The following is a 57,671-nucleotide window of genomic DNA, read 5'->3' as shown; positions in this document are numbered from 1 at the left end:
TTCAAAGCCAGAGCGGATCCCATACCTCCGTTCTGCATTCCAACTTCAAGAGCAACGGTTCGGCATTCGCTCTCTGAGAGATTTCCAATCCGAGCCCCCCAATATCCGGCAACGTATCCAATCGAGTTATGAATAATGGCCGCTATGAAAAGACCAACTCCTACGGTTAGAATGGCTTCTTGCGACCCAGCTGCGATGATCGCCACGATATAACAGATGCTTAGCATAGACACGACAGGAAGCCCACGGCTCAACCACTGCTGACGCAATACCCCCATCAGCACAAACGCACCGCTAAGACTGTACAAGGTCTTCGTCCACGACTCGATGAATGGAGCAGCAAAATAGAAACCCACAGCAAATGCGAAAACAATGGCCCGCCAGTATCCACTCTTCCACTTCGACTGCAAAAGATAGTGAGCAAGCAACCCGGCACCGATTGGCAAAATGATTAGATTCAGAATCGAGAACATCATACCCAAGAAATCGATGTCAATCAATCGACCAGCAAACAGAGACATCACCAACGGAGTCAGCAATGGAGACAGCAAAGTAGAACAAGCAGTCATCGAAACCGAAAGAGCTACATTTCCTTTTGCCAAGTATGCCATTACATTCGAAGCCACACCACCGGGACAGGAACCGATTAAGATAATCCCTGCAGCAATCTCTGGGTCGAAGCCCATGCTGTAAGCAACAGACCAGCCCACCATCGGCATGATAGCGAATTGCAAGCCGATCCCAATCAAAACAGCCTTTGGCATCCGCAAAGCGTTGGAGAAGTCCCTAAGGCTTAACGTCGCCCCCATTCCAAACATGATGATTTGAATCAATGGCAGGATCAGCGATCTCTGATCAAAGCCTCCCACAACCAAAAAGGCCTCCGGATATACAAGGCTCGCCAAGAAAAACGCAAAAACGAGGCAGGTGAACGAGAAGGTTTTCAGGTGGACCTTTAACTGAAAATAGAATGCCGCCAAAAGCATCGCAGCAACACCCATAAGACCAGCAGGCTGGTATTGTTTCAAAAAGACAAAGACCGTTGAGATGACAACAGACGCGAAGACAAGGAACAGAAGTAACGTCACCACCGGAGCAGCGATACGAAGGGGCACGATTTTCATGATTTCAGAAGTCGTTTTAGATGAGGCAACGATCATAAGTTGAAAGTTAACTCGGACGAAATCAGCTCCCATTCGGCTTTACTCGTAAACTCCACACAAGACCTAGCTTAAGGTCCCCGCATCCCAATTCTGGATACATCTATACAAAGTCCGACTCGACAACCGACACAGCCCTTCTCCTGGATATCTCCAACACCTGTGTCCGACCTCCGCCAGTAAAGCTCCGGAAAGCACGAGGACTCAGTAGGAACCGATCTGGATATGCGTCGGCACCGAGTTTCATTGCATCGACCAAGGATCACCCTAGAGTCGCGCTACTTTATCAGACCAAATCTGATCTTTTCTGTTACAGCCCCCCCAAACAAGATGAAGCTCTCTCTGCGTACGCGACTCGTCGTTTTCGGACTCCTTACCACAATAACCCCACTGGTATTCCTCTCAGTCATCTACATTCGCAATGCCTCGAAAACGCTAGAAGAGAACATCAGCGAAAACATCGAAAACAATTCACTCAGTCTCGCCGGAAATCTGAACGATCTGATCGAGCAACGCTCCCGCGAACTCAAGCTCCTCACTCAAGCAGACGTCTTCGAGGAAGGGAATCGCGTGCAAATCACCCAGTTCCTGAATGAAGCCATCGAGGAATCACCAGACATCAGCGAGCTCTACTTCTTCGATCTCGAAGGCCGCTCCATCGCACTCTCGGGTTCCTTAAACAAAGACGAAATCGACTTTTCAGCAGCCAAGATCTCGGAGGCTCTTTTTCTGCAAGCGACCAAGTCTAAACAGGGCGAGATTTTCAGATCCAATATCAATCAGGATTCCTTCAGCATCCTCTCCCCCGTGACCGATGACTCCAATCTGAACGTCATCGGCGTTTTAGTTACCTCCATCCGAACCGCCCTCATCAAAGAAATCATCGAGGACTTCCGGCAAAGCAGGCTACCAGAAGGAAAGATCATTGTGTTCGACAGCTTCGGAAAAGCCATCGCGAGTTCAAACATACCAGCCAACAGGCCCCACTCATTGGATACGGATCGAATCCAGAGTGAAACGGACCATGTCTCCAGCGAGATCCTCACCAACGAAAGCAACGGCGAGAAAAACTTCGTCACTCGAGTCGACTTCGACCTCTTCGGAAGCGCCAAGACCTACGACTGGACGCTCGTCTCCTCGCTCCCCCGAGAGGTTGCTCTCGCGCCCCTACGCGAGGCCAATATGACTTTCATCATCATAACCATCCTAGCCGGTCTTCTCGCCATCATAGGCGCGATCTGGACTGCTTACACCTACACCGACCCCTTAGTCCGGGCAACACGAATGGCGAAGCAATTCGCGGACGACATCAAGTCGATCGAACCCCTGGAGAATCCGCCGCACGAGGTAAAAGTCCTATCCGATGCCCTAATGTCCGCCGCGGGACAAATCATCTCGAAAACCAACAACATCGAAATGGCCCGCAAGGAGGCAATCCGTTCCAAGGCCGAAACCGAAAAAGCTCTGGAAAAAGCGGAGATCGCCAGCGAATCCAAAACGACCTTTCTCGCTGTCATGAGCCACGAGGTACGTACTCCTCTTAATGCGATCCTAGGAGTCGCGCAGATTCTAGAGTTGGACCAGTCCCTTTCTCCTGACGCGTTGGGACACATCAAAATGCTCAAGACCGCGGGGCAAAATCTTCTTCAGATCCTGAGCGACGTACTCGACCTCGCTCAGATAGAGTCAAATAAACTTGAGATTCAAACGAGCGCCTTCGACTTGAACGAAGTGTTCGCTCCAGTCGTCGATATCCACAAGCTGCTTTGCGACGAAAAGAAGATCCAGTTCAATGTAGCCTACGAGTGCGACATGGATGCCACCTTTATCGGCGATGCGCTAAGGACACGCCAAATCCTTTGGAACATCGTAAGCAACGCAGTCAAGTTCACCCTCAAAGGTTCCGTATCTATTCACGCCTCCATTGCGGAAAACGAAAAGTTTCCCCAAATTTGTGAACTGATGTTCACCGTCTCGGACACAGGAGTCGGCATTCCCAGAGCCGATCAAAGCCGCGTATTCGAATCGTTCATACAGGTCGATTCCGGCAAATCACGATCGTTCGAAGGAACTGGATTAGGTCTGGCCATCGTCAAGAACCTCATCGAACTGCTCGACGGAAAAATCAAGCTCGTTAGCGAGCCTCAAGTTGGGACAATCGTGAGCGTCTCGCTCCCCTTGAAGAGAAGTGGGAGCTCAATTCCGGCACCATTCAACCGACAAGAAAACAGCACGAATCAAGAATCTGAAAAATCAGGCGCAAAACAACTCCAGTCCGACAAAACGAGAGCACCCTACGTCCTCATCGTCGATGATAACGCGCTCAATCTCAAAGTGCTCCGAGACCTGTTAGTTGAACTAGGCTACTCCTGCACCATCGCTGAACGAGGCGACACCGCACTCGAAGTTCTCTCCAACAAGTCCATAGATCTAGTAATCCTCGACGAACATATGCCCTCCATGAGCGGGCGAGAGTTGACGCGCACGATCCGCTCGAAATCCGATAGTCGGATAGCGAATATTCCCATAATCGGCCTTACCGCCGACGTGCTTGCAGCAAACAAGAACGCTATGCTAAACGCCGGCATGAACACCGTGCTCAACAAGCCACTCGACAAAGATCAACTCACCTCCGTTCTCCAAAGTCTCCAATAAGCGAATTCCCGAACGAACCAGGAAATGCCCCAGCGCATAGCCCCCCAGAAACCGGCGAGAGATCCAATCGAGCAAAACCGCAGCTCATAAGCTGACTAACTCAAATGCCTCACAGTAAGCTCGAACTCAGAACTGTGGTTTTCCCCAGAAGTTGACCTAGCCGTCTACTCATGCTACTCAATCCGGAACCTTAGCTTTCCCCAACAACAAACGTGTCGGTTCGATTGAATCCACTCATTCCCACATTTCTTGCGTTCTTCTCGATCCTGACGCTCTGCGGTTCCGCGAACGCTCAAATACCGTTCCAGCCTTTAGAAGCTGAAAACGCGGTGTCCAACGCACGCGACCTACACAGAGACCAAGAGGGCTACCTGTGGATAGCCAACAATATCGACGGTTTGGTAAAGTTCGATGGCTATGAAGCGATCAAGTACACTCACGATCCCAATCGTCCCGGCACCCTCTCGAGCAACATCATAACCCAAATCCACGTCGACCAAGCAGGCAATGTTTGGGCCGGATCAGACAAAGGACTAAACCGCTACACCCCGGAGCACGACTCCTTCACCCTTTACCAGCATGCGCGTGGCAATCCTCAAAGTCTCGGCGGGCATCTCGTAGAAAGGATCAGCGAGAGCGATGATGGAACGCTTTGGGTACTCACGGAACACAGCCTCAACCGCTACCATCCCGAAAACGACACCTTTAGCGCGTTCAGCTTGAGCCCTAAGCAAAAGAAACAGGGACATCGCTTCACTGACTTCGTAATCGATGCGAAAGGACGCTGTTGGCTACTAGAGTCGTTCGAAAACCTTTGGCGACTCGACTTTGAGACAGGCAAATTCAGCAAACAGAAGCTGTTCGACCACAACGAGAAGTCCCGTAAACGCTTCCACCGCGATAGCCAAGACACCCTTTGGATCGGAACCCGAAATTTCGGGCTATACGAATTGGATCCGGACTCGATGACGCTCAAGACCTTCCCTATCGCTAATGATGGAAGCGGACCGAACGGGAGCGGGGTTACCGATTTCGTCGAATACCCAACTGGGAGGCTTCTCCTCGCCGTCGACGGAGCAGGCCTCAACATACTGGATCTTCAGACTCGACGTTTCAGCTACCAACACGCAGCTCCCGGATACAGCCTCTCTTCAAATGGCGTCAAAGCGCTTCACTCAGATAAAGATGGGATCCTATACATAGGACACACGCGTACCGGTATAGATGTGCACAATCCCCACTCGGGACGATTCGAAACCTTTCGGAAAAACCCGGAACGCCTCGAGACTTCACTCACCCACAACGTGGTCGGTTCCCTCTTCGAAGCAGACGACGGCAAGATTCTTATAGGAACCGGCGGGGGCGGCATCAGCATCTTCGATCCCGTGTCGAAACAGACGGTCAACATCACAGAGTCTCCGGGCGGACTCAGAACCAACATCATCCGAAAAATCGACCAAAGCAGCGACGGTCTGTTTTGGATTTCCACCTGGGACGGCGGCGCCCACGTCGGCAGATTTCAAGATGGAAAATTCATTCCCGATCCCGGAAAAAGCGAAAAACTGCTTAAGTACGGCAAGAAGCGCCAATGGGATATCGAAGTCGATCGCAAGGATCGTATCTGGATCTGTGATACAAGCTCACGCATCTATCTACTAGATTCCAATGCCGAGTTGATCGACACCTTCCTCCCCCCAGACATCGGATCCAGCTTTTTCAATCCCATCGTCACCGAGCTTCCCTCGGGAGATATCTTTATCTCCAGCCTAAACGCAGTCTATCGCTTCGATGAATCCTCCAGAGTGCTAAGCCACTTCGCTTCGACCAAACGTGCCACCGTGGTCAGCGGATACGAAAACGGGGACGTCATCTACGTTGGAACGGTCAGCGACGGATTACTCGTCTTCGACAATTCCGGCAATAAAATCGACCAGTTTAATCAAGACGACGGCCTCCCATCGAACCATATACGCTCGCTTCAGATTGCAGAGAGCAACCAACTATGGGTGGGCAGCTTAGACGGGCTTTCAAACATAAACACCGCTCAAAGAAAGATCCGAAATTACGACGTGAATGATGGACTGCAGGGCAATCAGTTCCACATCGATTCCTCGTGCAAAACGAAAGAAGGCATACTCTACTTCGGAGGGACGAACGGATTTAGCAGATTCGACCCAAGAAACGAAGTCACCAACCCGATTCTACCATCGGTGCAAATCGACCAGATTTCGGTATTCGGAAAGCCACTCGATTTTCGGGCGAAAGATTCCCCGATAAGCCAACACCCTAGCACAATACAGAGACTGGAACTGGACTGGAAACAGAACTTTATAGGCTTTCACTTCAAAGGGGTCACGATGACGAACCCTCAACGTACGCAATACGCCTACAAACTAGAAGGCTTGGGTAACGACTGGACCTACGTCGACAGCAATCAACGCTTTGCCAACTACACCAACCTCCCATCCGGCGAGTACCGTTTCCACGTTAAAGCTGCCAATAACGACGGACTCTGGACCGAGGAAGCTAAGACGATCAGTATCAGCATCATCCCTCCTTTTTGGAAACGCTCCTGGTTCTACATCCTCGCATCCGTTTTCGTAATCGCTAGCTCTTACACCTTCATTTCGTACCGCGAACGCCGGCTGCGGCGTGACCGCAAGAAACTCTCCCTACTCGTAAGGGAGCAGACTGAGGAATTAAGACTCCACAAGGTGAATCTCGAAAAAACGGTAGAAACGCGAACCTTAGAACTTATTACCGCCAAAGAAAAAGCAGAGGAAGCGAACGAGTTGAAGTCCCAATTCATCGCAAACCTCTCACACGAGATCAGAACCCCTCTTAACGCGGTAGTCGGATTTAGCAACCTCATCAAGGAAACCGACCTAGATGAGGAAACACGCAATAGCTACATTGACATAATAGACGACAACTCCCAGCAGCTTGTCCAGCTCATCGAGGACATACTCGACTACTCAACCCTTACCGCCAACCAATTGACCGTCTTTCCAAAGGAGTTTCCACTCAATGAGCTCGTTGAGAATGTCCATCAAACCTACCAGCTTCAAGCTGAAGAAAGATCACTCAAATTCTGTACCCAACATTTCTTACAATCGGAAAACGTCATTATATACTCAGACCGTACAAGAATTAAGCAGATCATCGACAATCTTCTGAACAATGCTCTCAAATTCACCGAAGAAGGAATCATAGAACTCATCGTATCCAAAAGCCATGACAGGGTAGCTTTCTCCATAAGGGATAGCGGCCGCGGAATTCCCGAAGAGAGCATCGAGATGATTTTCGACAAATTCGTAAAGCTCAGCGAAGACCACAACGCCGCACGTCGAGGAGTCGGGCTCGGGCTTGCCATATCAAAGCAACTCGCTGAGCGACTGGGTGGAAGCCTCCATGTAGACTCGACCTACGGTGCTGGATCAACCTTCACCTTCGAGATACCCATAAGATTAGAGTCCCCGGCCACTTAGAAACGCATCACCTACGATTTTTCCTCTAGCGAGGGAACTCATATCCCAAGACGCATCTAGGAGTCAGCCACGATTCACCAATCGGATTCTGATAACGTAAAGAAACAACTCTGCACACTACCAACAAGCTCTAGATCCTCCTATTCCGCCGTCTCCAATTCGATCCTCAAGAACACGGGGTCACTTCCAGGATCGAGAACGTAATGTCTAATTTCATAATCATCGTTCAGCGGCTGCGTGTCCGTTCTTAGCAATCGCTCATTAGTAAACTCGGACCCGAGTAGATACCAGCTGCCAGGAGCGAGAGTGTTGCTCATTTTCAATACAGGCTCGTAATCCGACGTGAACCTACGATGTACATAACTGTACACCAACGAGCCATCCTCGGACAAGCTGATCAAGGGAAGACCCGGTTTCGGGTCCTGGCCGAGCTCCAGCTTCGAAACGTTCGCTATGCGAGGATCGCCGAGGTCATGGAGAAAATAGAACACATTAGCGACACCATTGCCTGAAAGGTCCCCAAAGTCCTCGGAGCCATCATCAGCCAAACCATGTTCCTCACGAAAGAGACGCAGCAAGGCGTCTTCCGCTGCATAGGTCAGAGCCACCACGTTTCCTGAATTGTCCGCCTCGCCAAGCGAGGTTACCGGATTCACATAATACTCGTAGGATTCGCCCGCAACACTTGTTGTGTCATTGAAAAACAGTGGCAATTCGCCCGAGTCCGCGTTGAGCAACGTAAAGCCAGACTCGCCTTCGCCTTTTCGGTAAACCTTAAAGCCCAACAAATCCTGATTGTGCACACCTGTCCACTGGAGGCGTTTCTTTCCCCCTGCACGCTTCATGGAAAAGGACCACTGAGGCCTAAACGCCGGAACCTCACTTAGCACCGAGCTAGATCTCGTATTCGAAAAACCTGACTCATTCCCGGCTTCGTCCACAGCTGTCAGGGCGTAGTGGTAAGTGATCCCTCGCTTGATACGCATATCCCAGTATCGATCGTTAATTGCGTGAAACGGCACAGACTTTGTCAGCTTTACCGCATCTGCAATCGTCTGCCCCTCTTCCCAACGATACACATTGTAGCCTACCACGTCATCACTCGAAGACGCGCCGATCCTGATGTAATTCCGGTATCCATTTGTTTCATTCGCTTGCGTAATTCTCGGCGGCTCCGGAGCGATCGTGTCGGAACTAGGAGTCACATCTACGATGAGTACGTTATCTATGAAAACACTGCCTTCGCTATCGCCATTTACTCGACGCCACTCGAGAGCGATCCGAGTAATGCTCACAGCCTCAGCAGGAACGTCCAATTCTTGTTCATAGGTTTGGAACTTCGATCCATACAAATCAGGATTAATCGCTTCAAAAGCCCCCTCGATCTCAGCTCCCGTGTCAAAACGTATCACCATCCGATACTCCACCTCTTCTGGATCAATTTCTTCAACCGTATCATAGGCTGTTCGAGAAACCAGCCGCAGTCGCGTTGCTCCATTGAGCGAGACATCCACCGTCTGAGTGGATACGGCGATTGTTTCTGATCCTAAGGCAAGCGTACCGACCGTATACTGCCCACCATTTCGAGGCATCCCCGTAAGATTTACTCCATCCTCATTCTTTATCGACAGGGGTTCGATATCCGTAAATTCAATACTGCCCTCGAAGTCTTCTAGAAAAAGATGCTCAGGTGAGAATTGCGCTCGCCACAGTTCCGCACTGGGCGGGAAAGCTCGGTCCGTCCAGGCAAGGAAGTCCAAAAGTAGAGCCTCATTTACCCCATCCGCATGAGCGAGCGGTAGCAGTCGATACATCGAGTCCGCCACGCTTTCTCCGGGCGATGGGAATACATCTTTAGACCCATCGGTAAACGGTGTCGGGACATAGTCTCGCGTGTTGATGAAATGGCGGGCATTCGTTCCATCTTCCGCCGCATCGAGCCGCTCCATGGTATCCACATTCTGCTCTTCGACAATATGCAGCCACTCATAGAAGTACTCCTCGAAGTACTTTCGCCACAAGCCCGGTTCCACCAAATCCAAACCGCGATAATTGTCACGATTCATCCGATCATCCGAATAAACGATGTACGGCGGTGTCGTACGCATCGAGAAATCCTGCTTGCTGATCCCCCGACTCGTGTAGCGTGACTGCATCATGTTCACCTGATTAAGCATCTGGGTCGCCGCATAAGGATGCCCAGACATGCTCTCAGCCCAATTTGTATGGATCTTCACATAATCCCAGTCTAGCGGCGAATTCATGCCAGCCGGTTTTCTGTATCCAGAATTCAGGATCTGCTGCAATAGATACCATTGATTGGATACAAACTTACCGCGCTGCACATCTTGATTTTCGAAACGATCAAAGTCCAGACTCGTGATATGCGGAGCGAAAACCCACACCGTACTCCTGACCCCTAGTCCTGGAAATCCCAAAGCCTCCGGTGTGTACAATGGAACTTGGCTTGGATTGTAAGTTCCTTGCGGAGCATCCATTTTGTCCTCCAACTCAAAATCTCGCACCGCATAGGCCAGTTTCACCGCACGCCAGCGTACCAGACTACCACGCATCAGATCCCAACTGATTCCCGGCTTCACCACCTGCCAAATCTGATCCGTGTCACGATTTTGGTGACGCCATTCGCGATAGAAATCTACGTTAAAGTCTACCGTGAAGTCACCAAACGCAGCATTCAGCTGCCCGGCTGCAGTCAATGTCTCTACTCCGGTGCTCTCCAGCCTACTCATCAATCGATCAAAGAGCCAACGCGGCGTTTCATTCACCTTAAGATTCTCGTTCCTCAGATAATTCGGCAGGTCCGTGCGGGCTTCATTCAGCATCACGCTATCCTCCCACATGTCCTCTGGCGCGAGATCCGGCAGCCATTGATTCCAATCTCCAAGCTGAATCGAGAGAGGGACCTCACGAGGACTCATGGAAGCTCGATGATCCACCAACTCAGCTATCTCTCCATGGCTGGTCCCATCAGGCAAAAGCCCTTCAATGACTCCATGGTCCCCCTCGACGACCGCCTCCAAGCCACGCCCCGCAAGCCAAGACGCTGCCTTCTGCTTTTTGACGAGCTCAGGATCCTCAGTCTTGGGATCTGTCCCAGCACCCGGTTGAAAGGGAGGATTCCAAGGCCGACCAGGTGCTGGCATATCCCCAGGCAGATTCAAATCCAACGAGCGAATGTAACTCGCGATCTGAGCGCTTTCTTCGTAGGTCAAACCATGAAAAAGAGATCGCCCGATTATCGTCTCATTCGAGTAGTTAAAATATTTGAGGTCGCTGCCATCATCGAAATGGCAACTGGCGCAGGCCGCCACGATTGGCGTTTCCGAAATCGGATTCTCTATCAGGACGTTTTTGGCCCTCCAAAGGGCTAATCCTGCCGAGATATTCTCTTGGTCCGTGTAAGGTCCGATCCAAAGACTCGGGTCTTCATCTGTAAAAGTCCCCTCCTCCAAAGTAGATTCGCCATTCGTATCCACGAAATCGATATCGATAACGCGTATAGCCGTCGTCCGACCATCTGTTCCATTCAGTCGGAAGGCAATCGTGTTCTCCTGCCCTTCGATCACGTCGCTGCCATCGACATAAAAGCGAATCGTCGAGAAGATCCCGCCAATGCCATCGTGACTTTCCTCCATTGGAGCCATCTCGATGTTTCGGTTGTAGAGAGTCTTCCATTCGCCCTCGTTGATTTTCACCGACACCTGCCCACCAAACCGAATGTTGTGTATCTGAAGGTACACCTTTTCCACTTCGGGTGAGGATGGAACAGGAACCACTGCCGACTTCTCCTGCGGAGAAACATCCCAAGTCACGACACGAATCGGCAACTCGACCGCATCGCCCCGCCAAACGACGATAAGCGCTATAACGCAAGCGACAGAGACAACAAAGAGACTGTGTGGTTTGCTAAACACGAAGGGGCATCGGTTACGGATTAAGCAAAGGTAATACGGAGCGAAACGTAGATTGTTACGGAAAGCTATTTGCGATGAAGAACAGCTCCAGAAACGAACAGGTTTCCTCGTTATTCAGCACAACTCCGAGGCGTAGGCAGGCATCACCGCTCTCAGGCCTTTAGAACCAGATACAAAAAAGCGGCGAAGAACCACTTCGCCGCTTACCCCAAATACGAGTCCTACCCCTAGAACTCGTACTTTACGGAAAGCTCGTACGTACGTGGAGCTTGATGGATCATCTGCTGATAGTAGACGTTTCCTGTACCATCATCCATTCCACGATTCGGATACCAACCGTCGTCATCGAACAAGTTGCGAACACGGAAAGTCAAATTCAGGTCCGCGTCGTTCTTGAGCTTGACTCTCTTAGAGACGAATGCGTCCGCAGTGAAGACTTCGTATCCATCGAACGGATTCGCTACATCGAAATCACCCACCTCGTCTAGGGCATATCCAATCACAGGAGCCTCGCGCCAACGAGCATTCGCTCCGATACGAACCCCATCCATCTTGCCATCGCGGAAGCGGTAGCTGGTCACGAAGTTAGCACCCCAAGGGTTATAGCGGAGACGCTGCCCACCAACTTGCGCCCAAGCTTCGTCAAGCTTGCGATCGATGCCGTCGATGATATCACCTAGAGTGTCCCCATCCGCTCCATTGACGAACAAAGCGCGTACTGCATCGTCGCCCGCAACAGGAGCGACAAACTTCTCGTACCAAGGCATAAAGGTCACGTAAGTGTCGGTGATTGCAGAGTCATTCTTGTAAACGTTGAGCATCAGTCTCCAGTTGCGTGTCGGATTGATGGTCGCCTCCAGCTCGTAGCCTTCAGTCGTGGTGCTCTCAACTTCCGACCAGCTGCCGTTCCTTCCCAGGTCGAAGAACTCGTCGTAAGTCAAAGCGTCAGCGACCTGATCTTCGTAACCATTGGTTTCCATACCGACGAGGAACTGCTCCACCAGACCGTTGCTGCGGATCAAGCCGTTGCGCAGCGGATTGGAGATGGAGTTCTCGCGAACATTCTCGAAACGGTTCAACTTAAGGATGACCTTGTTATCGAACAGGAACGCCCGGAAACCGATGTCCTCACCTTCACCCTGCTCGTCAAGTAACGGCCTTCCGAATACATCGAAATTACTGCCACCTGCTGAAACAGTATTGGTAGACTCGTTCGCAAAAAGGTCGAAGTTTTTGCCAAGCTTGAATACAACTCCGTAGTTAGTGTTATCAATCGGCCGTTTTGTAGGTTCAGATAGTGTCACCGAATCGCGGCCGAGATAGATACCGTCGTCGTTCGTGTCGAAGATCGCTGCCCGGTTTGTGATATCGTCCTTACGTGTTCCGGCAGTAAATATGAGGCGGTTCTCGAAAAGGGACCACTGAGCGATGTACGCCTGCGACCTCGTTTCTCTAGGATTGTAGCTCGGCGAGCCCTTGCGAAGAAACGCGTTTTCCACAGCGGGAACGATGCCTTGAGCATAAGAGGCATCCTCTGCTTGCGACAAAGGCGCAAACGGATCGCCCATGTAGTAAGGCTCATTGTCCCCGGTCAAATAGTAGCGACGATTGATAGTGGCGGTGACCGCATCCAGGGTCGTAGACATCTCCACAAACGACTCGCCGTAGCTGTCCTCGTCGCGAGCGTAATACATCCCCACAAGCGATAGCTTGCCGAGATCGAAATTACCGAAAATCTTCCGATCCCGCATATCAACCACATGCGAAAGGGTCACACGGTACTGATCGTCGTCATTGTCGTTTTCGATGTACCATGGATTGGACTCGATATAGGGCATACCGAAGTACGGATTGAGCGGTTGACCACTACCGTCTGGATTCTGAGTCGGCAAATAGTAGTTGTTATCGATCCAGATACCGAAGTCCTGACGACGGACCGGACGGAAATCGAAAGAGTCCGATTCCTCATGGGCATAGGCCAGCTCCACATAAGTGTTTTCCGCCAATTGCTGCTGCAATGAAACGCTCCACTTATTGTAGTTTACATCGTAAGAATCGGATGGTCCCGATACGATGTTCGTAACCGGATAGTCGATACCGGCGATAGAGTCACCAGTGAAGCTGATGGAGTTGCCGCGTGTGCCATTGACCCATGGCTCATCACTATAGGTTTTGCCCATCCAGTTCATGACCGGAAGGGAAAGGTCGTTCTCGATTACTACAAGGCGGTAAAGGGTGCCCTTCTTCACATTGGTGCCCCACGAACGGCTAACTCCGGCTGTCTGGTTCTGCAGATCGGTCAGAGCCTTCTTGTCCTTGTTTTTGGAGGCATAGTTAGCCTTCGAAGTAACGTCCATACCAGCGAGGTTCGACTTCTCATCTAGAGCGAGAGGCGAATCTAACCAGCCAGAGAAGTTGTCCTTGGTGAGGTAAGGGCGAGGATTAAGTTCGTCGATCGTCCCATCCTCGACGTTGAAGTTGATGGAGGTCTTCTTCGTCGGTTTGAAAGTGAAATTCAAATACGCAGACTTTCTCCGGCGGAACTGAAGATCGCGATGCGTGCGTCTGTCGTCATAGAGAGCGGCAAAACGAACCGCCAATTTATCCTCCACCAGAATCTGGTTGATATCCAACTCGGCTCGGAACGACCCCTCCGAATCTGCACGGAAGTTGACCTCGCGCGTGTCGTCAGAAAATCTGCCTCGCTTGTAGGTTGAATTAATCGCCCCGCCTACGGAACCAAGCCCGAACAACAATGAGTTCGGTCCACGCGACTGCGTGATGCGCTCGGTGCTGAAGCCATCCTGCTTGATACGGGAAAAGAAGAAATTCTGCGTGAGCCTAGTAGCACGGAATCCGCGAGAGTTGTAAGCGATCCCGGTACGAGCACTGTTTCCGTCGATATCCGCGACGTCTCCAACAAAGGACTGCGTGCTTGGAAGGAACTCAAGAGCTTCCTCGTAGTTGAGAGCTCCGATATCCTCCAGCATCTCCTCGGTAAGGATCGTGACTGGATTCGCCAAATCGCGCACGCTCGTCCTTAGCTGGGTGCCTGAAAGCGTTTCAGTCGCATAGTAACCAGAGTCACTCGATCCATCTATGGTGAAAGGGCTCAGCTCATAGATCTCTTCATTTTCTTCCTCTTGGGCGTGAAGCAGTGGAGCAACAAGCAGTGTCAGGGCAAACGTAGATCCTAACACGAGTTTATTCGATTTGTGGATTCTTCTCATTCGGGGATGTAGCTTTTAGTTTTTTTGATATCCGCAGCACATAGCGCACGGATGTAGTGGGGTTGTCTGTCCTGGGGGCAGCAGGATTCACCTACCAACATCAAGAACTCACATATCCTTATGCCCTTTTTTGTTTTTTTTTAGTTTTCTAAGGTAGTCCCCTTTCGCTCCTTAAAACCCGACCAACAAAAAGGCGCCTCACAATCGTGAGACGCTCTCCTTACTTACCTTAAAAACGAACGACCTCGATCAGTTACTTCTTCTTTTGGAATGAAGCATAGAATTCGTCTTCCGAAAGCTTCCCGTCGCCGTCCTTGTCAATTTTCGAAAACCCCTTGGCAAAACCCTTAGCACGTTGCTTAGCGTCAAACTCCTTGCCCTTCTCTTTCGCGGTGCTCTTGCCGCGCTTTACCTTGACAGCAACGAACTCCTCTTGGCTCAAGAAACCATCTCCATCAGCATCGCCATTTTTAAACATAGCTTGTTGGCGCTTAGACGCCGAAAATCCTAGGGAGGCAGTCGATAAGACAAGCAAAGCAGCGAGGAGGTAACGGGTGATCTTTTTCATAATCTAAGAAGGGATAGAGGTTATTGGAGCAGGAACACTTCACCTGCTTCACTGCACGAACTCCACACGCTCCACGATTCTTACGGATTCTTTTAACAGAATCACTGCTTCATCTATTAATCTCTTTTCCAACTAGCTCGCATCAAGGCAATGCGGTATTCGGTTCGACAGCATTTTTTGGATACGGATTACTCTCACCAAAAACCAGCATTTCTTCCCTCGTTTCGATTTTAACGAACGACTCATCTACCTCGCCATCCACAATGGATACTTCGCTCGGATCCAAACCGAGATGTTTGATCAAAAACGGATAGGCAGCCTGCCGCTTTGATGGACCATAATCGTGGCCCTCCTCAGCAAAGTGAGCGTTCCCAATCGAGTTCTCCGCACCGTAAAGCTCATAGACCTGTTTCACATACGGAAACTCAAGCTTAGGCGTATGCCGTGTCCAATCACTGCCATTCGAAAGCAACAACTGCGGCCTTGGGGCAGCGAGGGCGGCGATCTCAGCATTGTTGGTTTTATGAAACGCGCTCTGATGAATCGGCATGCCGCTCTCGCATTTGCACCCTCCAAAAAAGAAGGCCGAGACTTGGCAGGAAGGGATGCTTACCGCCACACGATCATCCACTGCAGCTAATATAAACGACTGTGCGCCCCCTCCTGAATTCCCCGTAACAGCGAGTCGCTTCGAATCAACACGAGGCAATGACTCTAGAAAATCCAAAGCCCGGATACTATTCCAAATCTGCAATCGAAGCACTTCGGGAGCTTTCTTATGATTCCACCCAGCTTCCTTCCAGTCCCCGTAACCCACCATGTCGTACTGGAAGACCGCAGCGCCCATTTTAGCGAAGACCGCACAACGTGTTTGCCGATTTGCATTAAAACGCCCGCCATGTCCGTGCGGACAGAGAATTCCCGCTAGCTCGCCATTGTAGTTCGTTGGCAAATACAGCGAACCGGTTACAAAGAATCCAGGCGAACTTTCGAAAGCGACACTTTCCACAGAGTAACCATCATAGATCCGCTTATCGGTGAATTTCGCGTTCAATGGTGAGCGCTTAGGGAGCTCACTCAAACCTGCCCCTTCAAGAATTCCTTTTTGTATCGTCCGCTTCCGTTGCTCCCACTCGTCCAAGTTCGAATAAGTCGCTTTAAACGATTCCAACTCTTGCCGCGACTCTTCGACCGTTTGAGCGCGTCCTCGTCGCAACATCGGGTCAATCTCCTCTAGATCATCCGCTTTTACCTGCGCCTCAACAACCTGAGCTATCACTAGGACCCCAAATCCGAGCGCGACAGTGATAAATCGGATTCGCAAAATCATCTTAGCAAGATCTAGCATTCACCCACCAAACTCCCTCTACACCTGAAATTTTACGATATCCACTCCAATACATGCGTTAAATTCAAACCTCCTCTGGAGTGGAACAAGAAAGCACCCCTCTCAATTAACGATGCCGTTCGCTAAGAATCTTTTCACCCTGCTCGCACTCCTATCTTCAGCATTCACTTTTGCTGAAGCGAACAAGCCCAACGTCGTCTTAATCGTCGCCGACGACCTCGGTTATGGCGACCTCTCCTCCTACGGTCAGACGGCTTACGATACTCCTGAAATCGACCGTATCGGCGCGGAGGGGACCCTTGCCACCGACTACCATGTTGTCGTCCCCTATTGCGCTCCCTCACGAGCATCCATGCTCACAGGCCGATTCCCCTTGCGTCACGGCATGATCCGCAATCCTCATCCTGACACAACTCCCGAAGCGGATGCTGTCGGAATCCCAGACGAGGAACGAACGCTCGGCGAAGTTTACCAAGCAGCAGGCTACCAGACCTCACTCGTCGGAAAATGGCATCTCGGCCACCAAGCCCAGTTCCTACCTACTCGTAACGGCTTCGATTCCTACTACGGGATCCTCTATTCCAACGATATGCTGCCCATTCAGACTATGGTGAACGAAACGGTGGACGAGAACCCAATCGACCAGCGAAATCTCACAAAAAAGTACACCGACCGAGCCGTTGAGTTCATCGACGAAAACAAGGACTCTCTTTTCTTTCTCTACCTCGCCCACTCCATGCCGCACAAGCCTCTGGCTGTATCCAAAAAATTCTACACGCCCGAAACACCAGACGATCTTTACGCAGATGTGATTCGCGAGCTGGATTGGTCAGTTGGCGAAGTCATGAAAACGCTCGAGAAGCACGACATTCTCGACAACACCATCGTCATCTTCACCTCCGACAACGGCCCACACTTCGGAGGCAGCACCGGCGGCTTCAAAGGAAAAAAAGCCACTCCCTGGGAAGGCGGCCTGCGAGTTCCCTTCCTGATTCGCTACCCGAAAGCCTTTCCCAAGGGAACAGTCGTCGATACCCCCTTCTGGTCACTCGACCTTTTCGAGACCCTCTTGGACCTAAGCGGAATCGAAATACCGATAGACCGTAAACTCGATGGCGAAAACGCGGTCGCCCTTCTAAAGGGAGAAACGAAGAAGCACGCCCCGATCTTCAGCTCCCACGGCGAAAAGGTCATCACCATCCGAGATGGCGACTGGAAGCTCTACCTCAACGAGCCCAACTACCTCTCCGCCCGTGACCGAGATCCCGACTGGGTCGATCCCAGATGGCCCAACGGAACCACCATACTCGCCCAGGCAGAGCAGCCAAAGACAACGCAATATCCCGGTATTCCGCCTGAGCGTTTCGAGAATCCTCTCCCTCTTTTCAATCTAGCAAGGGATCCGGCCGAGATGACGGACTTGGCTAAAGAGTATCCAGAAGTCGTGAGTCGGCTCCGCAAGAAGTACGAACGCTTCCTCGCTAGCATGCCGGAGCTCAATTGAGACTAGTGAAAACATTTAGTTTAGAAATTGAACAACCCTAAACCTCTGCTATTTAAATAATCGAAACATCCCAACTCACCCACATAAATCGAGTTAGTTAACCGGGAAACCTACCCCATTCTCGAAATCCTACTATTTCTAACTAGCTATAGAATTACTATAATTCCTTACCCCGCAGCGGGACCGTTCTGGTGTACGCAGAATTGTCCCCGAAAAACCAAACCGATATCAAAAACTAGCCTACCCCGCCTATGAGTTCAGCCAAGTCGCTTACCTCTCTCGCAAGCCTGTTTTGCGTTTGCGCAAGTGCCCCCTTCGCCGGCTCTTCCGATACCGAGACTTCCACCCGAGCCTCGTCCCCTCATATCCCATCCATTCACCACGTCGATAAATCCACACTCAAGGGAAAAGTAATGGTTTCCTACATCGGATGGTACAACACCGACCAAGACGGAAGCGGTAGAGGTTGGACACACTGGGCTCAGGATAAACACAAACCTCTCGAGGCGGATAATGTCTCTGTGGAGTTCTTTCCAGACCTCTCAGAATTCGGCCCAGAAGAACGATTTCCCACCGGACTCACCAAAGCGGACGGCAGTCCAGTCGAGCTCTTCAGCTCGTTACAGCCCGAAACTGTCCAGCGCCACTTCGAGTGGATGGAAGAGTACGGAATTGATGGAGCATTTGTTAAACGGTACGCATTGGACTTCGGATCAGAAGTCTCCCGAGCGCACACGAACACCGTTCTTTCAAACGTCCGTACAAGCGCCAAAGAAACCGGCAGAGCCTACGCCCTCCACTACGATCTCAGTGGGCTACAATCCGGACGTATCGATACCCTCATCAAAGATTGGACGCATCTAGCCAAATCAGAACAGATCACCAAGGACGAAGCCTATCTGTGGCACCGAGGCAAACCGCTAGTAGCCATCTCAGGCATAGGAAAGTACAAGCAAGATTTCTCCCTCGCCGAATTCGAGCGATTCGTCGACTTCATAAAAGAGCAGGGATGTTCGGTGATGATCGGAACCACAGCTAACTGGAAAGACGAGCAAGGCGAGCTCATCACGGACGCAAGCACGCTCAAGATCATGGAAAAAGCGGATGTCCTGAGCCCTCGCTCAATTGGAAAGTACAAGACTCCAAAGGAAGCCCTCAAGTTCGCGAGACGAGTATGGTCCCACGAGAAAGAATGGTGCGACGCCAAGGACATCGACTATCTCCCCGTCGCCTTCCCAGGTTTCAGCCGTGTTAGAGATGGAGTTGTCGTGCCCCGTCGCCACGGGAAATTTCTCTGGGCCCAGTTTATGGGTCTCAAAAGAGCTGAGTGCGATATGCTCATGATCGCCTCCTTCGATGGGTTGCACAACGGCACAGCGATCCTTAAATGGGATAAAGAGATCGGCAGAGAAAAAAGCCAGAACGACGTGATCGCCGAACAAATTCCGAACGATTACTATCTTCGACTTACAGGAGACATGTCACGCGAGCTGAAAAGCGCCATCGCCGAACAAGAGGGCGGACTCAAGCTAGCCTCCCATTAAGGCAACTCTTAACGAATTCTCGGGATAGCTGCTACCTCTCTCGGTATCCATAGAGCCACCGCGGAAAAAAAGCCCGGTGGCCTATTTTTTTGCCTAAAGAAACGGAAGTTTCCGGAATTGGTTTACAGAGACCGCAAACGATATGAAATCCCAACGACAGGAAAGCCAATCGATGCAATCTCACGACCACGAAGATTTTCTCCAACTCTACAGTGCGAGTGAGCCGACTATCCGTGCATTCGTTCGCAGTCTAGTACCCAACCAACGCGACGCCTCGGAGATCGCTCAGAACACCGCCGTAGTCCTCTGGAGACGCTTCCACGTATTTGTCGAAAAGCACCCTGAATACAAAGCGGCCGAACTCGAAGTCGAAGACATCCACGCCCACTTCAAACGCTGGGCCATGACGGTCGCTCGTTACGAAGTCCTCAGCTGGCGCCGCGACAAAGCCCGCGACCGGCACGTATTTTCCGATACTCTCCACGAAATGCTCAGCAGCGAGGCGGAGGAGAAAGAGCCTCATCTCGAGAAACTCCAATACGCCTTAGAAAGCTGCCTGAAAAAGCTGCCCCAAGACCGCCGGGACCTGCTCCTCGAGGCCTACACTGCACGTAACAAGCCCCAGGAACTCGCCACCCGCACCGGAAAGACCCTGAACGCGTTCTACCAATGGATGCATCGCATCCGCCTCAGCCTGGTAAAATGCGCAAAACGGACGCTCGCCACCGAAAGCTACCAATGACCCTCGAACCCTCCAAACTTTTCGCAAAGTACGTAGACGGCACCATTTCGCCGGAGGAATTTAGCGTACTTGACGAGCGCCTCTCCAAGGACCCAAACCTGCGAGAGGAATTTCTCGAATACATGCGGGTCTGTGTGGTCATTGAAGACAACGCCCCCATTTTCGAGGCTCAAAAGGAAGGCCTGCTAGAACTCCCTCCCCTCAATAAGCCGAAGCCATCCAAGCTCATCCAATTCGCAAAATGGTCCGTAGCCACCGCTGCTTGCGCCACGATCGCTCTCACACTTTGGACTTTCTATCCCAAGAAGACACCCGCTGAATCCGCAATAACCGCCCAGGTCATAGACCTAAAGGACGTCGAAGATCAACCCTTCGAAGTCGGCGACAAGATCGGTTTGAATGAACTGCAAATCGCAAGCGGTTGGGTCCGTCTCGAACTGCCCAAGGGCGTCGTGTTCGACATGTACGGTCCCGCGAAGGGCGAGTTTGTTAGCGATCAACGCTTTCGCCTCGACTCGGGACGCCTCAATGTAGACGTCGGTCCTCTCGGCAAAGGATTCACTGTGGTAACCGATAGCGCGGAGATCGTCGATCTCGGCACTGAATTCGGTGTCGAAATCGGCGACGACTCAGAAGCAAAGGTAGCCGTATTCTCAGGCGAAGTAGAAGTCCACTCGAATAAGGAAGTCAAAAACCCAAGACTGCTCACGCAAGGTGAAGGCGTTCAAGTCGCTTCCAACGGGAAATCGTCTCGCCTCATGTCCATCAACATCGCTGATCAGGACAAGATCTCCGATTCATCTGCTATCTTCGCGGACAACATAAACATTCGCGACGACTTCACGACTGATGAATCACTTCGCTACTATGGCATTTTAAGCGGTGGACTGCGCGAAGGTGTTCACTCCTATACCACCCACCCCACCGTGCGCTGGAAGAGCGATGCGGATCAAGAGTTCCCCACCGAATTACAAGGTGCAGACCTGATTCAAACGTTCTATAAGGACCGTTTGGAGAGAGACCTTAACATCAGTCTGGATGTTAAGAATCCGTCCAAGGTTTATGTCATATTCGACGAGCGTTATCCGACCCCAGAGTGGCTCTCGGAGAATTTCACCGAAACCGATATGGTAGTACGTTCCGGTCCTTGGCGCCCCGTCATGATCGTCCAGGACATCCTCCCCGATAATCAAGGGTATTTCTATGTTCGATACAAAGTGTGGAGCAAGGACCTCTCTCCTGGCGAAACCTTGAACATGGGTGAATCCAGGGTCCCAGAATCGGAGGGTAGACTGTTCCGAGCGATGTACGGAATCGCCGTGAGAGAGAACGTGCAACAATTCGCCCAAGCGAATACCGAAAACTAATCCCAATGTTACAACGTTTGGGCCTCCTCGCCCTCCTGTTTTGTCTCTGCTCGCTTAGCTACGGCGGCAAGCAGCGACCCAATATCATTCTCGTCATGGCGGACGATCTAGGTTGGGGACAAGTCGGTTACTACGACCATCCCGACCTCGAAACGCCGAACCTCGACGCCATGGCCGCTAACGGCCTGCGCTTCGACCGATTCTACGCAGGAGCCCCGGTTTGCTCCCCCACTCGTGCCAGCGTGCTTACCGGTCGCTCAAACGATCGCACGGGGGCCATCAGTCACGGCTACGCCCTGCGCCGACAGGAAAAGACAATCGCCACCGCGCTCGCAAATATTGGATACGAAACCGCACACTTCGGTAAATGGCACCTAAACGCCCTGCGGGGGCCAGGGATTCCGCTTCTTGAAAACGATCCCTACCACCCGGGTCACTTCGGTTTCCAGCATTGGCTCACTACTTCCAATTTTTTCGATCTAAATCCGCTGATGAGTCGAGAGGGAGCGTTTGAAGATTTCCAAGGAGATTCCTCTGAAGTCGTAGTAGATCAAGCACTACAGTTCATCAAAAAACGAAAGGACAAGAACCGCCCCTTTTTCAGTGTCATCTGGTACGGAACGCCACACAGCCCATTCACGGCATTCGACGAGGACGCTGCCCGCTTCTCGAATCACGAAGAAGACAAGAAAAACCAATACGGCGAAATCATCGCCATGGACCGCAGTATCGGCACCCTTCGCAAAGGACTCCGTGATCTAGGAATCGCCGACAATACGATCGTCTGGTTCTGCAGCGACAACGGAGGGCTCAAGAGCATGGGCCCCGAAACAGTCAACGGACTCCGCGGTTTCAAAGGCAGCCTCTACGAAGGAGGGATCCGCGTTCCAGCCATCATCGAATGGCCCGCCGTGATAAAAAAGGGCTCCGCAACAAAAACACCGACCGCCACCATGGATATCTTTCCAACCATCGCCACCCTAGTTGCAGCAAACAAAGAGGACATGCTTCAGCCTAGCGACGGCTCCGACCTTAGCTCATTGATTAACGGCAAATCGTTTGAACGAAAACACCCCATTCCCTTCCGGCACATCGGTCGCGGCGCTTTGATCGACGGAAACTACAAGTTAATCTCCCTCGACTACGAGGGAGGAGAATTCGCCCTCTACAATCTCGAAAAGGATCCCAGCGAAACAACAAACCTCGTCGCGGAAAAGCCCAAGGTCGCAAAACGCCTCATCCGAGTATTCAGAAAATGGAACCAGAGCGTAGACCGCAGTGCCGAAGGGAAAGACTACCCGGAAGGCAAACTCACCACACCGGATCCTGAACCCATGCATTGGGCTCAAAGCAAAATTTTCGCCCCCTACTTCGAAGAATGGTCCAAACGCCCCGAATATGGGTACTGGATCGAACGTTGGACGAAGAGGTAGCGGCCGTCGTCCCCGACGGCCATACAGTGCTTGGACCTCCAAAACTACAAGCTACGACCAAACATGATAGTCAGAGCCCTATTCACAACTTTCTCCACTTTCCTCGCGAGCATCGCCCTAGCTGCCCCTTCAAATAGCATCAACCAGGAGTTGGCCCAAAAAATCCTGCAGGATGAGCGTCTCGAAAAAGTGACGCAAATGGGCTACGATCTGCTTTCTTCCGGAATGAACGCAGGCGACAAATACGATCAGGTTTGGATCCGAGATCTGAATACCTTCATTGTTCCCCTTCTAGAAGTCGCCCCTCAAGACGCGGTTCGAGACGCGCTGCTCACTTTCTTCCACTTTCAGGGTCAGGACGGTAACATCGTCGACGGCTTCGTATCCCGCGATGAAGGCAGACTCAAAAAATACCAACGCGTTTACCGCTACACGCCAACTCGCCCCAACCTCAAGGCCCACAAAAATAGCGTAGAAACCGACCAGGAGAGTTCACTCGTACAAGCGGTGTCGCTGTACATCCAATACACGAATGATAGCTCCATCCTAGACGAAGTCGTCCGTGACATTCCAGTACGCGAACGATTAGAAATGGCTTTGAGGTTCCCCCTAAAGTACCGCTTCGCCAGTAAATACGGACTCATTTGGGGCGGCACCACAATCGACTGGGGTGACGTGCAAGCAGAGAGCCCCAAAGGAGTAGAACTCGACTTAGACACCCACCGAGCAGTCAACATTTACAGCAACGCACTGTTCATGATCGCTATCGACTCATACCTATCGACGGTAGCGAAGGACTCTCCCACTCAAAAAGCAAAATGGACAAGTATCCACAAAGACTTACATGCCGCCGTCCGGAAGCATCTTTGGGATGAAGCCTCTAAGAAGTTCATCCCCCATCTTTACCTGGAAGAAGGTTCCCCCTTTCCGGCTGACTATGACGAAAACCAGATTTTCTATCACGGCGGAACCGCAGTCGCAATTAGAGCAGGACTCTTAACTCCTGATGAAATCTCCGCATCACTAAAACGAATGAGAGAAAACGTTGAGGAATCAGGAGCCCCAAGTATCGGGCTCACTGTGTATCCGATTTATCCGGAGGGCTTTTTCAAAAGCGCCTCACAACGCCCATGGTATTACATGAACGGTGGTGATTGGACTTGGTTTGGAGCACGCATGATTCGCCAACTCGCCCGAAACGGATTTGCAGAAGAAGCCATGACCGAACTCGAACCGATGCTGGATCGGGTGATCGAACACGACGGGTTCTACGAATGGTGGAGCCGAGACAACCAGCCACACGGAGCGAATTTCAGAGCCTCCGCCGGCGTCTTGATCGAAGCCATCACAGAATTGCGAAAATGGGCTGAACAAAATAGCGAGGTAAAGTCAGCTTCCTGAATTTTCAGTCATAGATCAGAGACCCCGCATCGCCCCAGAGTTCCACCCATCTGTCCATAGACCTTTTCAAGTAAACCTCTGGTTCTTCAGTTAGCTTGAAGTTCACAAATCCGATTTGGCTAGGAGTTTTGTGCTCTCTGATCAGCTTCACAAACGGAAGTAAATCGTATTCACTTTCTTCTAAAGAAGTGCTCTCCGCTCCCGAATTGTCTCCATCCGCCCCGACAGTCGACCCGGAAATTATCACGGTCGAAATATAATCTCCCGACTGCTCAAAGGTTTCAGCAAAAACAGAATCTGCTCCGGATTTAATTTCATGAAACAGATTGATGGAAAGTCCCAGAAACGGACTGTCGATTTTCTTCACTAGCGGCAATGCGTCCAAAGCAGTTGGAAAATACGTTCCATAATGGGAATACAGAACCACCTTCACCTTCTTCGAAGCCGCATATTCTACGATGCCTCTCACCCACTTCTCGACCTGTTCGTCAGTGACGCTTCCGCTCTTCTTGTCTCGTCCCCAAACCCATAGATCCACACCCTTTCCTGCGATACGATCAATTGCCGCTCGATGATCCGTATCCGAAAAACCATACTTACCAAACGGATGAGTCAAATACATGGCATGAACACGAAAGTCATCTCCATGTTTTTCACTCATTTCCATATATTCATCAAATTTCCTCAAAGAAGACTCCCCCCTGCCATTAACCACTATCCCCGAGTACTTTAGATCAACCAACAAGTCGACAACCGCTTCCACTTCCATCGTCTCCAAGCCTCCGAAATCATAAGTATAAAGCCCTTTGATTCTGGTCCCTTCGTTTGACTTAGAAAAGCCGTAACCCGCAGCCAACAGACAAACAAAAACAACAATAAAAACTCTCAATTCCTTCATCACGCAATTCTCTTCAATTTGAGGTCTGAAGCCATATCACCCATCAAGCTCATACAGACCGATTTCCTCGCAAAGCTCTTTCCAGCGGATCATCGAACGCTCTAAATGGTCAGCCGGATTTTGAAGATTGAAATTGATGAAAGCGATCGGTCCTTCAAAGCCGCTCTCCTTGATAAGCCGCATATACGGCCTCAAGTCGTAAACACTTTCATCCAATGACAGGATGGTAGAACCGCTCTTACCTTTCGCGCTCGAACGATCCACTTCAGTCAAGGCGCCTGAGATCATGATCGCAGAAATCCGTCCCTTCGCCCTTTCAAACGTCTGCTCCAAGACATCCCCCTTATCTGCAATCAACTCGTGGCAAAGGTTAATCGCGGTGCTCAAGGAAGGATGATCGACCTTCTCCAAAAAATCTAAGGCATCATCGGTCGTATCGAAAAAAGTGTCGTAGTGCGGATAGATGACCACCTCCACCCCCTTCGTTTGGGCATAATCTGCAATCCCCACAATAAAGTCCTCAAGGACTTTAGCAGTAAAACGTCCGTCCGGTTTCGCATCTCTCAACCAAACCCAAACGCGTCCACCGTTGCCTTCCATTCGATCGATCGCCGCTTTCAACTCCGTATCGGAAAGCCCCACTCTATCGAATCGATGAGACATGAATGCCGCCTCTACCTTAAAGTCGCCCTCTGAGCGACGACTCCACTCATGATACGTATCCAGACGCTCCCGACCTGCATCGCCACGAGCGTGCACAGCAATGCCCGAATACCCCAAACCGGATACCAGCTCCGCTGAGCCTTCTGCCTCCAAGTGCTCAAGTCCCCCAAACTCAAAAACATACAAGGATCTCGGCGTCTTTTCCGAACGTGCTTGAATAGTCCACGCGACCGCGACCACCGCAACCAATGCAAGGAGCCCTAAATAGGTTTTCTTTTTCATAAAATCATATCGTTGGTATCACGATATCCGTCGAGTGTTTCGAATTCTTGGATACGCCACGGCTGTTGAGTCGATCACAAAGCCCAAGGAGTGAAATACAACACCTGTCCTGAAGGCTTTGAGAATCTCAAGGTTTCGTTTAAAGGTTCTTTTCCAAGGGAAACGCCAGCGAAGCGCCAAAGGTAACGGAAAATAACAAAATTTGCTCCCTCCGTACGGCGACCTTCCAAGCCTAAGTCGAAAAAACGACGTTACCATTTCTCACTATTCGGAGTATCCCTGTAGACCAGTCCTAGCCTTCTTCATGCGAAAAGCCATTGCTCCCATTCTACTCCTTCTAATGCTCCCTTCCGCACTGTACGCCCAAGGCCGCATCACCACGGGCAAAGTCGTCGAGCAATACAAACAACTCTGCGCTAGCTGCCACGGCGAAAACATGGAAGGCGGACTGGGCTCATCATTAATCACCGGCGAATGGAAACACATCGGGCCCGACTTAAGCTTCGTCGAGCATGTCCAAAACGGCAATGCCGCCGTAGGGATGCCCCCCTTCGCTGACGCCTTAAGCGCTTCCGAGATCCGCGCCATGGAGATTTATATCGGCGAAGTCCGCTACAAGAACTCCTCCCGCAAAAAGAGCAAGAGCGCCCAAAACTTGAATACTACTTACGAAGGTGGCGGGTACTCTTTCAAGATGGAAGCTGTCATCCCGGAAGACCTAGGGCTGGATACCCCTTGGTCCATCGCCTTCCTGCCCGACGGAGGTATCCTCGTCACCGAACGTCCGGGAAGCTTGCGAATTTTCAAAAACGGAAAACTGTCTGCCCCCATTAAAGGCATCCCCACGGTTTGGGAATATGGACAAGGTGGATTGCTGGAAGTCGCGCTGCACCCCAATTACGAAAAGAATGGATGGATCTACCTCTCCTTCGCTCATATGGGTGGCCAGATGGATGGCCGAGACCATGGGATGACAAAAATCGTCCGGGGGAAAATAAAAGGCCGCAAGTGGACCAATGAAGAAGTCATCTTCGAAGCGAAATTCGAACACTACATCAAATCCGGCCCTCACTTCGGCTCCCGCATGATATTCGACGAACAAGGCTACCTCTACTTCACCATCGGCGAACGCAATCAAGGCGAAATGGCCCAAGACAACACCCTGCCAAACGGAAAGATTCACCGCGTATTCGATGACGGCCGCATTCCTCCCGACAACCCTTTCGTAGGGCAGAAAAACGTCTACCCCAGCATATGGTCCTTTGGACACCGCAACCCCCAAGGCCTAGACATCCATCCAATCACCGGCGAAATCTGGTCCTCAGAACACGGCCCTCGCGGAGGCGATGAAATCAATCTTATCCGTCCTGCCATCAACTACGGCTGGCCCATCGTGTCCTACGGAATCAACTACGATGGAACGCCCATTTCAGAAAAACCTACCGCACCGGGCCTTGAGGACCCCAAACACCATTGGACGCCTTCCATCGGAGTCAGCTCCATCAACTTCTACCTCGGTGACCTCTTCCCACTCTGGAAACACGATCTCTTCGTCGGTGGCTTATCCGCCCACGAGCTGCACCGTCTGGACGTAAAAGACGGCCAAGTCCTATCCGACGAGATCGTCATTAAAATAAAAGGCCGTATCCGCGATATCGAAACCGGCCCCGACGGAGCTCTCTACCTAGCCCTAAACAAACCGCATGCGGTCGTTCGGCTAATCCCCAATCCCTAAGCTTCCCACTCCCAAAGCAGATACCATCGATTCACCTATTCTCACCAACAGCATTCAAGGACCATGGAAAAAATCGCACTCGGAAATAGCGTTCTCCAATCAACCCGCCTCATCTACGGCTGCATGCGCATCGTAGGTGACCAATCCGCCGACAGTAAGGCCAAAGGAAAAAAGGCGCTGCAAGCGGCTCTCGACGCCGGCTACAATCACTTCGACCACGCCGACATCTACGGCGGCGGCGAGTGCGAGACGCTATTCGGCGAATTCCTGAAAGAAAACCCGGGCCTCCGCGATGAACTGATCATCACCAGCAAGTGCGGCGTGGTCTTCAAGGGCAACCCCGCCCCAAGCTCCCCAGGTCGCTACGATTTCCGCAAGGATCACATCCTCAAATCCGTCGACGGCACCCTCTCTCGACTGGGAATCGATACTCTCGATCTTCTCCTCCTCCACCGTCCCGACTACCTCTTCCACCCTGACGAAGTCGCGGACGCCTTTGCCGAAATGACCCATGCTGGCAAGGTAAGGCACTTTGGAGTCAGCAACTTCCGACCAAGTCAACTCACCCTCCTCCAGTCTTCCCTCGAACAACTGCTCCTCGTGAACCAAGTGGAGATCAATATCCACAACATCGATACATTGCTCGATGGCACCCTAGACCAATGTATTGAAAGCGGTATTACTCCTCAAGCGTGGTGCCCTCTGGGAGGCGTTGTCTATCCGGCCTGGGGCAACACCTTCACTCCTGAAACCGAGGAACGCATCAAAAAGGAGTTCGACCGCCAGTCCGAAATCTACGGAGTCGAGAATTGGATCATTATGCTCGCATGGATCCTGAAACTGCCTTCGCAAGTAGCTCCCATAATCGGCTCGACCGATCCCGATCGGATCGCCACCGCCAAGAAAGCTCTCGAGATCGATTACACTCGCGAAGATTGGTACCGCCTCCTCGAAGCGCGAAACGGCCAACCAGTGCCCTGATCCAAGCAGCACATCCTCCAGCGTGCTGCGGGATCCTTCATCTGCATTCCCAAGCAGCATGCGCTATCGCTGGTCTCGAGACCTCAAATAGCAGCTCCTCCCTCAGAATTTTTCGTTACTTTTCGCCGTATCTTGGAGTTCCCCACTAAGCAAGCATTCAATCGACAGTGGCCCCCAAGGAACCTACAGAAGAATTTATCCAGCTCATCACCCAAAGCCAGAGCCGTCTCTACGCCTACGCCTTCTCTCTGCTTGGCGACAGACAGGAGGCTCTGGATGTGATGCAAGAGACCAACATTGTGCTCTGGCGGAAATCTGATCAGTTTCAGATGGGCACCAATTTTGGAGCTTGGATGCTCAAAATCGCCTATTACCAAGTCCTCGCCCGCCGACGGAAACAGAACAAACAAGAACTCTTCGTGGATAGCGACTATCTCGAAGACCTGGCTTCCGAAGTCGAAACCTCAAGTTCGGACTTCGACCAAAAGGAAAGAGCTCTTCAACTCTGCCTCGAGAAACTCCCCAACCGTCAACGCGACATAGTCCGGCGGCGTTACTCCGAAGGGTACTCCATCAACTCCGTCGCCGAACAACTCAACGTGGCCGCCAGCGCCATCAAACAAACTCTCTTTCGCGCACGCTCCAACCTTATCAACTGTGTGCAATACCGCATGAGGGAAGACCTGCTATGAGCGACGAATCCACTCCAGTAGATTTTCGCGACCTCTTGGAAGCCGTCATCGATGGCGTCGCTAGTCCCGAGGAAAAGCGGAAACTCGCTCTCATCATAAAAAGCGACCCGGCCGCCCGTAAGCAATACATCCAGCACTGTGAAATGCACGCCGCCCTAGCCTGGCAACACGGAGTGCTCGACCAGTTGCCCTTCCCCGGCCAGTTCGACGAGAGCGAGTCAAACCCGGGCGCCAAAAACGTCATTCCTTTCCCCATACACAGAGCTCTCAAGATAGTCGCCCTAGCAGCCTGCATCGCCCTAGTCGGCTTTTTCGTTTACCAAGGCGTTCTTCCAAGCCTCGAAAGAAAGGCATGGCTCTCCAGTAAAAGCGTGGGCTCCATCGACCGTTACTCCGGAGGGCAACTCGTCGTATCCGGTACCAACATCGCAATTGACCAAGGCGAGATCCTTCGTGCCGGAGAATACTCCCTCGCTAAAGGCCTCGCCGCCTTCACTCTATCCAACAAGGTCGAGGTCCTCCTCGAAGCTCCGGCTCACTTTGAAATCGTATCGCACGACTTAATACATCTTCACGAAGGCAAACTCTCGGCCCACGTTCCCCCCGAGGGCATCGGCTTCACTATCGATACACCTCACGCTCAAGTCGTCGATCACGGCACCGTTTTCGCCATCGAAGTCGCCGGAGAGCGCCAAAGCGAAGTTCACGTCTTCAGCGGAGAAGTAGAGGTCAAGCCCCACGATGCCCCACCTGAGGAATCCTCTCTCACCCTTACCACCTCCCAAGCCACCCGTATCCAATCCGGCATCACCGCTCCCTTCGGAATCGAACTCGATCCCGAACGTTTCCTCCGCAGCCTCGACGAACCGCCTCTACGGTACTTCAAGCAAATCCGAAAAGAAGCCCCTATCGCCTACTACCGAATGGCAGTCAGCGAGGACGGAAAAACACTGTTGGACAGAGCTCCAACAGAATCCCCAAAACACGGCATCATCCACCAGCAAAGCGAGCACGGGTCCCCCTTCTGCACTGGCAGATTCGGCGCGGGACTTCGTTTCAAAGGCGGTGCGGAGAGAACCTACGCCATCGTTGAAGACTGTCCGGGATCGCTCAACAACGAGTTCACGGTAACCGCCTGGGTCTATGCCACTTCACGAGCTCGCTCCGCCACCATAGCAAAGACCAAAGATGAAACCGGAAGCGGTCAGTTTATGCTTGGACTCTTTCGGGACCACGGCGGCCTGGAAGCCCGCCTTCCCAACGGCAACGGCACGACGCTTCATCTATCCGACTCCACACCCATGCCCCTACGCGAATGGCAACACATCGCGCTGGTCGTAGACGGAAACCTAGCCCGCCTCTATCGAAACGGTCACATCGTCGCTGAAGAACCGTACACGAAAACCAAGAAACTCGCCTCCCAAGTCCTCTCCATCGGGGCGTTTCTCAATAGAGACGAAGCAGGAAATTTCGAGCCTAGCCGCTTCTGGGATGGCAAGATTGACGAGTTATCCATCCACGACATCGCCTTTCCGCCAGAACAAATTCTGACTCTCGCATCTAGCCCCCAATAGGCATCATCCACCACCCCGTTGGTCATAGCATATATGAAAAAAACACTCACTCTCCTCGCAGCTCTCCTCGGTTTTGCCATCCTCCCTCTTCACGCCAAGAAAGCGCCAAACGTGCTCTTCATCGCCATGGATGACCTAAACGATCGCATCGGTCCCATGGGCTTCGAGTCAGCTCACACGCCCAACATGGACCGACTCGCTGATCAAGGTGTCACTTTCCTCAATGCCCACACCGGCGGCATCTACTGTGCTCCTTCCCGCTCCGCAATCTTCACCGGCCGCTACGCCCCCACCACAGGCTGCTACCGCAACCAACCCTATTTCCACCAGAATCCAGAGATCCGCCCGCTCCAAGTCGCCTTCCAAGAAGCGGGCTACCGCACCTACGGAGCTGGCAAACTCTTCCACCATCCAGCTGGGTACGTCGATCTCCGCGGCTGGGACGAGTTCTTCGTACGCAGCCAAGAGCAACGCGAAACCGGCTGGCCCCTCAACTCCTGGGATAAAGAGACTCTCAATACGCCAGAGTCCATCGCTCCCAATCCGTACCCAAATAGCATCTACAACAAAGAAAAAATCCGCTCCGGCAGCGGCTGGTTCCTCGAATGGGGAAAAGTGAAAAACGAAAACGAGGAAAAGATGGTTGATACCATCTGGACCAATTGGGCAGCTGACCTCCTCAAGCAAAAACACGACAAACCCTTCTTCGTCGGCGTTGGTCTCTACGCCACCCACTTCCCCAACTACGCACCTGAAAAATATTTCGATCTCTACGACCGCGATAGCATCGTCCTCCCCCAAGTCAAAGACGACGACCTCGAGGACTTGCCCGAACGTATTCGCAAGATAAAGACAAACCGCAAGGCTCAGCACCACGATTACCTTGTAGAGTTAGACGCCTGGAAAGACGCAGTACACGGCTACATGGCTTGTATTTCATATGTGGATGCGATGGTCGGTCGCCTACTCGACGCCCTGGAAGAAGGGCCAAACAAGGACAACACCATAATCGTCTTCTGGAGCGACCACGGCTACCATCAAGGGGAGAAAGGCGATTGGGGAAAGCACACGCTCTGGCAACGCACCTCTGGGGTCCCCTTCATCTGGGCTGGTCCAGGAGTTGCCGACGGTGAGATTGTCGACGCGACCGCAAGTCTGGTAGACATGTATCCAACATTTGTAGAAATGTGCGGACTCAAGAAGGACAAGGGCCTCGAAGGCGAATCGCTCGCCACCGTACTTGAGACCCCCTCAACAGCAGAAGATCGCAACGTACTCCTCCCTGGAATGGAACCAAACGAATACGCCATCATCAACCAGGACTGGCGCTACATTCACTACAAGGACGGCTTGGAAGAACTCTACCACGTCCGTAAAGACTTCCACGAATGGAACAACCTAGCTGAAGACAGTCGATTCGACTCGATCAAGGCCGAGCTCAAAGCCTCCGCCCCAGAGAACTTCGTCAAGCCCAACAACAGCAAACCGAAGCTCGTCATCGAAGGCGAAACCTTCCGCTGGGAATAGCGTCATTGGAGAAGATCAACCGTTACGAACAGGCTTGGGACGGCGCCCAAGCCCTACTTTTCTTTGGTTCATCACCAAATGCACTGGAAGAGAACCCAACCGTTGGAGTACCGCCTTTAGGCGGCAACCCTAAGCAACGGAAACCGATAAGCCCGCTGAAGCGGGAACACCAACAGTCTAACCTCAAACAGCAATCCACTGGATTTGGTGATGAACCTTTTCTTTGAGGTAGCGTCCGGGCGCCGTCCCGGACTCTGCAGAGAGAATGAGTAAACAGCCCCTCGCTAACTACCTCTTCTCGCCCGCTCTAGCATCGATCTCCTCCAGATGATTCCTCATCTTTTGCAGGATTCCTGCATGCTCGGGCGAACCCGCTAGATTTTTCAATTCACCTGGATCCTTCTTCAGGTCATAGAGCTCCTCGCCCGAACTCCACTTGGCATAACGCCAGCGTTCAGTGCGAACTGCTTGGCCGAGATTCTTGCCTCGGGTGACTACGGTATAGACGACTTCCTTACCGTCGGCCTCAGAATTCTTCATATTCCGGAGAAAGCTCTGCCCTTGCACGTGTTCGGGATCTTCGAGCCCACAAATTTCTGTCAGCGTTGGAAAAATGTCCAGCAGCTCGACCAAGCCTTCGCTCTTCGAACCGGGGCGGGTAATCCCAGGAGCCCGCACCAGCATCGGCACTCGAGCACAAATCTCAAACAAGGTTACCTTCCCCCACATGAAGTGATCGCCCAAATGATAACCGTGGTCGGAAATGAGGACTACGATCGTATTGTCCGCTTTCCCTGTTTCTTCCAAAGCATCCAACACCAACCCGATCTGGGCATCGATGAAAGAAATACACGCGTGATAGGCCTGCATATTGGCACGACGAAGTGCATCGTTCTCCACACCGAACTCAAAATCGAATCCCTCGTACCGCTTCGTACCTGCTTCTCGAGGGGCTTGCTTCCAGAAATCCTTAGACGCTAGCGAAAACTGCAGTTCATCTTTTGGATACAAGTCGAAATACTTATCCGGAGCTAGGAATGGTCCATGAGGCTTGTGAATCCCTAGCGAAATGAAAAACGGTTTGTCTCCGAAACTTTCCTTCTCAAGCCACTCAATGACCTTCAACGCGTTTTTTCCGTCCTTGTGCTGGTCGTCTCGCAATCCCGACGGCCCATAACCTGGCTTCTGATTCTTGGTCTGCGTAGCGATGTCATAGTAAATCTCCTTCCACTTTTTGACGTTCTTGCGATCAGTCACTGGACCATGCTTCTTTTCGAAAGCCTCTCGAACAGGAATCACCATAGGCATCTCATCATTATCGAACCAATGGCTTTCATCCCAAGTGTCCTTGCCGGGAGTGCTCTTCAAGTTGTGATAAACCTTCCCCGTCGCCGCAGTCCAGTATCCGTTTTCCTTAAAAAGCTGAGGCATCGAAACCGTTCCAGGACGCGTCTCACGGATATCGACCTTATTGGATACAACCCCGCTGGACTGCGGGTACAGACTGTGCAGGAAAGAAGTCCGCGATGAGTTACACACGGGATACTGGCAATATGCTCGATTAAAGGTCATACCAGTCTCCGCAAGCTTATCGAAAGCAGGGGTCTTTATGTGCTCGTATCCGGATGTCGATACATGCGTATTCAAATCATCACATACGATGAACAGCACATTGGGTTGTTCACTCTTCCCGAATGCAAAAACAAAGGGAATCGAAAGGCTTAGGATAACAGGCACTAATCTCATGTATCGGGATCTCTATTTTACTGTCTGGGTCACTCCGACTCGATCGAGCACTTCCTGCGGAGGTCCGTTGAAAGTTGGTGAAGGCACATTACCAACATAGCCAATCGCCTTCCAACCGGCTGGCGTCCCGTAGTACGCCCCCATGCAAATGCTCGTAAACTCGTGAAGGAATCCGGCAACTCGCTTGGCTAGGGCGTCCTTGCTTCCCTCTCCCGTAACTCTATCCAATAGTTTCGCCCTCAGCTTCAGTGACAGCCCCGAAAATCGCTCCCCTTCCAAATTGAGGCTCAACTCCTCGATATCCTTCAAGCCAGGCAGTATCTTTTTGCGGGCCGCTTGTTGACGCGGATAAGGGGCGCTCACCCACTCATCAACAAAGTCCGGAACGCGCAATGAGCTAGCGGCTGGGCCGTATTCATCCTCTGGTAAAATCGTATCCGCGAGGGCAGTGACAGTTTTCCGTTGTGATGAAGTTAAAGTCAAAGGCCAGTGATCTCCTGGTTTAAAGATTCCTGCGACCTTCGGGTCTTGTCCGTATCCCTCTGCACCTACCGCCCCTTGACCAAACGACAGGGCAGGACCGAACTGCGAAACCGCCGCTGCAGCAGTGAACCACTTGATGATGTCTCTTCGCGATATGCGGCTTTGTTCTCTTTCCGTCTTCATAGTGATTAGAGATTTCCTTTGGCTGACTGTTCGATGATGTAATCCGCGCAACGCCAAGCGAGAGCCATGATCGTCAGTGTCGGGTTCTTGTCGGGGTTGGAAACGAAGGTAGACGCATCGCACAGAAACAGATTCTTCACGTCCCACGTCTGACTCCATTTATTGCATACAGAGTCTTTCGGAGTGAATCCCATGCGAGCCCCTCCCACTTCATGCTTCACGTTCCCTCCTGGGCGTAGGATATCGTGACCAGACTTTGCAAGGGGGCGCGTTGCCTTTCCACCCATCGCATCAAAAATTTCGGCAAACGTTCGCTCGGCGTGCAGCGCCATGTTCAGTTCGTAGTCCGACCACTTCCAATGCCAACGGACCACCGGCACTCCCCACTTGTCTTTTACCTTAGGATCGATCTCCGCAAAAGAGTCCTCATTCGGGATCATCTCCCCGCGACTCGCCAAGGTGATGAACGATCCATAATACCGACGGGCCTCTTCCTTTAGCTTGGTTCCGTAGAGGCCTCGCAGATATCGCATCGAAACAGGACTATTGCCTCCAGGCATATTGCGAGTCGAACCCACCTCTATGTGATAGCCACGAGGGAAATCGAGCTTCCCCTTGCGCTGAGCCTCGTGGCCCCACCACGGGCTGTAGAAATGACTCCCTCCTGCCCCATCCTCATTATGCGGCGGCAAGTTCTCGAGAGCAGGGATCTGTCCCTGTAGCCCCATCGCAGCCGTATCCGTTATGTACCTACCTACGATCCCACTTCCATTCGCCACTCCCTCCGGATGTCGGTTGCTCCTAGAGTTGAGCATGATACGCACTGTTTCGCCGCTGCTCGCCGCGAGTATCACAACTTTGCCTTTCACCCTCTCTTCCTTTCCGGTGGTCTTGTCGATGAACACCACTCCAGTAGCCTTTCCATCGGGTCCTGTCTCCACCTCCCGAACGTGCGCATTCGCGATGATGTCGAGATTCCCAGTTTCTTCCGCAGGGGGAAGATGCACGATAGTGCTCTGGTAGGTAGCACCAATACTGCAACCGCGTCCACAAGAGGTGGCGTAAAAACAAGCGGCCCGGCTCCGCATCGACTTCGCCACGATCTCCTGCGCCTTTTTGTTTCCTGGGTGCAATTTTGCAGGAATAGTATCCGCGGCGAGAGGTTTGGTCAGTACCGCACGGTGTATTGGCACCACGGGCACGCCGACCTTCTTTCCCGCCTTCTGAGTAAGCAGGTCTCCGATTCGTCCCTTGGGCGGGGGCTGCAGAACACCCGGCGGCGAGTCTGGCACATTCTCCAAGCCTTCATTCGTACCGTGAACTCCAATCAGCATTTCGACCTTGTCGTAGTACGGTTTCACCTCCTCGTAAGAAATCGGCCAGTCAAAACCGAGCCCATCGTAGCTATACGGTTTGAAATCGTAGGGTCCGTTACGGAGCGAAATGCGGCCCCAGTGGTTGGTACGCCCTCCCATCATGCGAGCCCGCCACCAGGTGAATCGACGCTTCTTGTCGTCGCTTCCTTGCGTGTACGGTTCCCCCGGAACGTCCCACCCACCATCTACTGTCGCGTCCCAAAATCCCATGTCCTTATCGGGAGTAGAAGTGCCCCCGAGGGGTGCTTGATCCGGACGGTTAAACATCGGAGTTTCAGTGTATGGATTATAAGAACGGCCTGCTTCAAGCACCACACACTTTAGTCCGGCAAGTGTGAGAGAATAAGCCATTTGCCCGCCTCCAGCCCCGGATCCCACGATCACGGCATCATACTGTTCTTTCGCTTCAGATATAGAAATTGTTGGCATATGCGATTCTACTTAGATTCTCGCGAGTTCCGTCCTTAAGTTTCGGATACTCTTCTCAAATTCGATTTTCTGGTGACGCTGCTCGAACGCCTTTTTGCTTTCACCTTGAGCAGGCTCGACAACTAACTGCGGCTCTCCCCTGCGGACCAAAGCGAGGAACTCTCTGATGCCAGCTGCTTTCGTGTTTGGAAATCCCTCCCAAAACTCATCCGTCAAAAAAGGAATCGGCCGCTGCGAATTGGAAATGGTTTCTACAAAAAAGGGAGCGTCCGGACACTTCGCTTTAAACAGCTTCAGATAGGCGGGAACATCCATCATCCCCTCTCCAATCGCAGTCCACTGGAACGTGCCCCCCTCAGGAGCCTCCCACACTGTGTAATCACGAATGCTGGTACAGAGCACATGATCCCCAAGAACCTCAAGCTGCGTCATCGGATCCTCCATCGCCCAAAGGGCGTTCCCCGGATCCAACATGACTCCGAGCAAATCGCTGCCCACCTCATCGATCAGCGCCAGAATCTCCTCGGACCGCGTATCCGCAGCATGATTCTCGAAAGCGAAACGAACGCCAGCATCCTCAGCCCGTGAGCGCGTCGCTTTGATAACTGATGCCGCTTCTTCTAGACGAGCCTCAATCCCACCCTCGGTATAACGATCCGCTATCGCCCCGATCCTGCAATTGACAGTGGGTGAACCAAGGTCAGTCGCCACTCTAACACCCAAAGCCAGAGTCTCCTCTGGCGATCCGAAGCGGTCCCTGTATTTCTTAACACCAATACTGATACCTCCCGCTCCGATTCGAATCTGCAAGCATTTCGACTCCGCCGCCTCACGCACTCTGCGGAGATAAGCCGTATCCAAACTCTTGAAGTACTGCAGCCCATTGAAAAGCACCGCGTCGAGTTTCAGAGAAGCCGCGTACTCGATGAGCTGCATGGCTTCCCACTTCATGGCTCGTACGGAGTGAGCATCCAATCCAAGCTTTAAAGGAAGATTCGGGAGAGTGGAACCACGCAGCATCGTTCCACTCGATACAACTGCTCCCGCAAGAACAGCTATTTTCTGCAGTGCCGATCGTCTGTTTATTTCCATCATCGAGCAGAGGCTTTAGGCTCTCCCGGCGTATCGATACCGTCTCGTACGGGCGCCATCTTACACACGGGAATCTCATCTCGAAGAATCCTCCCCGCCTGTCCGGTCAGGTACAAATAGTAGTCACTGGGTAGACCTTCATAGGTCAAAAACTTACCTCCGTTTCCTGTAGGGGGTTCGTTGGTACATTTAAAAATAGCTGTGCCTTCATCGACTTCGTCAAACATGGCGACATAGATCATCTTTACCCCTGACTGCTTAGCCTGCATTAGCTGCTCCCAGAAGAACTGCCCCTTTAGTCGCGGAATTGCTCCAAGCTCTGTCCCCTTCATATTGTGCCAGCTGAAACCTGGAAACACGACCGGTAGGAAATCCGGTTTTCTCTCTTCACACCAGTCAACGTCAGGCGCCCAGTATTTCTCAGCGTGACCTGCAACTTGATCCAGCCGTTTGTAGCGACCAGGCGTCCACGGGCTGACAACATCCACCTTTTCCAACAATGCATGTAGGTCCTTCGTCGATACAGCGTCGCGATCCAAGGTCCTCCAACCGGTCGGAACACCGAGCATAACCGAGCAACCGTTCCGTTTAAGAAACCTCACCAAGTCACTGCATTCTTCCAAGGTGTATTTCCGGGGCTTGATTTTGTCGTTAAACCCGATTCCCCAAACCGCAACCAGCGGTTTCCCATTGTGACTTTGATACGCAGGATCCTTGGTGATCCGCATCTTCTTCTTCAGCTCCTTCCAATCCTGTTTGACCAACTCAGTGCCTCCCTTTGGCAACCCCGTTAAGTCGTACATAACTGCATAAGAACGCCCCGCCCGATTCGCTCCTTCGCGAGCATTAGAAAGCACTACATTCTTATGATGCTTTGACTCCTCTCTCCTTAACCCATGGGCAAAGCGCTGCACGAAAGCTCCATCGATCCCATAATCCCTCATCCACTCAAAATGGCGGATCACAGTCTTTTTGTTATGCGAACTGAATACATAGGCTGGCTCTCCGTTTTTGTGCGTGAACCCCGTCTCGTACTTCTCGTCGTCGTCCAGTTCCGACATATCCGGCCAAAGATCGACCGTAACACTTCCCGGAGCGAATGGCTTGCCCTTTCCACGCCCCCAATGTGTCCACCCCAACCCCGCGCCATCGCCAGGCGTATTAAACCAGCCCTGATAGCCAGTCATAATCTTACCATCCAATGTACTTGTATCGACTCCTAGGAGCGAAGGACCCGAATACGGTTTCAGTAGATTCGGATCTTCAGTTTTTGCCCAGACTGCCTGATTCGACAAAACTGTGCTTAGGCAAAAAAGGAACAAACGTAGCACTGCGCGTGCTGAGAATGATGTAGCCACAATTCTTTTAGGGAGTTAGGGGTTAATCGCTTCTGTGTGTCACAGATAAACTCCGAAAAGCAGCGAGAGGTAACGGAATATTTTACCCTAAATCCGAGTGAGCGGATACTCACCTAGAATCACTTCCCCATAGTCTGGGCAGCGTCGTCCGTTTTGTAGAAACCTTGCTTGAGCACGCGTTGCAGCTCTCGATCGAGTCGTTTCACGACATCGGGGTGCTTTGCGGCGAGATTCGTCGTTTCTCCGGGGTCCTCCTCCAAATTGTAAAGCTGGTGCTTCGGTCCCTTGTTCGAAAGCTTCTGCTGTTTGAAATAACCATCCGAGAAACCTCCCGAGCCTTTTCCATTGATGTACTTCCACTTTCCGTCTCGTACGGAGAACAATCCACGGGCTGACTCCAAGACCAACGACTCGCGATCACCTTGAGTACGACCTTTCAACACCGGAAGAAAGCTAATGCTATCCGGCCCCTCGTCAGATGAGGGTTCCCGCCCAATAACGTCCGCCATCGTTGCGAAGAAGTCGGTAAAACATATCAACTCGTCGGATACACTTCCGCTCTTCACATCTCCAGGCCAACGAACAATGAACGGCATACGGTGACCACCTTCCCAAGCGTCGCCCTTCATGCCACTCAAGCCCTCAACGGAATCATGTCCAAACTCCTTAACATCCGTCGGGTACCACACAGGACCATTGTCCGAGGAAAATAGAACGATCGTATCATCTTCCATCCCAGACTCCTCAAGCGCCTTCATCACACGCCCCACCATGTGGTCTACCATGACCATGAAATCCCCGTACATCGAAGCGCCACTCGAACCTAAAAATTCCTCGCTCGGTAGCCACGGCGTATGAGGGGCTGGATACGCGAGGTACAAAAACAAAGGATCGTCCCCATGCAAACGCGAGTGATCGCGAATCACTCCCACCGCCTCATCCGTAAAACGCGGTAAAACATCTTCTAGCTGCAAGTTGGGAGCGATTCCCCCTTCACGCCAAAATGCGCCCTGGATTTTGGTCCACCCATCACTGTAGTTCGCATCGATCGATTCGTACGGTTCCACCAAAGCGCGATCCCCTTCGATGTAAAAGTAAGGCGGAATATCCGTCGAAGCACGCATACCGAAATACGTATCAAATCCCCGATCAACGGGACCACCTGGCAAGCGGTTTTCGTAGCCGTCTTCCTTAAAACCAAGGTGCCACTTCCCAACCATCGCGGTTCGATACCCCTCTCCTTTCAACATCGACGCGACCGTCACTCGATTCTCATCAATCAATGGCTGTTCCCGCCAAACCGAATAGTTGATCCGAAACGGCAACTGTCCGGTCATCAATCCATACCGCGAAGGATGGCAAACCGACCCCGCCGAGTGAGCATCCGTAAAACGCATCCCCTCCTCGGCTAAGGAATCAATATGCGGCGTAGGAATCTTGGAGTTCTCGTTGTAACACCCCAAGTCCCCATACCCCATATCGTCGACCAAGATAAGAACGACATTTGGGAGAGACTTTCCCCAGGAAATCGAGCAGCAAACCAAAAGAGCGAGACCAAAAAAGAGTTTGTTAACCATTCTGTACAACCACTCCAGATAAAGCGTTTCTTTACGCTATCGCTTGAACAAGCTTCCGCTCCTCGCCCAGAAACACAAAAAGGCTCTCCTGTAATAACTTACGAAAAGGCTTTTCTAAAAGGGTCTGGCTAGCGGGATTCGATATCGAAAGATCTCCTCTAGGACAGCAGTTTACAGCCTCTTCCACTGCAAATAGCGGCAGTCAGACGCAGGAAACAGCACTTGATTTTTCTGAAAACTGACTGAAAAAAAATCCAAACGAACGATGTTTCCAAAGCTCGCCAAGGTCTTGAGAGCGTCGATGAAGGCCTATCCAAATGCGAGCATGACATACTCGATGGAATCGCCGTTCTTGCCAGAGGCGGAGCAACCCAAGCGGATAAGTTTTCGATTCCCACTACTTATCATCATAAAGCTGGTAATCCTTATGGTTATGAAGGTGCTTTTCGACTGATTTGGGATCAAGATACGCTTCCTTGAAGCGTTTTCCTGGCTTGCTTTGCCAGAACGGATCCGAGTCCATTACAGCAGGGTAACTTTCCAAGAATTGGAAAAATAGCTTCCTCGCTGATGCATGCTCTGGATTCTCATCCACACGTTCGTATCCGTTCCAAAACCTGTTTTCGCCCGTATAGTAGAAACGACCGTTCGGCATGCCTAACATAGGATTGTAGACTTCCAATAAGTGGGTCTTCGAGCGAACCAATTGGGACGTAGAAATGTATCCATGAATCAATGGTTTCGTTGTTTCCGAGTCTCCCTCTAGAAACTGTCTCAAGCTCTTACCATCGAAGGGAGCCTTCTGCTTTGGGTCTGCACCAGCGTACTCAGCCAAAGTTGGAGCGATATCGGAGAAGTCCATCAATTCATCTGTTAAGCCACGTTTCTTTATCCCCCCACCCGCGGCCATGAAAACAACATGGCAACCGCGCTCGACTCCTCTTGTCTTAGCAGTGATCGCAGTGCCGTTATCAGAGCAAAAGATGATGATCGTACTATCAGCAATCCCCAGATCCTCTACCTTCTTCTGTATCCGCCCTACAGTCGTATCCAAATGTTCGATCAAAGAACGAAACCGCTCCTGCCCGTCTTTCTGCCCCTTCTTTCCGAGATCGCCAACTTCGCCTCTCAAGGGATTCGTTGGCATACCAGTGCGGGTACCATGTGGAGATACCGTGGGCCAGTATGCGAGAAATGGTTTCTCCGCCGTCACTTGTCGCTCCATAAAATCGATAATGAAGTCGGCACAAAGGTCGGGACCAAAATCATCGTCCGCTACATCCAACAACTCACCATTGCGGACCAAAGACGGCTTCCAATACCTCGAGGGCGTCTTGGAATCCTCCCAGGAACAGTGCTCTTCCTTGAGCTCCTTTCCTGTTGCGTGCAGCACTTCCCGAGGCCCCTCCCACAAACAATACTCCTGAAAACCGACCTCAGGTTCGTAAGGCATCTGGCTTCCCGCATGCCACTTCCCAGCAATCGCAGTAGCGTAGCCAGCATCAGCCAGCATTTTCCCGAAGGCCAAGTGGTCTTTGTAAATCGTCTCCCTGCAATCATTGAGCCACATCCCATTTTGCAGAGCTCCTGTAGTGGATCCGTACTTACCCGTCATGATCAACGCCCTGGACGGACCGCACATGGCCGACGCGTAGGCAGTTTTGAAGGCAACCCCCTCCTCAGCCAGCCGATCGATGCTAGGCGTGCTCGCAGCCAACTCCATCCCATGCGGCGTCAGATCAGCAAAACACGAGAACATGTCCGGGCTGACATCATCAGCCATGATCAGAATAATATTTGGCTTACGCGCCAGCGCCGGGAGAGCAGCGAGCGCTACGAGCCCCAAGTACAATAGCTGTTTCATCATCTAAAAGTCATTTCACCTTCAAGATCCATGTTACCAAGAACCTCGGCTTAATCCCAATAGCTTCCCTCGCGACGGATACGCGCCCTGTGATCCCTCAGGGCCTTCAGCATTCGTTCGACCACGTCCGCATTCTCCTCAGCGCGATCGATCCGCTCTCCTAGGTCCTGCTCTACTTGAAACAGCAGCGGTGTTTCCATCGAGGCGGAAAATCCGTAATCCGTCTTCAATTGCGAGGTAAGCTTCACATGCAGCTTCCACGGACCTTGCCGGAACGCATACTCATCGTTGCGAGGCCCCGAATATATCAAACTAAAAGGTTCAACCGCTCCCTCTGCTTCCTCTGATAGGAGCGAGGCTGAAATGTCGCGCCCATCCAACGACCGTATCTCCGGCGTATCCACTCCACACAGGCGGAAGACTGTCGGCAAAACATCTAGGGTACTCGCTGGATTCTGGTCGATACCGCGGGCAGGAATAGTCCCCGGCCAATAGAAAATACCAGGCACTCGATGCCCACCCTCCCAAGTGGAACCTTTGCCATCACGAAATGGATACGCATAACCAACGTGCATACGAGCCTCGCCATACTTGGAGAGAGTTTCCGTCTCCCGAAATTTCACCCACGGACCATTATCGGAGGAGAAAACAATAAGCGTATTCCTCTCGATCCCCTCGTCCCTTAATGCGTCTACAATGCGCCCGATAGAGTGATCGACTTCCTCCATCACATCGCCCAACAAACCTCGCCGCGACACTCCTTGAAACGCCTCACTCGCATAGAGTCCGAGGTGCGGCATGTTGTAAGCCACGTAGGCGAAGAACGGCTCATCGCTCTTTTCATGAATAAACTCAATCGCTGCATCCGTGTAGAGTTTCGTCAGCTGCTCGCATACCTCAGGATTCGACGGCAGGTCCTTCGCCAACTGACGGTACCCCGTTGTCGGAACCGATCCACTCGGGTCACTCCGCAGCAGCTGAGCAACAGCATAGTCGTGCGATACATTCGTTCCGATCCATCGATCAAAACCATGAGCGAGCGGCAACGAATCGGGCGAGATCCCGTTCTTTGCATTGGGACTTCCTAAATGCCACTTGCCAAACATCCCCGTCGCATAGCCGGCACTTTTCAGTCCCTCCGCCAAAGTGATCTCCTTCGGATGAAGGTAACGCCCCGCGTCCGGACCAACCACCCAAGAGCCAAGTCCAGAGCGCGAAGGGTAACGTCCCGTCAGCAAGGAATAGCGCGATGCGGAACACGCGGGAGAGGTCACATAAAACTGCGAAAAACTTACTCCCTCCTGTGCGAGCCATGAAATATTGGGAGTGCGAACAGTCGGATTTCCGTTATGACTGAAGTCACCATAACCCGCGTCGTCGAGGAAGATCACAATCACGTTAGGTCGGTCCAAAACCTCGCGACCAAGCCCAACAACAGGAAGGCTGAACCCCAAAAGAAGGAGAATCTGTACAAATCTTATCACTTAAAGCTCTCTCCCTTCCTTTTCACCAACGACGGAATTGTTTCAGGTTCGTAATCCTTTCCATTAATACTACGGATCACCGACCGAGACCACTCATCGAGTTGCTTCTGCATCGCTCTGAACCGGACCGCATACTCCGGACGAGAAGACAGATCCCGAGCTTCCATTGGATCGTCCTCAAGATTGTAAAGTTCGTATCTGCTGCCGTCTTCGAGTCGATGTAGCTTCCACGGCCAATCCAACCAAGCAGCATGCCCAGTCTCCACGTCTTCCGGAAACTGAGGAAACGCATCGATATCCTTTCGCATACGCGACGGATCGTGCGGCAACGGAGCCCCGGCAGCCTGCTTTTCCATGATCGCTTTAAGAATCCGATCATTCCAAGTAGCCTGCCCATTTTGGAACAGGTGCCAGAATCCCATCGGCTTCTCGCGTTCGGTCACTTCCCCGGAAAAGACACCAGACATATCAACTCCGTCGAGCAGATGCGGATTAGCCGATTCCACGCCCGCCATGGCAAGCAAGGTCGGAAGCATATCACAGGTCCACACCGGAACCGCACTCCGCCCTTTGAGCTGACTCGCGGGCCATTCAATGATCGAAGGCACTCGTAGCCCCCCTTCGTAAAGACTACCCTTCTTCGCCCGTCCACCAGAGGTCTCATGCACTAGACCGCCGTTATCGCTGCAGTACCAGAGAATCGTGTTTTCTGCTAGTCCCATGCGTCTGAGTTCTCCGCGTAAACGCCCGAGCTGCTGGTCGAGGAGCGTGATCTCACGATAGTACCCAGCATGCTCCCGTCCCTCATAGAGGCTTTCCCCTTCTGGAACCTCTTCGTGCGGATCGTGCGGCGACGGGAACCACACAACCGCAAGAAAGGGCTGATCGCCGCGCTTGTGTTTTTCCAAAAACGCCCAGGTATGATCCATCACGTGCACCGAGCCTTTTCCTGTTCGACGCTCCACAACACCGTTGCGACTCAGATAGGGATCGTTGTCAAAAAAGTTAAGCCCGATCACCCACTCATCGAAGCCCATCGCTGATGGATTCGCGGGCGAGTCCGGCTGGCCGGATCCCAAATGAAGCTTTCCGAAAATCCCCGTCGCGTACCCCGCCTCACGGAGTATTTCAGCGAGCGTGATCTCCTCCTGCCGCATATATCGCCCGTGATTCGGCACTTTAGCCCGAATCGGATTACGTCCTGTCAATATGCTCGCCCGGGTCGGGGAACAAACCGGAGCCGCCGCGTAGAAACGATCAAAAACGAACCCCTCGTGGGCCATAGCATCCAGATTCGGCGTCTGTACAAAAGGGTGTCCCGTGTATCCAGCGTCCCCATACCCTTGATCATCAGCCATGACCAAAACAATATTGGGACGATCATCCGCTGCCCAAACAGCCGACAACAAGGCGAAGAGGACCGGAAAAGTAGAAAGCCACGTTTTCATAGATCTGAAAAAGTCTAGGGCTTACGCTTCGATAGCACTTCGAAGTCTCGGTATCCCGGAGCATCATAGTAATCCCGCAGCCTGTAGTACTCAGCTGTCACGCGCTTCCTAACATCTGCGTATTCCTGATTCTCATACACGTTCTCCATTTCCGCTGGATCGCGTTCTAAATCAAAAAGGTTCCACTCGTCAGTCGCGGGAAAGTAGATCAATTTATGGCGATCCGTTCGAACGCCAAAATGCATAGGTACGCTGTGCTCCCCCTCTTCGTAGTAGGCATAATAAACCGACTCACGCCACTCATCAGCCTCTCCTTTTAGTACAGGCAACAGCGAACGCCCCTGGACATCTTCGGGAACCTCTAAACCGGCGATCTCCACAAAGGTGGGAGCATAGTCGATATTTTGAATCATTTCCTGCGGCCGCGAGCCTGGCTTGATCACGCCCGGCCAACGAATCAAGAAAGGCATCTTGAACGACTCTTCGAACATCCATCGCTTGTCGAACCAACCGTGTTCGCCGAGGTAGAATCCCTGATCCGACGAGTAGATCACGATGGTGTTTTCCGAAAGGCCGTTCCGGTCGAGATAGTCCAGAACACGTCCTACATTTTCATCCACGCTCTTCACAGTCGCCAGATAGTTCCGCATGTAACGCTGATACCGCCAGCGCACTAAATCCTCATGGCTCATTCCACCCGCCTTAAACTCGGCCAAGAAGGCGTGGTTCAGCGGTCCGAAATGCGCGTCCCAAGCTCTCTTCTGAACAGGAGTCATTCGATTATATTCAGGCGTTCCATGCTTATCCCACCCCGGCAGCTCCACCCCCAAATGCTCGTCTTTGCGAAGTTTCAGATCGTAGGCCCAGTGGAAGTGCCGATCGATCTCCATTTCGTTATTTGGCAAGGTCGAGCTACGCGTGGAGTAATCGTCGAACAAGTTGTCGGGTTCAGGAATGTCCACTCCATCAAACGTATCCAAATGTCGGATCGCTGGAGCGAAGGTGCGATGCGGTGCCTTATGTTGACACATCAGAAAAAACGGTTTGGATTTATCACGCCCTTCCAGCCAGCTTAGCGCTTTATCCGTCACCACATCCGTAGCGTAGCCTTCGACTCTTTTTCTTGAGCCGTCCATCTGCAGCAACACCGGATTATAGTAACTGCCCTGCCCAGGAAAAACTTCCCAGTGGTCAAAACCGACCGGATCGGACTTCAGGTGCCATTTACCAATTACCGCAGTCACATAACCAGCCTCTCGAAGCGCTTTGGCCGACGTCCACTGCGATCCATCAAAAGGACCAGACACATTGGTCATGAAACCATTCTTGTGACTGTGTTTGCCTGTCAGGATGCACGCTCGTGAGGGACCGCAAATCGAATTGGCCACAAACGAGTTTTCAAAGATAGCCCCCTCCTCAGCGAGACGATCGATATTCGGTGTTGGCGCTACCGCAGCCAATCGCCCCCCATAGGCAGAGATCGCGTTTAAGGCGTGATCATCCGAAAAGAGAAATACGATGTTGGGACGCGCCGCCGCCTCATGTTTCTCTGCCGAAGCATAAGAGGCGAGCATCCCAAAGAGGAACGACAACAAAAAGAGCCTATTGATGATCATTTCGAAATCAGTGTGCGTGTGACTTTCTTCATCGGATAATTCTCTTATCGGAATCCCCGCATACGGTTGTGTAGTTTTGCGTTCAATCGAGTCTCCAACCTAGGTCGTGACCACTAAACAAAGGGGTGAAACCATCAGCAAATTTTGACCACACGTAATGAAGTGGAAACGTTATTTTTCCGATAGGGTTTAATAGCAAGGAGGATTGGAAAACTGATAAAGGCATGAGCCTAACTATACATAATATGGCTAAAAGGCGTCTTGTATAATTCGCGCATCTAGGTGTAGGACCAATACGGATCGACCGGGCTCAAACTTGCCCATTCCCCTTATCTTTTATGCTTCCAAAGCGCTGTAGGGCTGGCGCTCGCCGCATTGCAGGATCCGAAGTCCAAGGGAGATGAGGCATGCCGCGAGCGGCAGCCCTACAAAAATGCGCTCCATTGCATGTGGCATGCGACCCAAAAAAATGGGCCAAGCTGCAAAGAAATCAACTTGACCCACCGTCAATCCTTGAATGCCAAGACAAGCGAATCGCTACTATTTCACTAGCACACCACTTTGCCCTGACATCACAAATCTAGAAGGAGAAGGTATTAGTTAAGGAGAAGGATCGAGGTTCTTGGATACGCCATGCATAGATCTCTCCCGTATCCGGAATGTCAACACTTTCGGTTGCACGGACACCTACATAATCGTCATCGTCCAGAAGGTTTTGGATGTTCAACTGAATTTTCCAATCGACCTTGCCATCTCGGATCTTGCGACCGTAGGAGAAGTGCATCCCAGTAGTCAGTAGCTCCTCACCGTAGAATGGCTTGCTGATATCGACTTTGCCCTCCTCGTCCGAAGCATAGCCGATCGCCGCCTTATCCTTCCACTTGATGTTTCCTCCGATAGAGAATCCTTTCAAGGCTCCTTCAGTGAATCTGTAGTTAGTGAGATAGCTGAACGCCCACTCTCTTTGCGACTGCTGCGCTCTACCTTCCTCCGCTTTCTTCAAGTCGAGATCCCGCTGCATCTGCTCGATCGCGTCATCGACCGTTCTTCCGGATTCGTTGAGCGGCACGTCGCCGTATGCCGAAGCAAATGCGGAATCGAAGTGCTCTGCGAAGTATTGGTTAGCAGATGGGTTGATATTGTCCTGAATCGCCTCGTTGCGACTTCCAAAGAAAATCATACGCCAGTTGCTGTTTGGACTATAGGTCCATCTCATCTCCAGACCTTCCACGCTGATATCGCGCGTGTCGGCAACTGTCCCTTCGAGCTCGTTGAGATTATCAGTAAACATTTCCTGATCAGCGATGGAACCAACTTCCTCTTCGATCAGACCATTCCAAATCTCTCTCGCTCGAGTAAGCACCTGCCCAGCGCCGGTTCGGTTATTGAGCTGGCCGCCTTCGAACCAAGAGAGAGAGCCATTGAGCTTACCATTGAACATCGATGCCTTGATACCGACATCCTTGGTTTCTCCAGTTGCGAACGGCAATGGACGACCTTGCAGATTCGGATCCGAAGCTGACGGCTGGAAGTTGGTGGACTGATTAAAGCTGAGAGAAAAGCTATCGAGCAAACCGCGGTCGCGCAGCAGGTGATAGACCGCTCCCACTGAATAAGTGCCCTCCTCAATGTCTGAAACCGCTTCGTTCCGAGTTCGAACCAAAGAAGGATCGTCGAAGTCGACACGTGTTCCATCCGCGTTCTTTACCCACGCGCTTCCAGCAACGTCGTCGACGTCAGATGTATCGATGCGGTATCCAAGCGTAGTTACCAGTCGCTTATTGAAGAAGTGGCTTTGGCCCGCAGCCATATAAACGTTCTGTTTCGTTTCGGTGTTGATGCCGGAGGTGAAATTCAGGTACTCGGCAGTTACGCCTTCTAATGCGGAAAAGTCACTCGCCCAATCTCTAGGGTCCAACGACTCCCCATTCTGGCGAGCTCGATCTCCACCTACAGGATCCACATAAAATACGGTCATAATCCGATTCTGTCCATTGGTCGCGACGGGGTGGAATCGTTCTGTATCCGTATTGTAAAGACGGTTCCGGTTCGTGAAGCGGCGACCGATGTTGTGCTGAGCCATCAAAGAGAACTGATGTGTTCCCAACCACTCTCCCTTCTCGCGAAGGTCGAGTTCGTAGGTCGTCGTCCAACGGTAGTTTTCGTTCTCGTAGAGAAACTCGCGTCTTTCCGCAGTACCTCCACCGAAGAAGAAGCTGCCTTCATTGGGGTTCGGGCTACCATCAGGGAGTACTGAAGTCGCATCCGCAAACATGTGCGTACCGCCAGACCAGTAAATGTCCTTTTCGTGCGATTGGCGGAACATGGCGAACTGCATGTAGAGATTGTCGCTGAGCTTCTGCTCGAGAGAGAGATCGCCAATCCAGAACTTACGATCATTTAAGCGGTGGTTCCCCATGCTTTGAGTGTGATCCATGAAGTCGAAGTCGAGCGAAGCATTCCGAGCCGGGGAACCGACTTGGTATCGATCAGAGATCGCATAGCGACGCCAGTTCTGAGCGCGATTCACGCTTGGATCATTAGAGCCAAAAGCGATTCTCAACTGATTACCCCCCGTCGCCTGAACGATTCCCTCATTGGATCCTGGGTTACTTCCGTCCCAAGCAACCGTTGGCATTCCCGCATCGCGCCAAGCGCCCATGCGGTCCACGCTAATCGTAGGCGTTGCAGTATTCGCTTCGCTGTCGCCGTATTCGAGATTTGCGCTAATCGTCGTTTTCTCAAACGGCTTCCATGTAACAGCTCCATAGATACGCTCCTGATCTCTCCATTGCGTATCGCGAAAGAACTCTCGTTCCTCATTCAAGAGATTGACCCGAATAGCGAGCTTGTCCTCCAAAAGGATACGGTTCACTGCGAACTCAAATCGCTGCGATCCGTAGTCGTCCGCACGATGCCTGAACTTAGCGCTATCCTTTCCCAGGTTAGCGACTTGCGTTTGCGTATTGATGATACCAGCCGGGCTGGCGCTTCCGAACAAGATCGAGTTCGCGCCAGCGGAGAGAGTTACACGGCTCGAATTGTATCCATCCATCGATGGCATGAACTCGCCAATCGGTGCTGTGAAGTAGTTTCTCGCCAAGGCCTCCGACTTGATGCCTCGGATGGTGATGCCGGTCGAACCTCCACGGAAAACCTCGTTTCCTCCGTTTTCGTTTTCTTGAGTCGTCACCATCTCAGAACTTGGGAGGTAGTCAGCCAGTTCGTTGAAATCAGATATCCCCAAGTCATCCATAACATCTTTGGATACCAGGGTAATGGAGGCACCGATGTCCTCCACATCAGCTCGCAAGCGGCTTCCTGCAAGCGTATCAAGAACTTCGTACCCCGATGATTCGGTTGAACTGACAGTGAAAGGTGAGAGCTCGAAGACTTCCTCATCGCCCTCTTGGGCCATCATGAGGCTCGACGAACATAGCAAAAGGCTCGTAACACCAAGCCTTCGAATCATAGGTTCTGACCGAAATGCAAAATAGGGAGTCAGGTATTTATTCATAGTTTTTCGGTTGTTATTGTTCTAGTTATAGTTGCGTCCCTGTCCGTTGAGTTCGTTCGGCCTAGAGAGTCGCTTATGATCGAATCGCTGGGGCAGCCATTTGATCGGAGAGTCGTGTAATCACAGATTTCAGAATGCGTGACCAAACAACTAGCACGTGCTAGCTTTGGGCTAAAAATTCTGGCTGCATTACGAGGGGGTTAAGGTGGGGTAAAACAAGTTTGCTCGGTAAGTAGTAGTCGGGCTGCCTGCGGCAGGACGATGCACAGCTCTAAATCCCAAGAGTCCACACATCGGTGATGTATCGAACCTTTATACCCCATCCACGCGAACAGGCGTTAGTAAGCTCGTAACATGAGACTAAGAAAATACAGACACCTCTCTTCCACTTATCTATCAGAGACTTACAAAACTGCTAAAAACAGCGATCCCAAACCGATAGATAGCTGATTTGCAATCGTGTTACGGTGTTCGCATAACAAATCTGACAGCAAACGGGAAACGACCGATGCTAGCCACGAGCGAACGCAATACCCTATATCGAACGACAGGGTCCTGCAGCAAACGAGAATCAGCTAACGCACAGAAGATCGTCTCTCTATCAGCTCGTTGAAGCTAATGAGAATCTTCGAAGCGACCTTGTTGCCGGGATCATCCAGCAGCTCCAGAGCAAGCGACGCGGCTTTGCTCCCGAGCACTTCGCTTGGGATCGCCATGGACGACAGGCCTATGCTTGGAAATCCGCTCCCTGGCTGATCCCCCATCCCCACAAGAGCCACATCCTCGGGTACGCGAAGCCCCATCTCTTCGAGCACACCAATCGCTTCGATCCCGTAAACATCCAAACCCGCAAAGATCGCATCGGGGCGGTTTGCCTCATCAGAAAAAAGCCTTTCGACCTCGCCGCGAACGGATCCCGCAAGCGGAAAGGTCTGTATCCAATCCTCATTCACCGGAAGATCCGCCGCTTGAAGACAGCTCCGAAACGCCTCGAGACGAGCTCGGAACATCGGCCGCTGATCTCCCCAGCCAAGGAAGGCAAAACGCTTTCGCCCGAGCCCGATTAAATGCCGCATAGCCGTATCCGCCGCTTCGCGAGCGTTCCAAGCAACAACGTTGATATCAGGCAACTCATCCAAGGTATCGTTAAGGAAAACCAGAGGAGTGTCGGTCTTCAAAATCCTCTCATAGGCTTCGATCCCTTCCTTGAAAGGGATACAGATAATCGCATCGAAGCGATGCTGAAGCATCAGCTCTACCTCCTTCATCTGCAGTTCCGGATCAAACTGGTGAGTGGACAAGAATACTGAATAGCCCCTCTTGCCCAGAGCTTGCTTGATCCCATTCAGAGACTCGTCAGCCCAATTATGCTTCAAGTGATTATAGAGTAGGCCTACGATTCCGCTACGCTCGCTTCGCAAGGACTTCGCCATCGCATTCGGCACATATCCGAGCTCACGGGCAATATCCAAGACACGCTTCTCGGTCTTCTCCGAAATTTTCATCTTCCGGGCTTTTCCGCTCAAAACGAAACCAGCGGTCGATACTCCGACCCCAGCCTTCTCCGCAATCATCGCTGTACTAATCTTGGATTTCATCAGTCTCGTCCCAACTAGGAAGAACTAGCTGCTTAAATCAAGCCCACTGTAGCCCTGCTTCACCATAAGATCTGGGAAAATCCCATTGACACAACTAGTACGTCCTAGTCTCTTACTAGCAACCTTAATCGTACGTTGATGGATTTTAACCTCTTAATCATCACCCCGGACCAACTGCGTGCGGACTACCTCGGCTGCTACGGACACCCGAACATTGGCACCCAGCACATTGATCGTTTAGCGACGGAAGGCGTTCGCTTTTCGAACTGCTACTGCCAGGCTCCGCTCTGTGCCCCAAGCCGGGTCAGTTTCACAACGAGCACCTATGTCGGCGAACACGGCTGTCGCAATTACTGGTCAACTATCGGTACTCATGTGCCCAACCTCGTCAGCACCCTCAAACAAGCGGGCTACCGCACCGGCATGTTCGGCAAGAACCATCTCTTCAAGTACGACGAACTGCCGGAGGTATGGGACGAATACGACGAGATCTGCTTGGGCAACTACGACGGGCATCCGGACTACGAAAAGGCCTACAGCTCTTTTCGCCTTGAGGCCAATCACCTCTATAACATTACCAAGCGACTCACCCAACAAACGATCAATTTCATGGATGGGTCGGACCGACCTTTCCTAGCCTGGGTCAACTATCAAGATCCGCACCCGGCGTTCACCTGCCCTTCCCCTTACAAGGAAATGTTCGATCCCGCAAAGGTCGAGATCCCCCGCTCCTTCTACCATTACGACGCTGATAAACAGCCCGTACGCAACGAAGTCTGGCGTAAGCACTCGGACATGGATTCCTGCAGCGAGGAGGACATCTCCAAAGCGATCGCCACTTACATGGGGCAAATTCGCTATGTGGACGATTGCGTCGGGCTTCTGCTAGAAGCCTTAGAACGCTCTGGCACCGATAAGAAAACGGTCGTCCTCTTTTTCTCGGACCACGGCGAACTGCTCGGCGACTACCGCATGACTCACAAGCTCCCCGCCTTCTACGATTGTCTGACTAAGATTCCTGCCATCATTCGCCACCCCGATGGACGCTGGGCTGGATCCACTGTCGAAGCACTGACCGAAGAGATCGACCTGGTCCCCACCCTACTCGAAACACTCGGTATCCCAATTCCCCCTACAATGGTCGGCAAGTCCTACAAATCCGAATTAGATTCTGGAAACGTGGCAGGTAAGGAAAGCGTGATCAGCGAAGCCGGCGGAGGTGCTCCCACATGGAAAGATCCGATCGACGGATACATGATCAACGCCCCGAAACTCCCCACCAGCCTCGGCCCCGGTTCTATGATCCGCAAAGGCGACTGGAAGCTCAGCATCTACCACGACGATCTTTGCGAACTTTATAATCTCAAAGATGATCCACACGAGATGAATAACCTGTACGAGCGTGAATCGTGCAAAGCGATCCGAGAAGAGCTCACCTTATTGCTTCTCAAACGAACTCTTGGCGTTAAGAATCGAGACGTCGGCATGGAGTGGCCCGAGCAAGACTACCCAATCGATGTACGTTTTGAGCCACTACAAAAGTCCCATCACGACATCAGCCACATAACCGGCATCGCCACAAGCAAGACCCCAGTCCCCAGCAAGTGAAGATCAACGCCCTAGATTCCAGCATCATTCTACTCTATTTCGTGGCCATCATCGGGCTCGGGATATGGATTTCACGACGACAAGCCAAAGGGGGACGCGAGTTCTTCCTGGCCGGCAACTCCATGCGCTGGCCCTTCATAGGGGCCTCCCTCTTCGCTACAAACATCTCCAGCCAGCAGTTCGTGGGACAAGCTGGACTCGCCTTCACAGTAGGGATCATTGCAGGCGGATTTCAAATCATCGGGGCAGTCTGCTTTATCTTCTTAGCCGCATTCTTCATTCGCATCTACATGGGACTGAAGCTCGCAACCTCGCCAGAGTTTTTCGAAAAACGCTACAGTGGTCGCTGCCGCACCATTGTTTCATTCATCAATCTGATGATGATCATCCTAGGCAACATCGCCGCAGCCCTCTACGCCGGAGCGCTTGTGCTCACTCACCTTCTCGGGTGGGACCAGATGGAGAACGCCAACCTTCTTTACTGGGTATCCGTTTTCCTAATTGGAATAGCAGCCGGCACCTACACTTTGATGGGAGGGCTCAAGGCTGTCATTTACTGCGACTTCGTGCAAATGATCGTACTCATGCTCGGAGGAGCCTTGCTGCTATTCTTTGGCATTCAAGAACTCGGAGGCATCGATGCGATCTTCGCCAGCAAGGAAGCCACTACAGGTGAATCCATGTGGTCGTTGGTTCGCCCTTGGAACCACAGTTTCGGTTGGCTTCCGATGTTGACCGGAGCCTTTGTATTGGGAGTACACGGACACTGTACCGACCAGGACTACGTGCAACGCGCTCTCTCAGCCGGTAACATTTACCACGCTAAGATGGGGGCCCTCTTCGCAGGAGTTCTCAAAACACTCGCCCTGCTCTTCATCGCCGCGCCTGGTGTCGTCGCTGCGCAACTCTTCGTCGATCAAGACATCGTCGCCCGAGACAATGCATACGTCAGCCTTCTCACCAACGTAATGCCCACCGGACTACTCGGCCTCTGTCTAGCCGGTCTTCTCGCTGCGATTATGTCCAGCGTCGACTCCGGACTCTGCGCCTGCGGCTCTCTGCTGACCTTCGACTTCTTCGCCAAGATCAAAAAGAATGCCACCGAGAAGGAACTCCTCAAGGACGGCCGCATCATCATGGTCGTACTCCTCGTCGTGTGCATGCTCATCGCTCCCTTCATTCGAAATTTCAAAGGCCTCTTCGACTACCTTCTAGCGATTTGGGCGTTCCTAGCACCTGGCGTGTTCGTAACCGTGCTCTTCGGGCTCTTCTACAAGCGGGCCACGGAACGAGCCGCCTACTGGACTCTCGTCGTTGGCTGCGTATTGGGATTCGCTGCATTCTGCCTGTTGAATCTTCCCGCCCTCGCAGACATCAAGTCAGCCCTCCCTCTCCATTTTCAAAACAAGCTGAACCTCTCTCCACTCATTGTTCTGATCTGCATCTGTACCATGGTCGGCATCAGCAGACTTGGCAAAAAAACGGAACAAGACATCGAAAAAGCTAAACTGGTCACGATCCCAGATGGTCAGTTCGTCATGTCCGAGGAGGAGAACAAGAAATACCAACGCTTCCTCGTAGGACTCCTGATCTTCATCGCTTCGGTTGTGGCCCTTTTCTCTCCAATATTTTTCTAGGTATCCATTTTTTGCTACACTAAGTCCCCAAGAGATAATCAATGAAACACTCTATACTCACTAGTACCCTGCTTCTCCTGAGCGCCACCTTCGCGTTACAGGCGAAATCAGAGAAACCAAACATTCTGTTCATCTTCGCCGATGACCTTTCCTACGAAACCATTGGGTCCTTCGGAATCCTAGACATCGACACGCCTCACCTAGACAGGCTCGCCGAAGCGGGCACGACGTTTACCCACAGCTACAACATGGGCGCCTACAATGGCGCTGTTTGTGTCGCGAGTCGGGCGATGCTCAATACGGGACGATTCGTTTGGAACACCTTCAAATACGACACCGGCAAGATAATGAATGAAGAAGCCGACGCAGGCAAAATGTGGTCCCAGCTCATGAGTAAAGCCGGCTATCGCACCTACATGACCGGGAAATGGCACGTCAAAGTGAAGCCTGAGAAAATATTCGACGTCGCCGCCAATGAACGCCCCGGAATGCCTAAGGCGGTGCCCGAAGGTTACAACCGCCCGCTCGATGAAGCTGATTACGAGAAAGGCTGGAAGCCATGGGAAGCCAAATGGGGAGGATTCTGGGAAGGCGGTAAGCACTGGAGCGAAGTCGTGGCGGATGATAGTATCGAGTTCCTCAACGACGCCAAAGACCGCGACGAACCCTTCTTCATGTACCTCGCCTTCAACGCTGCTCACGACCCGCGCCAAGCCCCTAAAGAATACGTGGACCGCTACCCGCTCGATCGCATCGAGCTACCAAACAACTTCACTCCGAAATATAAATACCAAGACGAAATCGGCTGCGGCAAAGAGCTACGCGATGCACGTCTCGCACCCTTTCCGCGCACCGAGTACTCGGTTAAGGTCAACCGCCAGGAGTACTTCGCCCTCATTACCCACATGGACGACCAGATCGGCCGTATCATCGAAGCCCTCGAAGAAACCGGCCAAGCCGACAACACTTACATCGTCTTCACCGCTGACCATGGTCTTGCCGTCGGACGCCATGGCTTGATCGGCAAGCAAAACATGTACGACCACAGCGTACGCGTTCCTTTCATGATCGTTGGCCCAGAGGTCGAAAAAGGGGCCAAAAATGAAGCCCCGATCTACCTACAAGACATCATGCCAACCGCCCTTGAGCTAGCTGACGCTCCAATCCCTGAATACGTTGAATTCAAGAGCCTACTTCCCCTGCTCGAAGGAAAGAGGAAAAAGCACTACGATTCAGTCTACGGTGCCTACAAAGGCCAGCAGCGCATGATCATCAAAGATGGCTGGAAGTACATCACCTACCCGACCGCCAACGGTACACGTCTCTACAACATGGAGGCCGACCCATTTGAGAAAAACGACCTGTCGCAGAATCCCGAATACGCTTCTAAAATCAAGAAGTTGCACAAAAGCCTACAAAAGCTCAGCAAAGAGCTAGACGATCCACTCGACTACGAAGACCCAATCACCAGCTGGAATAAGGTATCGCCTCCTAAGAAAACGAAAAACAACAAAGGCGGGCACTAAGCGACGGAAAAGCAATCCACCCCAATCAATATCCCCATCTCCAGCAGATGGGGATTTTTAATCCCTACGTGGGAAGCGGCCTTGTGCCGCGATCTCAAACAGACAGCATCCTGATGGATGCCCCTTATGCGAGCTCATGTGGGAGCGTGCTCGTCACGCGAATTTCAGCGTCAAAACCAACGAAAAGCGGACGTATCGCGACACAAGGTCGCTTTCCACAAAAAACAAAACCTTGCACAGGAAAAGTGACACTACATTCCAGCAGCCGTCACAGAGCTCCAGACTTCGCCCGGCACAACACCACCAACGGAACCACCTCGTCCAAGTGGCACCGAGCTGTGGAAGACCAAAGAGACTGTCCAATAATTGTGGGAGCGTGCTTGTCACGCGATTGCTGAATAT

General features: G+C 52.0%; 35 protein-coding genes (1 of these 35 running past the window's edge). 16 read left to right on the top strand and 19 right to left on the bottom strand.

The window, feature by feature from the left end:
* A protein-coding gene (locus tag JIN87_RS19230; protein WP_200357239.1) for a bile acid:sodium symporter family protein crosses the window boundary here: on the bottom strand, positions 1-1,160 show its 5' portion. 160 nt of this gene lie to the left of the window's left edge; only the first 1,160 of its 1,320 coding nucleotides appear in the window; it begins with the start codon at positions 1,158-1,160; its stop codon lies off the left edge, out of view.
* 330 nt (positions 1,161-1,490) lie between these two features.
* Between JIN87_RS19230 and JIN87_RS19225 the strand changes: the two genes are divergently transcribed.
* Positions 1,491-3,815 (top strand): ATP-binding protein, encoded by a 2,325-nt coding sequence (locus JIN87_RS19225; protein ID WP_200357238.1) that lies wholly within the window; start codon positions 1,491-1,493, stop codon positions 3,813-3,815.
* Between the two features lie 224 nt (positions 3,816-4,039).
* Entirely contained in the window at positions 4,040-7,303 is a 3,264-nt protein-coding gene (locus tag JIN87_RS19220; protein ID WP_200357237.1) for a sensor histidine kinase, read from the top strand.
* A 140-nt stretch (positions 7,304-7,443) separates the two neighbouring features.
* Here the strand turns inward: JIN87_RS19220 and JIN87_RS19215 are convergent, their stop codons facing one another.
* The 4 genes from JIN87_RS19215 to JIN87_RS19200 all read right to left on the bottom strand — a co-directional run bounded on the left by JIN87_RS19215 (position 7,444) and on the right by JIN87_RS19200 (position 16,366).
* Positions 7,444-11,238: a fibronectin type III domain-containing protein gene (locus JIN87_RS19215; protein ID WP_200357236.1), complete on the bottom strand. Its 3,795-nt coding sequence runs from the start codon at positions 11,236-11,238 to the stop codon at positions 7,444-7,446.
* Positions 11,239-11,465: 227 nt separating this feature from the next.
* Positions 11,466-14,468, bottom strand: a complete 3,003-nt coding sequence (locus JIN87_RS19210) for a TonB-dependent siderophore receptor (protein ID WP_200357235.1) — start codon at positions 14,466-14,468, stop codon at positions 11,466-11,468.
* Between the two features lie 253 nt (positions 14,469-14,721).
* Entirely contained in the window at positions 14,722-15,036 is a 315-nt protein-coding gene (locus JIN87_RS19205; protein ID WP_200357234.1) for an EF-hand domain-containing protein, read from the bottom strand.
* Between the two features lie 142 nt (positions 15,037-15,178).
* Positions 15,179-16,366 carry an alpha/beta hydrolase family protein gene (locus JIN87_RS19200; RefSeq protein WP_200357233.1) on the bottom strand — a complete coding sequence of 396 codons (1,188 nt, stop codon included), beginning with the start codon at positions 16,364-16,366 and terminating at the stop codon, positions 15,179-15,181.
* Positions 16,367-16,496: 130 nt separating this feature from the next.
* Between JIN87_RS19200 and JIN87_RS19195 the strand changes: the two genes are divergently transcribed.
* The 6 genes from JIN87_RS19195 (at position 16,497) to JIN87_RS19170 (ending at position 24,375) form a co-directional block, all read left to right on the top strand.
* On the top strand, positions 16,497-17,888 hold the full coding sequence (locus JIN87_RS19195) for a sulfatase-like hydrolase/transferase (protein ID WP_200357232.1): 1,392 nt from the start codon (positions 16,497-16,499) through the stop codon (positions 17,886-17,888).
* 251 nt (positions 17,889-18,139) lie between these two features.
* Positions 18,140-19,432: a glycoside hydrolase family 99 protein gene (locus JIN87_RS19190; RefSeq protein ID WP_200357231.1), complete on the top strand. Its 1,293-nt coding sequence runs from the start codon at positions 18,140-18,142 to the stop codon at positions 19,430-19,432.
* Between the two features lie 142 nt (positions 19,433-19,574).
* Entirely contained in the window at positions 19,575-20,174 is a 600-nt protein-coding gene (locus JIN87_RS19185) for a sigma-70 family RNA polymerase sigma factor (RefSeq protein ID WP_200357230.1), read from the top strand.
* Positions 20,171-21,541: a FecR domain-containing protein gene (locus JIN87_RS19180; RefSeq protein WP_200357229.1), complete on the top strand. Its 1,371-nt coding sequence runs from the start codon at positions 20,171-20,173 to the stop codon at positions 21,539-21,541. The genes JIN87_RS19185 and JIN87_RS19180 overlap by 4 nt, the downstream gene beginning before the upstream one ends.
* A 5-nt stretch (positions 21,542-21,546) precedes the next feature.
* On the top strand, positions 21,547-22,974 hold the full coding sequence (locus tag JIN87_RS19175) for a sulfatase family protein (protein WP_200357228.1): 1,428 nt from the start codon (positions 21,547-21,549) through the stop codon (positions 22,972-22,974).
* Positions 22,975-23,037: 63 nt separating this feature from the next.
* The gene (locus JIN87_RS19170) at positions 23,038-24,375 is read left to right on the top strand and encodes a glucosidase family protein (protein ID WP_200357227.1); all 1,338 of its coding nucleotides are present in this window, start codon (positions 23,038-23,040) and stop codon (positions 24,373-24,375) included.
* 4 nt (positions 24,376-24,379) lie between these two features.
* Here the strand turns inward: JIN87_RS19170 and JIN87_RS19165 are convergent, their stop codons facing one another.
* Together JIN87_RS19165 and JIN87_RS19160 are read right to left on the bottom strand one after the other, a co-directional pair.
* Complete coding sequence (locus JIN87_RS19165; RefSeq protein WP_200357226.1) at positions 24,380-25,276, bottom strand: sugar phosphate isomerase/epimerase family protein; 897 nt, start codon at positions 25,274-25,276, stop codon at positions 24,380-24,382.
* A 33-nt stretch (positions 25,277-25,309) separates the two neighbouring features.
* Positions 25,310-26,218 (bottom strand): sugar phosphate isomerase/epimerase family protein, encoded by a 909-nt coding sequence (locus JIN87_RS19160; RefSeq protein ID WP_200357225.1) that lies wholly within the window; start codon positions 26,216-26,218, stop codon positions 25,310-25,312.
* A 340-nt stretch (positions 26,219-26,558) separates the two neighbouring features.
* Between JIN87_RS19160 and JIN87_RS19155 the strand changes: the two genes are divergently transcribed.
* The 5 genes from JIN87_RS19155 to JIN87_RS19135 all read left to right on the top strand — a co-directional run bounded on the left by JIN87_RS19155 (position 26,559) and on the right by JIN87_RS19135 (position 32,727).
* Positions 26,559-27,953, top strand: coding sequence for a PQQ-dependent sugar dehydrogenase (locus JIN87_RS19155; RefSeq protein WP_200357224.1), 1,395 nt, complete (start codon positions 26,559-26,561; stop codon positions 27,951-27,953).
* A 63-nt stretch (positions 27,954-28,016) separates the two neighbouring features.
* Positions 28,017-28,934 (top strand): aldo/keto reductase, encoded by a 918-nt coding sequence (locus tag JIN87_RS19150; protein ID WP_200357223.1) that lies wholly within the window; start codon positions 28,017-28,019, stop codon positions 28,932-28,934.
* A 167-nt stretch (positions 28,935-29,101) separates the two neighbouring features.
* The gene (locus JIN87_RS19145) at positions 29,102-29,626 is read left to right on the top strand and encodes a sigma-70 family RNA polymerase sigma factor (protein ID WP_200357222.1); all 525 of its coding nucleotides are present in this window, start codon (positions 29,102-29,104) and stop codon (positions 29,624-29,626) included.
* On the top strand, positions 29,623-31,200 hold the full coding sequence (locus JIN87_RS19140; protein WP_200357221.1) for a LamG-like jellyroll fold domain-containing protein: 1,578 nt from the start codon (positions 29,623-29,625) through the stop codon (positions 31,198-31,200). Before JIN87_RS19145 ends, JIN87_RS19140 begins: the two co-directional genes overlap by 4 nt.
* A gap of 33 nt (positions 31,201-31,233) precedes the next feature.
* Complete coding sequence (locus JIN87_RS19135; protein ID WP_200357220.1) at positions 31,234-32,727, top strand: sulfatase; 1,494 nt, start codon at positions 31,234-31,236, stop codon at positions 32,725-32,727.
* Between the two features lie 288 nt (positions 32,728-33,015).
* Here JIN87_RS19135 and JIN87_RS19130 read toward each other — a convergent pair whose 3' ends face one another.
* From JIN87_RS19130 to JIN87_RS19075, 12 genes are all read right to left on the bottom strand, one after another.
* Entirely contained in the window at positions 33,016-34,473 is a 1,458-nt protein-coding gene (locus tag JIN87_RS19130; RefSeq protein WP_200357219.1) for a sulfatase, read from the bottom strand.
* A gap of 12 nt (positions 34,474-34,485) precedes the next feature.
* Positions 34,486-35,139, bottom strand: a complete 654-nt coding sequence (locus JIN87_RS19125; RefSeq protein WP_200357218.1) for a gluconate 2-dehydrogenase subunit 3 family protein — start codon at positions 35,137-35,139, stop codon at positions 34,486-34,488.
* 5 nt (positions 35,140-35,144) lie between these two features.
* Complete coding sequence (locus JIN87_RS19120) at positions 35,145-36,944, bottom strand: GMC family oxidoreductase (protein WP_200357217.1); 1,800 nt, start codon at positions 36,942-36,944, stop codon at positions 35,145-35,147.
* A gap of 12 nt (positions 36,945-36,956) precedes the next feature.
* Positions 36,957-38,039, bottom strand: a complete 1,083-nt coding sequence (locus JIN87_RS19115) for a sugar phosphate isomerase/epimerase family protein (protein ID WP_200357216.1) — start codon at positions 38,037-38,039, stop codon at positions 36,957-36,959.
* The gene (locus JIN87_RS19110; RefSeq protein WP_200357215.1) at positions 38,036-39,331 is read right to left on the bottom strand and encodes a glycoside hydrolase family 99 protein; all 1,296 of its coding nucleotides are present in this window, start codon (positions 39,329-39,331) and stop codon (positions 38,036-38,038) included. The genes JIN87_RS19115 and JIN87_RS19110 overlap by 4 nt, the downstream gene beginning before the upstream one ends.
* Positions 39,332-39,513: 182 nt before the next feature.
* A complete protein-coding gene (locus JIN87_RS19105; RefSeq protein ID WP_200357214.1) occupies positions 39,514-40,971 on the bottom strand; it encodes a sulfatase family protein in 1,458 nt (485 codons plus the stop codon).
* Between the two features lie 397 nt (positions 40,972-41,368).
* Positions 41,369-42,838: a sulfatase-like hydrolase/transferase gene (locus tag JIN87_RS19100; RefSeq protein WP_200357213.1), complete on the bottom strand. Its 1,470-nt coding sequence runs from the start codon at positions 42,836-42,838 to the stop codon at positions 41,369-41,371.
* A gap of 47 nt (positions 42,839-42,885) precedes the next feature.
* Positions 42,886-44,319, bottom strand: coding sequence for a sulfatase family protein (locus JIN87_RS19095; protein ID WP_200357212.1), 1,434 nt, complete (start codon positions 44,317-44,319; stop codon positions 42,886-42,888).
* Positions 44,316-45,767: a sulfatase family protein gene (locus JIN87_RS19090; protein ID WP_200357211.1), complete on the bottom strand. Its 1,452-nt coding sequence runs from the start codon at positions 45,765-45,767 to the stop codon at positions 44,316-44,318. Before JIN87_RS19090 ends, JIN87_RS19095 begins: the two co-directional genes overlap by 4 nt.
* A gap of 14 nt (positions 45,768-45,781) precedes the next feature.
* Positions 45,782-47,383, bottom strand: a complete 1,602-nt coding sequence (locus tag JIN87_RS19085) for a sulfatase family protein (protein WP_200357210.1) — start codon at positions 47,381-47,383, stop codon at positions 45,782-45,784.
* Positions 47,384-47,963: 580 nt separating this feature from the next.
* On the bottom strand, positions 47,964-50,804 hold the full coding sequence (locus JIN87_RS19080; RefSeq protein ID WP_200357209.1) for a TonB-dependent receptor: 2,841 nt from the start codon (positions 50,802-50,804) through the stop codon (positions 47,964-47,966).
* 671 nt (positions 50,805-51,475) lie between these two features.
* On the bottom strand, positions 51,476-52,498 hold the full coding sequence (locus JIN87_RS19075) for a LacI family DNA-binding transcriptional regulator (protein WP_200357208.1): 1,023 nt from the start codon (positions 52,496-52,498) through the stop codon (positions 51,476-51,478).
* Between the two features lie 138 nt (positions 52,499-52,636).
* On the opposite strand from JIN87_RS19075, the gene JIN87_RS19070 reads away from it, so the two are divergent.
* The 3 genes from JIN87_RS19070 to JIN87_RS19060 are packed head-to-tail and all read left to right on the top strand — an operon-like array spanning position 52,637 to position 57,269.
* The gene (locus JIN87_RS19070) at positions 52,637-54,106 is read left to right on the top strand and encodes a sulfatase family protein (RefSeq protein ID WP_200357207.1); all 1,470 of its coding nucleotides are present in this window, start codon (positions 52,637-52,639) and stop codon (positions 54,104-54,106) included.
* Positions 54,103-55,743: an SLC5 family protein gene (locus JIN87_RS19065; RefSeq protein WP_200357206.1), complete on the top strand. Its 1,641-nt coding sequence runs from the start codon at positions 54,103-54,105 to the stop codon at positions 55,741-55,743. Before JIN87_RS19070 ends, JIN87_RS19065 begins: the two co-directional genes overlap by 4 nt.
* Before the next feature lie 41 nt (positions 55,744-55,784).
* On the top strand, positions 55,785-57,269 hold the full coding sequence (locus tag JIN87_RS19060) for a sulfatase family protein (protein WP_200357205.1): 1,485 nt from the start codon (positions 55,785-55,787) through the stop codon (positions 57,267-57,269).
* Positions 57,270-57,671: the final 402 nt, after the last annotated feature.

Source organism: Pelagicoccus mobilis (assembly GCF_016595505.1).
Lineage (GTDB): Bacteria > Verrucomicrobiota > Verrucomicrobiia > Opitutales > Opitutaceae > Pelagicoccus > Pelagicoccus mobilis.
Note: the sequence above shows the minus strand (reverse complement) of the source record. Positions and strands in the feature narration are given on the sequence as shown.

Coding starts and splice junctions, on each gene's coding strand:
- JIN87_RS19225 (WP_200357238.1), top strand. CDS start 1,491: ATGAAGCTCTCTCTGCGTACGCGACTCGTCGTTTTCGGACTCCTTACC.
- JIN87_RS19210 (WP_200357235.1), bottom strand. CDS start 14,468: ATGAGAAGAATCCACAAATCGAATAAACTCGTGTTAGGATCTACGTTT.
- JIN87_RS19205 (WP_200357234.1), bottom strand. CDS start 15,036: ATGAAAAAGATCACCCGTTACCTCCTCGCTGCTTTGCTTGTCTTATCG.
- JIN87_RS19200 (WP_200357233.1), bottom strand. CDS start 16,366: ATGATTTTGCGAATCCGATTTATCACTGTCGCGCTCGGATTTGGGGTC.
- JIN87_RS19195 (WP_200357232.1), top strand. CDS start 16,497: ATGCCGTTCGCTAAGAATCTTTTCACCCTGCTCGCACTCCTATCTTCA.
- JIN87_RS19190 (WP_200357231.1), top strand. CDS start 18,140: ATGAGTTCAGCCAAGTCGCTTACCTCTCTCGCAAGCCTGTTTTGCGTT.
- JIN87_RS19185 (WP_200357230.1), top strand. CDS start 19,575: ATGAAATCCCAACGACAGGAAAGCCAATCGATGCAATCTCACGACCAC.
- JIN87_RS19180 (WP_200357229.1), top strand. CDS start 20,171: ATGACCCTCGAACCCTCCAAACTTTTCGCAAAGTACGTAGACGGCACC.
- JIN87_RS19175 (WP_200357228.1), top strand. CDS start 21,547: ATGTTACAACGTTTGGGCCTCCTCGCCCTCCTGTTTTGTCTCTGCTCG.
- JIN87_RS19170 (WP_200357227.1), top strand. CDS start 23,038: ATGATAGTCAGAGCCCTATTCACAACTTTCTCCACTTTCCTCGCGAGC.
- JIN87_RS19160 (WP_200357225.1), bottom strand. CDS start 26,218: ATGAAAAAGAAAACCTATTTAGGGCTCCTTGCATTGGTTGCGGTGGTC.
- JIN87_RS19155 (WP_200357224.1), top strand. CDS start 26,559: ATGCTCCCTTCCGCACTGTACGCCCAAGGCCGCATCACCACGGGCAAA.
- JIN87_RS19150 (WP_200357223.1), top strand. CDS start 28,017: ATGGAAAAAATCGCACTCGGAAATAGCGTTCTCCAATCAACCCGCCTC.
- JIN87_RS19140 (WP_200357221.1), top strand. CDS start 29,623: ATGAGCGACGAATCCACTCCAGTAGATTTTCGCGACCTCTTGGAAGCC.
- JIN87_RS19135 (WP_200357220.1), top strand. CDS start 31,234: ATGAAAAAAACACTCACTCTCCTCGCAGCTCTCCTCGGTTTTGCCATC.
- JIN87_RS19130 (WP_200357219.1), bottom strand. CDS start 34,473: ATGAGATTAGTGCCTGTTATCCTAAGCCTTTCGATTCCCTTTGTTTTT.
- JIN87_RS19125 (WP_200357218.1), bottom strand. CDS start 35,139: ATGAAGACGGAAAGAGAACAAAGCCGCATATCGCGAAGAGACATCATC.
- JIN87_RS19120 (WP_200357217.1), bottom strand. CDS start 36,944: ATGCCAACAATTTCTATATCTGAAGCGAAAGAACAGTATGATGCCGTG.
- JIN87_RS19115 (WP_200357216.1), bottom strand. CDS start 38,039: ATGATGGAAATAAACAGACGATCGGCACTGCAGAAAATAGCTGTTCTT.
- JIN87_RS19105 (WP_200357214.1), bottom strand. CDS start 40,971: ATGGTTAACAAACTCTTTTTTGGTCTCGCTCTTTTGGTTTGCTGCTCG.
- JIN87_RS19100 (WP_200357213.1), bottom strand. CDS start 42,838: ATGATGAAACAGCTATTGTACTTGGGGCTCGTAGCGCTCGCTGCTCTC.
- JIN87_RS19090 (WP_200357211.1), bottom strand. CDS start 45,767: ATGAAAACGTGGCTTTCTACTTTTCCGGTCCTCTTCGCCTTGTTGTCG.
- JIN87_RS19085 (WP_200357210.1), bottom strand. CDS start 47,383: ATGATCATCAATAGGCTCTTTTTGTTGTCGTTCCTCTTTGGGATGCTC.
- JIN87_RS19080 (WP_200357209.1), bottom strand. CDS start 50,804: ATGATGGCCCAAGAGGGCGATGAGGAAGTCTTCGAGCTCTCACCTTTC.
- JIN87_RS19075 (WP_200357208.1), bottom strand. CDS start 52,498: ATGAAATCCAAGATTAGTACAGCGATGATTGCGGAGAAGGCTGGGGTC.
- JIN87_RS19070 (WP_200357207.1), top strand. CDS start 52,637: ATGGATTTTAACCTCTTAATCATCACCCCGGACCAACTGCGTGCGGAC.
- JIN87_RS19060 (WP_200357205.1), top strand. CDS start 55,785: ATGAAACACTCTATACTCACTAGTACCCTGCTTCTCCTGAGCGCCACC.